This window comes from Mesorhizobium sp. M7A.F.Ca.US.014.04.1.1 (assembly GCF_003998745.1).
In the GTDB taxonomy this organism is placed as follows: Bacteria; Pseudomonadota; Alphaproteobacteria; order Rhizobiales; family Rhizobiaceae; genus Mesorhizobium; species Mesorhizobium ciceri.
This window is the reverse complement of the sequence record NZ_RZRW01000001.1, coordinates 1-52,575: the sequence shown is the minus strand read 5'-3', so window position 1 is coordinate 52,575 and position 52,575 is coordinate 1. Positions and strand designations below refer to the sequence as shown.

The 52,575-nt window shown below is 56.8% G+C and carries 41 protein-coding genes and 8 pseudogenes; 35 read left to right on the top strand and 14 right to left on the bottom strand.

What is annotated here, in order from left to right; all coding sequences use genetic code 11:
- Positions 1-592: 592 nt before the first annotated feature.
- Both EOA22_RS00225 and EOA22_RS00220 read right to left on the bottom strand, forming a co-directional pair.
- Complete coding sequence (locus EOA22_RS00225) at positions 593-1,810, bottom strand: serine hydrolase (RefSeq protein WP_063169320.1); 1,218 nt, start codon at positions 1,808-1,810, stop codon at positions 593-595.
- A gap of 354 nt (positions 1,811-2,164) precedes the next feature.
- Positions 2,165-2,542, bottom strand: a pseudogene (locus EOA22_RS00220) (alanine dehydrogenase); the annotation flags it as partial.
- A 458-nt stretch (positions 2,543-3,000) separates the two neighbouring features.
- On the opposite strand from EOA22_RS00220, the gene EOA22_RS00215 reads away from it, so the two are divergent.
- From EOA22_RS00215 to EOA22_RS00200, 4 genes are all read left to right on the top strand, one after another.
- Positions 3,001-3,843: a transporter substrate-binding domain-containing protein gene (locus EOA22_RS00215; protein WP_063169318.1), complete on the top strand. Its 843-nt coding sequence runs from the start codon at positions 3,001-3,003 to the stop codon at positions 3,841-3,843.
- Positions 3,844-3,903: 60 nt separating this feature from the next.
- Entirely contained in the window at positions 3,904-4,878 is a 975-nt protein-coding gene (locus EOA22_RS00210; RefSeq protein ID WP_063170377.1) for an amino acid ABC transporter permease, read from the top strand.
- A 94-nt stretch (positions 4,879-4,972) separates the two neighbouring features.
- Positions 4,973-5,716 carry an amino acid ABC transporter ATP-binding protein gene (locus EOA22_RS00205; protein ID WP_135921822.1) on the top strand — a complete coding sequence of 248 codons (744 nt, stop codon included), beginning with the start codon at positions 4,973-4,975 and terminating at the stop codon, positions 5,714-5,716.
- Positions 5,717-6,068: 352 nt separating this feature from the next.
- A complete protein-coding gene (locus EOA22_RS00200; protein ID WP_063170375.1) occupies positions 6,069-8,408 on the top strand; it encodes a penicillin acylase family protein in 2,340 nt (779 codons plus the stop codon).
- An 830-nt stretch (positions 8,409-9,238) separates the two neighbouring features.
- Here the strand turns inward: EOA22_RS00200 and EOA22_RS00195 are convergent.
- Both EOA22_RS00195 and EOA22_RS37555 read right to left on the bottom strand, forming a co-directional pair.
- Positions 9,239-10,695, bottom strand: a pseudogene (locus EOA22_RS00195) (MFS transporter).
- 155 nt (positions 10,696-10,850) lie between these two features.
- On the bottom strand, positions 10,851-11,006 hold the full coding sequence (locus EOA22_RS37555) for a hypothetical protein (RefSeq protein WP_164548527.1): 156 nt from the start codon (positions 11,004-11,006) through the stop codon (positions 10,851-10,853).
- Positions 11,007-11,264: 258 nt separating this feature from the next.
- Here EOA22_RS37555 and EOA22_RS00185 point away from each other — a divergent pair, with 258 nt between their 5' ends.
- Positions 11,265-12,440: a Xaa-Pro peptidase family protein gene (locus tag EOA22_RS00185; protein ID WP_063169317.1), complete on the top strand. Its 1,176-nt coding sequence runs from the start codon at positions 11,265-11,267 to the stop codon at positions 12,438-12,440.
- 2 nt (positions 12,441-12,442) lie between these two features.
- Here the strand turns inward: EOA22_RS00185 and EOA22_RS00180 are convergent.
- Together EOA22_RS00180 and EOA22_RS37550 are read right to left on the bottom strand one after the other, a co-directional pair.
- A pseudogene (locus tag EOA22_RS00180) lies at positions 12,443-13,074 on the bottom strand (IS5 family transposase).
- Positions 13,075-13,159: 85 nt separating this feature from the next.
- Positions 13,160-13,330, bottom strand: coding sequence for a hypothetical protein (locus EOA22_RS37550; protein ID WP_164548526.1), 171 nt, complete (start codon positions 13,328-13,330; stop codon positions 13,160-13,162).
- Positions 13,331-13,773: 443 nt separating this feature from the next.
- Here EOA22_RS37550 and EOA22_RS00175 point away from each other — a divergent pair, with 443 nt between their 5' ends.
- The 10 genes and pseudogenes from EOA22_RS00175 to EOA22_RS00135 all read left to right on the top strand — a co-directional run.
- Positions 13,774-14,937 carry a M20 aminoacylase family protein gene (locus EOA22_RS00175; RefSeq protein WP_063169316.1) on the top strand — a complete coding sequence of 388 codons (1,164 nt, stop codon included), beginning with the start codon at positions 13,774-13,776 and terminating at the stop codon, positions 14,935-14,937.
- Positions 14,938-14,999: 62 nt separating this feature from the next.
- Positions 15,000-16,106 (top strand): ABC transporter substrate-binding protein, encoded by a 1,107-nt coding sequence (locus EOA22_RS00170; RefSeq protein ID WP_063169315.1) that lies wholly within the window; start codon positions 15,000-15,002, stop codon positions 16,104-16,106.
- Positions 16,107-16,296: 190 nt separating this feature from the next.
- Positions 16,297-17,385, top strand: coding sequence for an ABC transporter ATP-binding protein (locus tag EOA22_RS00165; RefSeq protein ID WP_224570037.1), 1,089 nt, complete (start codon positions 16,297-16,299; stop codon positions 17,383-17,385).
- A 20-nt stretch (positions 17,386-17,405) separates the two neighbouring features.
- Positions 17,406-19,184 (top strand): ABC transporter permease subunit, encoded by a 1,779-nt coding sequence (locus tag EOA22_RS00160; protein ID WP_063169314.1) that lies wholly within the window; start codon positions 17,406-17,408, stop codon positions 19,182-19,184.
- Positions 19,185-19,277: 93 nt separating this feature from the next.
- Positions 19,278-19,451 carry a hypothetical protein gene (locus EOA22_RS37545; RefSeq protein ID WP_164548525.1) on the top strand — a complete coding sequence of 58 codons (174 nt, stop codon included), beginning with the start codon at positions 19,278-19,280 and terminating at the stop codon, positions 19,449-19,451.
- Between the two features lie 319 nt (positions 19,452-19,770).
- A complete protein-coding gene (locus tag EOA22_RS00155; protein ID WP_063169313.1) occupies positions 19,771-20,766 on the top strand; it encodes a succinylglutamate desuccinylase/aspartoacylase family protein in 996 nt (331 codons plus the stop codon).
- A gap of 453 nt (positions 20,767-21,219) precedes the next feature.
- Positions 21,220-22,473, top strand: coding sequence for a methylaspartate ammonia-lyase (locus tag EOA22_RS00150; RefSeq protein WP_063170371.1), 1,254 nt, complete (start codon positions 21,220-21,222; stop codon positions 22,471-22,473).
- A gap of 11 nt (positions 22,474-22,484) precedes the next feature.
- Complete coding sequence (locus EOA22_RS00145) at positions 22,485-23,636, top strand: CaiB/BaiF CoA-transferase family protein (protein ID WP_063169312.1); 1,152 nt, start codon at positions 22,485-22,487, stop codon at positions 23,634-23,636.
- Positions 23,637-23,769: 133 nt separating this feature from the next.
- Positions 23,770-24,672, top strand: coding sequence for a CoA ester lyase (locus tag EOA22_RS00140; RefSeq protein ID WP_210326668.1), 903 nt, complete (start codon positions 23,770-23,772; stop codon positions 24,670-24,672).
- A 24-nt stretch (positions 24,673-24,696) separates the two neighbouring features.
- A pseudogene (locus EOA22_RS00135) lies at positions 24,697-24,821 on the top strand (integrase core domain-containing protein); the annotation flags it as partial.
- 55 nt (positions 24,822-24,876) lie between these two features.
- On the opposite strand, the gene EOA22_RS38500 reads toward EOA22_RS00135, so the two are convergent.
- Positions 24,877-25,248, bottom strand: a complete 372-nt coding sequence (locus tag EOA22_RS38500) for a recombinase zinc beta ribbon domain-containing protein (protein ID WP_245437861.1) — start codon at positions 25,246-25,248, stop codon at positions 24,877-24,879.
- Between the two features lie 531 nt (positions 25,249-25,779).
- Here EOA22_RS38500 and EOA22_RS38495 point away from each other — a divergent pair.
- Positions 25,780-25,916: pseudogene (locus EOA22_RS38495) on the top strand (IS3 family transposase); the annotation flags it as partial.
- A 48-nt stretch (positions 25,917-25,964) separates the two neighbouring features.
- Here EOA22_RS38495 and EOA22_RS00125 read toward each other — a convergent pair.
- Complete coding sequence (locus EOA22_RS00125; protein WP_063169310.1) at positions 25,965-26,312, bottom strand: transposase; 348 nt, start codon at positions 26,310-26,312, stop codon at positions 25,965-25,967.
- Between the two features lie 1,485 nt (positions 26,313-27,797).
- Here EOA22_RS00125 and EOA22_RS00120 point away from each other — a divergent pair.
- From EOA22_RS00120 to EOA22_RS00075, 10 genes and pseudogenes are all read left to right on the top strand, one after another.
- Entirely contained in the window at positions 27,798-28,199 is a 402-nt protein-coding gene (locus EOA22_RS00120; protein ID WP_063169309.1) for a hypothetical protein, read from the top strand.
- A gap of 167 nt (positions 28,200-28,366) precedes the next feature.
- A complete protein-coding gene (locus EOA22_RS00115; protein WP_063169308.1) occupies positions 28,367-29,293 on the top strand; it encodes a LysR family transcriptional regulator in 927 nt (308 codons plus the stop codon).
- A gap of 193 nt (positions 29,294-29,486) precedes the next feature.
- Positions 29,487-30,920: an NAD-dependent succinate-semialdehyde dehydrogenase gene (locus EOA22_RS00110; RefSeq protein ID WP_063170369.1), complete on the top strand. Its 1,434-nt coding sequence runs from the start codon at positions 29,487-29,489 to the stop codon at positions 30,918-30,920.
- Between the two features lie 27 nt (positions 30,921-30,947).
- Positions 30,948-32,471, top strand: a complete 1,524-nt coding sequence (locus EOA22_RS00105) for a fumarate hydratase (protein ID WP_063169307.1) — start codon at positions 30,948-30,950, stop codon at positions 32,469-32,471.
- A gap of 493 nt (positions 32,472-32,964) precedes the next feature.
- Positions 32,965-33,462, top strand: a complete 498-nt coding sequence (locus EOA22_RS00100) for an Lrp/AsnC family transcriptional regulator (protein WP_063169306.1) — start codon at positions 32,965-32,967, stop codon at positions 33,460-33,462.
- 1,402 nt (positions 33,463-34,864) lie between these two features.
- The gene (locus EOA22_RS00090; protein ID WP_063169305.1) at positions 34,865-35,725 is read left to right on the top strand and encodes a DUF4231 domain-containing protein; all 861 of its coding nucleotides are present in this window, start codon (positions 34,865-34,867) and stop codon (positions 35,723-35,725) included.
- Between the two features lie 9 nt (positions 35,726-35,734).
- Positions 35,735-36,241, top strand: coding sequence for a TIR domain-containing protein (locus EOA22_RS00085; RefSeq protein ID WP_063169304.1), 507 nt, complete (start codon positions 35,735-35,737; stop codon positions 36,239-36,241).
- Positions 36,242-36,724: 483 nt separating this feature from the next.
- Positions 36,725-37,145, top strand: a pseudogene (locus EOA22_RS38490) (transposase); the annotation flags it as partial.
- Between the two features lie 190 nt (positions 37,146-37,335).
- A complete protein-coding gene (locus tag EOA22_RS00080; RefSeq protein ID WP_063169303.1) occupies positions 37,336-38,742 on the top strand; it encodes an aminotransferase in 1,407 nt (468 codons plus the stop codon).
- 870 nt (positions 38,743-39,612) lie between these two features.
- Positions 39,613-40,350 carry a LuxR family transcriptional regulator gene (locus EOA22_RS00075; protein ID WP_082826574.1) on the top strand — a complete coding sequence of 246 codons (738 nt, stop codon included), beginning with the start codon at positions 39,613-39,615 and terminating at the stop codon, positions 40,348-40,350.
- 175 nt (positions 40,351-40,525) lie between these two features.
- Here EOA22_RS00075 and EOA22_RS00070 read toward each other — a convergent pair whose 3' ends face one another.
- Complete coding sequence (locus tag EOA22_RS00070; RefSeq protein ID WP_063169302.1) at positions 40,526-41,482, bottom strand: IS481 family transposase; 957 nt, start codon at positions 41,480-41,482, stop codon at positions 40,526-40,528.
- A 438-nt stretch (positions 41,483-41,920) separates the two neighbouring features.
- A complete protein-coding gene (locus EOA22_RS00065) occupies positions 41,921-42,202 on the bottom strand; it encodes a DUF2285 domain-containing protein (protein ID WP_063169301.1) in 282 nt (93 codons plus the stop codon).
- Positions 42,203-42,317: 115 nt separating this feature from the next.
- Between EOA22_RS00065 and EOA22_RS00060 the strand changes: the two genes are divergently transcribed.
- Complete coding sequence (locus EOA22_RS00060; RefSeq protein ID WP_082826573.1) at positions 42,318-42,551, top strand: helix-turn-helix transcriptional regulator; 234 nt, start codon at positions 42,318-42,320, stop codon at positions 42,549-42,551.
- A 438-nt stretch (positions 42,552-42,989) separates the two neighbouring features.
- Here EOA22_RS00060 and EOA22_RS00055 read toward each other — a convergent pair whose 3' ends face one another.
- Complete coding sequence (locus EOA22_RS00055) at positions 42,990-43,256, bottom strand: DUF2285 domain-containing protein (protein ID WP_063169299.1); 267 nt, start codon at positions 43,254-43,256, stop codon at positions 42,990-42,992.
- Between the two features lie 109 nt (positions 43,257-43,365).
- On the opposite strand from EOA22_RS00055, the gene EOA22_RS00050 reads away from it, so the two are divergent.
- The 7 genes and pseudogenes from EOA22_RS00050 to EOA22_RS00025 form a co-directional block, all read left to right on the top strand.
- Positions 43,366-43,584: a helix-turn-helix transcriptional regulator gene (locus EOA22_RS00050; RefSeq protein WP_029354714.1), complete on the top strand. Its 219-nt coding sequence runs from the start codon at positions 43,366-43,368 to the stop codon at positions 43,582-43,584.
- Positions 43,585-44,241: 657 nt separating this feature from the next.
- The gene (locus EOA22_RS00045; protein WP_082826572.1) at positions 44,242-45,186 is read left to right on the top strand and encodes a DMT family transporter; all 945 of its coding nucleotides are present in this window, start codon (positions 44,242-44,244) and stop codon (positions 45,184-45,186) included.
- Positions 45,183-47,165 carry an argininosuccinate synthase-related protein gene (locus EOA22_RS00040; RefSeq protein WP_063169298.1) on the top strand — a complete coding sequence of 661 codons (1,983 nt, stop codon included), beginning with the start codon at positions 45,183-45,185 and terminating at the stop codon, positions 47,163-47,165. Before EOA22_RS00045 ends, EOA22_RS00040 begins: the two co-directional genes overlap by 4 nt.
- A 221-nt stretch (positions 47,166-47,386) precedes the next feature.
- Positions 47,387-47,614 carry an aminotransferase class III-fold pyridoxal phosphate-dependent enzyme gene (locus tag EOA22_RS39490; protein ID WP_263485461.1) on the top strand — a complete coding sequence of 76 codons (228 nt, stop codon included), beginning with the start codon at positions 47,387-47,389 and terminating at the stop codon, positions 47,612-47,614.
- A complete protein-coding gene (locus EOA22_RS39485; protein WP_063169297.1) occupies positions 47,575-47,823 on the top strand; it encodes an aminotransferase class III-fold pyridoxal phosphate-dependent enzyme in 249 nt (82 codons plus the stop codon). Before EOA22_RS39490 ends, EOA22_RS39485 begins: the two co-directional genes overlap by 40 nt.
- A 308-nt stretch (positions 47,824-48,131) precedes the next feature.
- A pseudogene (locus EOA22_RS00030) lies at positions 48,132-48,366 on the top strand (aldehyde dehydrogenase family protein); the annotation flags it as partial.
- 68 nt (positions 48,367-48,434) lie between these two features.
- A pseudogene (locus tag EOA22_RS00025) lies at positions 48,435-49,090 on the top strand (IS630 family transposase); the annotation flags it as partial.
- A 501-nt stretch (positions 49,091-49,591) separates the two neighbouring features.
- Here the strand turns inward: EOA22_RS00025 and EOA22_RS38485 are convergent.
- Positions 49,592-49,876 (bottom strand): hypothetical protein, encoded by a 285-nt coding sequence (locus EOA22_RS38485; RefSeq protein WP_245478569.1) that lies wholly within the window; start codon positions 49,874-49,876, stop codon positions 49,592-49,594.
- Between the two features lie 119 nt (positions 49,877-49,995).
- Between EOA22_RS38485 and EOA22_RS00015 the strand changes: the two genes are divergently transcribed.
- Positions 49,996-50,196: a hypothetical protein gene (locus tag EOA22_RS00015; RefSeq protein WP_244514237.1), complete on the top strand. Its 201-nt coding sequence runs from the start codon at positions 49,996-49,998 to the stop codon at positions 50,194-50,196.
- A 307-nt stretch (positions 50,197-50,503) separates the two neighbouring features.
- On the opposite strand, the gene EOA22_RS00010 is transcribed toward EOA22_RS00015, so the two are convergent.
- On the bottom strand, positions 50,504-51,202 hold the full coding sequence (locus tag EOA22_RS00010; RefSeq protein ID WP_063169295.1) for an OmpW family protein: 699 nt from the start codon (positions 51,200-51,202) through the stop codon (positions 50,504-50,506).
- Positions 51,203-51,240: 38 nt separating this feature from the next.
- The coding region (locus EOA22_RS00005) for a prolyl oligopeptidase family serine peptidase (protein WP_164755148.1) at positions 51,241-52,575 on the bottom strand (1,335 nt) is incomplete at its 5' end.

Sequence of the window (52,575 nt, the reverse complement as noted above, 5' to 3'; positions counted from 1 at the left end):
GCCCAGCAGCGGCTCAAGGCGCTGATCGCCCGGCTTTCCCAGGTAACCGCCGATCTCACCGTCCAGAAGCAGCGCAAGAGCGCTGCCACTGATGCCGATACCATTGCCTGCGTATTCCGATGAAGCCGGCCACCGATTCCGATTTGAAGCCGGCCAGTCATTCCGATTTCATTCCGGCCAGCATTCCGATTTGAAGGCGGCCATTTTTCGGTCTGATCCTGGGTCTCGTTGATGTTTGGGTTGGGTTTTGTTTCAGGTCAAGCTGACGGATAAGCCCGAAAGCGGCACCATGCAAGAATACAATAGGTCCACCGGTTCCATTCTCGCAATACAAAGTCGCGACGGCCCCAATCAATATGCAATGTTCGGTGATCATTGTTTCCTCAGCAAAAGCGAGCCAGATCGGTCTGCATTATGCATATGGGAAGCGAGGCTTCTGGTATTTACTTCATAAGCGTAGCAGCGTCTACAGGCCTTTTGCGCCAATTGCCCCCTAGCCGAACGCAGGAATTCGGCGTAGGCGCCCCAGTTCTTCAACCGCGAATTTGCAGGAAATTCCTAAACAAGCGCGGTGACCGTCTAGTGCATCAAGTTACGCGCGGAGCATCCTCCCCAATGCCTGCATCTGCGGCCTTCTAATCCGATCAATGTGGTCGCAAGCGGGGTGCGACCCGAAGCGCGCAATCACCATCTCCGCCTTTGGCGCTATGTACAGGTTCTGGCCGTAAAGGCCCCGACCTTCAATAGCATCAAGCTCGTCGTGTGATACCCACCATTGGCTTCGGTATGTATAGCCGAATGGGAGGTCCGGCTTGGCGGGGTGGTCGAGATCTTGAAGGTCGTAGACAACACTCGCGGGAACCAGTTGCTTGCCATTACACGAGCCTTCACATCGCATCAGCTCGCCGAAACGCGCCAAGTCGCGCAACGTCACATTGAGTCCGCTATGCGCCCTCGGCATACCGTTTGTCGGGTCGATCTCGACATAGGCGTCTTCTTCGCAGCCCAGTGGCAACCATAAGCGCTCCTCCAACAGTTGTGCGAACGACCGGCCCGTTGCGCGCGACATAACCCAAGCCATAACATTGGTATCGACGCCTTTGTAGACAAATTTGCCGTGCGCCCCTTCCTTTCGTATGGTACGCAGGTATTCGCATCTATATGACTTGTCTACACTTGTGTAATCTTCAGTAAAAGCAACGTTAGTTTGCATGTCCATGACTTGGCGGAGCGTTGCATCTTCCCACCCTGTACCTCGTAATTCCGGCACAAACTGCGATATTGTCTTCCTGTCGTCGAGAATGCCCTCATGCACCAACGCCGCGGCTAGGGTGCCCGCATACGATTTGGTGATTGACTGACACGAATGTTGTACGTGCGGCGCGAGTGCGCCGAAGTATCGTTCGTATATGATCCGCCCCCGATGCAGGACCAAAATGCCGTCGGTGTAGGTGTCGAATAGCGCCTCCTCGAACCGGTTGGTGCGGTCGTCCATGTCGACGAACGTGAGCCCATCGATTTCGGTAGACCTGTTGCTGCACTCAAGCTGCGACGGTCCGCCCCGCCCTCGCCACACTTGGACTGTGGGCCGCAGCTCACGCATATGCGATAGCGACCAGCGAAGCTGAGGAAAGGTCCAAACAGTTTCATTCTCGAATGTTACACGCTTGTCTGGCGGCGGCGGCGCACCGCGCATCCAGCCAAATTCGCGAGGATCCGATGCACGGCCGTCCAGGTATTGCTGTCCGTCGAATTCGAGTACGCTCTCCGACGCGTTACCGACGGTTTGCCGTTGTTTGAATTCTGTCATACATGGGATCCAATTTCATGCCTAGGCGCCCCCGGCGCCAGCTGGCTATCGAGAGTTGCGACCCAACCTCGGGAGTTCGGACTGGACTAAATCACAACATGTTATGATCATAGCAGCGGCAGGCGCGCATTCTATGCGAAATGTCCTCGACAACGCAGCAAATCAGCGTTGTATTGCGGCCGGCGCATACTTGCGGCCCCGCTCTCGCGTGGCAAGTAGGACCTAACTTGCCGAACGCTTCCAGCTACAAGAGGCATGAGCCATCATGCGCAGTATGCCGAGTACATCTCGATTAAACCGGGTCCGAACGGGTTGACAATTGTAACGCGTCTCCGCTGTCCGAGCTACGATGAGTCAAAAATTCTCTGGTCTATCAACGATGTTGACCCAGAGGGATACGTGCGAACTCGCAAGGCAAGAAATCGCGAAATGGCATGGGCGACTCTGCATGTTGGCGACGCGATAGTGGATAACGCCGTCGCCTTCGTAGGTGGGCTCGGCTTGAGTCGTCGCATGCGACGTCTCGAAGCAACCGCCCTGGTCAATAGCGACGTCGACCAGCTCCGAGCCCTTCTTCATGCCGGACATCATTTCGCGGGTGACGAGCTTTGGCGCGGCAGCACCGGCGATCAGCACGGCCCCGACCACGATGTCGGCAGAGAAGCATTCTTCCTCGAGCGCCCCGACGGTTGAGTAGCGGGTGCGCACACGGCCGGCGAAGAGGTCGTCGAGATTAGGGAGGTCGAGATTAGGGAGGTCGAGATTAGGGAGAGAGAGGGGCTTGGACCGCAGTTCCCACGTGACCAGAGTCAGCCCTGCAAGGTGTAATTCAACGCGCCAGTCCAGTTTAGATCCTTCCAAACAAGACGTCTTGTGGCGATGCAATCTGCAGCCTTCGGAGTCCAGCGAGTTGGCGAGTTCGCCGACCTCTCTGAGGCCAGGGTATCCGTGCTTTGTGAAATCGCCAGAGCGATCCGGCGAAAGCCAAGGGTAGTTCGCAGGAAACCTGCATCATCGAACTCGATTTCGCTGAATGCCAACAATGCAGAGCGATAAGGTGTCGTTCGTTAAATGACGGACCGGGATGGGTCCAATCAGCAGGGAGCAATGGCGCACCGCTAAGACACTCCTCTCGGTGGCGACGAAGGTAGCTTTCAAGAAAATAAGAACGAGAAAAAAGGGAACTATAGATGAACAATCATGTAACGACGGTCGTAGTTGCAGTCTCCATGGCGGTTGCGTCGATGTCTTTGTCAGCCAAGGCTTGCGCCGGCGAAGTCCTTGATCGTGTGCTCGCGGCACAGACATTGACGGTAGCGGTCGGGTCCGACTGGGGAGCCTTGTCTCACTTGAACGACCAACATGAACTCGACGGTGATGATGTAGAGGTCGCGAAGGGCATTGCGGACTACTTGGGCGTGAAGATCAAATTCGTGACCCCGGGCTGGGATATCATTCAGGCAGGCCAGTGGGGGGGGCGTTGGGACATGGCCATGGGTCAAATGACGCCGACCAACGATCGCGCCAAAAAATTCGCCTTCCCGGCCATGTACTTCTACGAAGGCGAAGTCGCTGTCGTTCACAAGGATAGCAAAGCGACGAAGCCTTCCGACCTGGAGGGCAAGATCGTCGGCGTCCGAGCGGGAACTCTTGGCGATTTGTATGCCAATCACAAGCTCACACCGGCATGGATCGGCGCTAAGCCAATACAATATCAATTTACAGCGGGCCAAGTGAAGGCTTATCCAAGTGCTAACTCTCTTACGCTTGACGACCTGCGCCTCGGCGATGGTGTTCGTCTCGATGGCGTCATTACTGAAGGAACGACGGCGGCTGCGGCAATCAAATCTGGCTATCCATTGAAGGTTATTGGCGATCCCTTATTCTACGCCCCGGGCGCTGTCACAATCGAGCGTGGCGATAAGGAGTTTATCGACAAGGTCGCTGCCGCGGTCAAGAAGATGAAGGATGACGGCACTCTTGCTAAACTCTCGGTCAAGTGGTTCGGGGGGGATTTCAGCGTCGATAAATAACATGACACAATCGTGGGCGTCCCCTTCCCGGGGGCGCCTCTTCTTAGGAAGAAAATGCTTATGCTTTACCACGATACAGTTGAATCTGAGGTGCTCGTCCACAAGCCATGGTTTATCGGCTGCATATTTGCAATTGTGCTCGCGGTTTTTCTTATCTTCAACGTAGCGGGCACCACGATGGGCGAACTCCTACGGCCCGTGATTGGCGATCACGCACAAGTGAAGTTTTACAGTCGCATTGCGATCGCTTTTGTAATTGCCGCAATGTTCTGCCTCAACCTCGTGCTGATTGGTTTTGTCCCGCTCAAAATCCAAATCGGGATCGTATGGTTTGAGTTGGTGCTACTGTTCCTTTCGCTCTTCGCGGCATTTGACTTAAGCATGCCATTTATTTGGGCAAACCTGCCATTTCTAATTACGCAGGGGGTAGTTACTACAGTTTACGTATCAGCGATGTCACTGCTATTTGCGTCGGCTATCGCAATAATCGGCGCGATTGCGAAACTGTCAAGCAACGGCATGGCTTACGCGATAGTCAGCTTCTACACTTCATGCTTCCGGGGTCTGCCGCTTCTCATGCAGGTTTATCTGATCTACATGGGCTTGCCCCAGGTAGGTTACGTTATTAATGCCGTGCCTGCAGGCGTGTTGGCGCTTTCGCTATGCAGTGGTGCCTACATGACGGAGATCTTCCGTTCGGGCATAGCCAGCATCGATCGCGGCCAGTGGGAGGCATCCCGGTCATTAGGTTTCGGCTTTGCGCTCACAATGCGCAGAATCATTCTGCCGCAAGCGCTTCCGGTTATCATTCCCCCGATGGGAAACACGTTCATCTCAATGCTCAAAGACAGCTCTCTCGTTTCGGTTCTTGGCGTTTGGGAGCTGACGTATCTAGCTCACTCACTCGGCCAGCCAACCTTCCATACTATGGAGATGCTAGTAACAGCGGCAATGATTTATTGGATTTTATCCGCCTGCCTGGAACTGGTCCAATCCCGGATCGAGGACCATTTTGCCAGAAGTAAGAAGCGATGATCGTGAATTCATTGGTCAAGCTAAAAAAGACGTCTAAGTTGGTTCGGCCATTTTCAAGGCACTTACAGATGCGCCAATGAACAAGAGAGATGCAATATTGAGCGACGAAGTCATCGAAGCTAAGAATGTATCCAAATGGTATGGTGCCTTCAGAGCACTAACTGACATCAACCTAACCGTCCGCAAGGGCGAACGTATCGTCATCTGTGGGCCCTCAGGCTCGGGAAAGTCGACGCTGATCCGTTGCGTCAATCGGCTCGAAGCGCACCAGGATGGCGAGATTACCGTCACTGGGATTAGGTTACATAACAAAATGCGCAACGTAGCTGAAGTTCGCAAAAGCGTCGGCATGGTTTTTCAGCACTTTAATCTTTTCCCGCACATGACCGTGCTGATGAACTGTATGGCGGCGCCGATGTGGATAAAGGGCGTTCCAGAGGGTGAGGCTAGAAAGATCGCGCTTAAATTCCTAGAGCGCGTGCGCATTCCCGAACAGGCGAACAAATATCCGGCTCAGCTCTCCGGGGGACAGCAGCAGCGCGTCGCAATTGCCCGGTCCCTCTGTATGGAGCCTGCAGTCATGCTCTTCGATGAGCCGACCTCCTCGCTCGATCCAGAGATGGTCGCTGAAGTGCTCGAGACTGTGACCGGACTCGCACGCGACGGCATGACCATGGTATGCGTCACCCACGAGATGGGCTTTGCGCGCGCCGTGGCCGATCGAGTAATCTTCATGGATCGAGGTGAGATCGTCGAAGAGGGTACACCGCACGACTTCTTCAGAAACCCGCAGCACGAAAGAACGAAATTGTTTCTCAGCCAGATCTTGTCGCATTGAGGGAGCCATCCTTCAACGAGGCCGTTCGACCGAGTTACTGTGTATCGAATGCGTTGCCTCAGGCCAGCGAGACAACATGTGCGGATATTGTATTCGTACGTATTGGCTGACATACATCAGAGCGTTCTCGGCAAGCGCCTCGTTCCCGGAAGCGCGAGAGTAGGATCCCGCTGAGCTTGTGCGCAGCCCACCGTGCCAGTTCGCGTCCAGGCGCGCTGAGGATTGGCTCGCCACACATGATCAGGTTGCAAGAGTGCGGCCTCAACCCTCTGCCCGCAACCGACCACAATCTGCAGACGTCGTCCTCTGGCAGATTCCCGACCATCTTTGGGTGAACCAAACGGATCAACACATGTTAAAGAACATAACCTTCGACCGCCACAGCTCCGACAAGCTTAAGAGTGAGGTCACGATCGACATTGATAAATGGGGGGTTCCTCATATCAAGGCTCAGAACTTGCACGACCTATTTTTCGCGCAGGGTTGGAATGCAGCTCGAGACCGCCTCTGGCAAATTGATATTGCGCGCAAACGAGGTCTCGGTCTCCTGTCACGAGACTTTGGCCCCGGATATTTGGAGCAGGATCGGGCGGCGCGTCTCTTTTTATTTCGCGGAGCCATGAGTGCAGAATGGCAGGCGTACGGCCCGGATTCCGAAGAGATATGCTCAGCGTTTGCCGAGGGGATCAATTCCTACGTAGACAGTTGCCATGACGGTTTGATTGCCTTGCCACCCGAGTTTGGCCTCCTCGGTCACACTCCCGACTATTGGAAACCCGAAGACGTCGTTCGCGTGCGAACGCACTCACTAACCCGAAATGCGATTTCGGAGCTTCTGCGCTGCAGGGTGATGGCATTGGCAGGTGTGGAACGAGGTACCCGCCTCGACAGGTTGAGACAAGAATTGTCACCTCCGATAGCGCCACGACCAGCGGAGGGCCTTGACCTCGCCTTTATGACAGATCGAGTACTGCAGGATTTTCGCTTGGCAATCTGTCCCGTCTCATTCTCGAGGGAAAGACTTGCAGCAAGTCTTCAGGAAGCTGACCGTTGGACCCGCGTAACACCGAGTGATGAGATCATGCAGACGGTGTTCCAAGAGGGCTCAAACAACTGGGCCATATCCGCAACAAAAACCACAACGGAGCGACCAATCCTTGCTCTAGACCCGCATCGCAAGCACGTCCTTCCGTCCATCAGGTATCTTGTACACCTGAGTATGCCCGGGCTCGATGTAATTGGCGCTGGAGAGCCTATGATCCCAGGAATCTCCATGGGTCACAACGGGACAGCCGCCTTTGGTCTGACTATTTTCGGCGCTGACCAAGAAGATATTTATGTTTACGAAACCAAGAGTGAGGGAAATAAATACTTATATAAAGGGGCCTGGGAGCAGGTGAAGACTATACACGAGAAAATTCCAGTTCGCGCCCACACCGACCAGGAGGTAAAGCTTCAGTTCACACGCCATGGACCCATTTTAAACCAAAATGCTGAAAAAGACCGCGCCTTCGCACTGAGAACCGTATGGATGGATCCCGGCATGGCACCTTACATGGCCAGCTTGGCCGTAATGCGCTCTAAGACATTTTCAGAATACACCTCCAGTCTAGCAAACTGGGGTTGTCCTTCAGTTAATCACATCTATGCGGACACGTCGAATGTAATTGCGTGGAAACCGTCAGGTGCGGCTCCGGTCCGAAGAAATTGGGACGGCCTGCTTCCGGTTCCAGGAGACGGTCGGTTCGAATGGGAAGGGTATTTGTCACCGGACGATGGGCCGTTCGAGATGAACCCCGCCAAAGGTTTTGTCGCCACTGCCAACGCAATGAATGTTCCGGAGGAATGGAGTAGATCGCATCCTGCTTTTGGCTACGAGTGGTCTGACAGCAGCAGACATGATACCCTTCATACAACTCTCTCACGATCAGAGAAGATCTCGTTGCGGGACTGCATGTCGCTGCAATGTTCGGTGTATTCGCCGATAGCAGTTCGTATTCTTGCGAAACTAGACACTCTTCTCGGTTCGGTTGCAAACATGCCTGCGTTGCACTTATTTTCTAACTGGGACCGGCATTTGGATGCGAGTTCGCCAGCCGCCGCGTTCTTTGAGATTTGGCTTAGCAAACACCTTGGCCCGACAGTAGCTCGCTTAGAAAGCGCTGACGATGAAGTGTTGGCACTGCTCGTGCCTTTACAGCCTTCGGCCATAGCCTCTTGGCTCGAACAGGCAGAGCCTAGTGAAAAGTTGAAGCATTCCATAATGGAATCCCTAACTTCTGCCTGGAGTGAATGCATATGTCGATTTGGCGACGATTCTGCCTCATGGGCATGGGGCAGTATACATAAGCTTGATTTGCGCCACCCTCTGCAGGCACTGACGTCTGAACAATGGTCGTTGGGCGCCATAGCCCTCGGCGGAAGTAGCTCAACGCTCAATTTTTCGAGTTACCGAAGCGGCCAATTCTCTGTTTCAGAAGGACCGTCAGTGCGGATAATCATGGACGTTGGGTCATGGGATGACAGTCTCTTTATTAACAATCCAGGTCAGTCGGGTGTTCCGATCTCAAGTCATTATCGTGACCTCAATCACGATTGGCAACGGGGCGAATACAAGCCCTTGTTATATTCAGAGGAGTCCATACGGAGGGAGCTCGAACATAGGGTCGTCCTGTCTCCCGCTGACTGTTGAGGATGCGACAGTATAGGCCGCTTACCATTGTAGCAGGAACATATCGGTCGAACTCACCTGGCGGCAAGGTGAGGATCGACACTTTAGCGCCCGCCGGCCGACTTTGATATTGACAGCGGAACGCCCGGCCGGAATCTGGATGCGCTTGTGGGGCAATGATCCCGCTGGTGTGCGGCGACCACCCCTGATCGTCACGAGCAGGGCCGTCGCGGCCTCCAATAATGTTGCAGGAGACTTAGAAGCGGGATGTCCCGCATTGGCAATTGCTCTGCCTTGGGGCCATAGGGAAGAGGGGTAAGGTGCTGGCCCGACCACCGGAGAGCGCGTCTGTTACTACAAGGCTCGATCGCGGCCGCATCACGGCCCTCGGCGGCTGCCGATAACGCGCGCTTCGGGCGCTACCAGTACGCATTGGCGATAATCGCATCTGCTGTAGGAGAGCACTTGATTCGAGACTGACAGTGCGACGGTCAACAGGGTTCGCTATCATTGTCGAGCCGAGTTCAAGAATGGACACATACCTCAGGGAGGACCTTTCAGGGGGCAGACCATTGTCTGTCTCCTCATCCGAGAAACAAGCTAACCTCGCAGAGAGTGGCATCAGGGCAACACGTCATTGTCCTTCGATGCGACTGAATATCGACGACTTCAACGCGGCTTGCCGCCTTCGCGTATAGCCGCAGGACCTTGAATGCCGGGAACCAGCCGAGAAATGTTGGCGGTGGGTGAGCGCCTTTCATTTTTCAAGTCCGCTACATTCTGTCTGTCATATACCCGAAGGCGGCGATGCTTGTTGCCCGCCCGATGTGGTTAGCAGTTGACGTGCCTTCTTATGTATCTTCATTCAGCCTGCGGTGGCACGCTGGCCGTTTCGTTGAATGGCGGGGGAAAAAAGGCGTTGATGACTCAGGCTTGCGTGGAGCACTCGTGGGGCGCTCGATTGACAATGTTATTCGTGGAGAATGCTTTCCTTTGTGGAGGAGGATGATTCTCTCGTCCAGTTCCTTGTCGGCCTCGGTAAGGCGATGATTCAGGCGAAGGTAGTCGGTCCAGGTCGGCGTACGGAATGTCTCCGTCCATAGCACAGGCTCCTGAAGGTTGCGCTGGAGAGTCCAGTGCCGAGCACCAACGCGACTCTGTACATGCCGGCACCCGCGCATGGCGAGGAATTCTTCTAGATTTTCCACGAGTATGAGGTACTCGACTTTGACCACGATGGGGCCGCTTCTCGGCTTGAGACTGAGGGCGACTGCCGGCGCGTCGAATTCCTCCAAAGGGTCGGGCTCGGCCTCGCGACCCTCGCGAAGGGGAAACAGGACGCCGCTCGCAATGGAAGAGGCAGTGCCAGAAAAAGGGAGCACGCCGCACAGGCGACGCATGCCAGCGTCATTAGTTGCTCTTCTGACAAGCTCCGTCTTAATAGGCTGTTGGCGACGCCAGCCATGACGGCGCCTGTGCCGAAGCCGGCGATGATGGTGCCATAGGCGAGCGGTCCTTCGCCCAGCTGATCGCGGACAACCAATGGCAGCAGTGCGAGTATGGCGATGCCCGACAGGCCAAAGAAGGTTCCGCGGGCGATCGCCGTCTTGATTTCCGATGACATCGCTGTGAAGCGCAGCCTGTCATAGATGGCCGTCCTCATTGACTCACGTGGGAGAAGTGAGGAGCGAACCTTCCATTTGCATCGCCATATGGTGACCAAAGGGATCATATAGGTGAGTGTAAACATAGCGAAAGCCGTCATAAGTCCGAACGACGCAATCATGATGCCGCGAGCGCCGGTCCCACGGTCCGTGCAGTGTTGAAGCCAATGGAGAGGAGGGTGACGGCAGCGGGAACTTCGCGTCGGTCCACAATATCGCCAACAGAAGCCTGCCAGGCGGTATCGTTGAGCGCGGCACCACTTGCGATCAAGAAGCTGAAGCCGAAGATCATCCACGGGGCGATAAAGCCCAGCACCACTGAAGCCGTAGCATCGCGGATGCTATTACCATTAGGCATCGGCCGGCGAACATGACTCTTCGACGGCTGAAGTTGTCGGCGAGAACCCCTAGCGAAAATGGACAAAATGAAAGCGGGCAGGTTAGACGAAGCCTGCTCGAGCGCAACCATCAGATCGGAGGTCGGAACCGTTGCCATTAGCCAGCTGATAGCAACGGTCTGCATCAGCCAGCCAAGGGAAGAGACTTGAGAGGCTAAACCAGATTGAGCGAAATGTCGTATTCCTGAGCGGCGCAAACGTCTTCGGCGAAACTACATCCGCATCTGCGCCCGCCGCTTTGCTCATTGCTCCGACCGATTCGGTTCCGCCAAGCTTAACCACTTCGCGCGACACGATCCTCTTACACGTCGGATGCGCCAAATGCAGTCTTTGTATTAGTGTCATCTGGTAGCGAGATGCGGAGGTGGCGGCGGAGAGCCGTCGCTGGTGTCGCAGCGGCCTTACATCAGTGCAAACATGCTGTTGCGTGGCGCCGGCACAGTTCCCCCGGCGTCGGCGGCTTCGCCGGCAAGAATGCGAAGGCGCGCCGACTCGCTGCCAAGCTCAAGGTCGTCAGCATGGTTCTTCTGGCCGAGGCTGACGAGCTTGCCGAGCAACTCGGCGCCTTTGTCGGCGATCCTCTGGCGAGAACAAAGCTGTCGGAGACCAGCGTTGCCTGCATTGAGCGGCCGATGAAGGCACTATGCGCATCTCGCTGCGAGATGCAGCCGATATAAAAACAGCATTTGACGCTAGCCGCCAGGAAAGGGGATTGTCACCCCGCATGAGCCGGCGAAGCTTTTGTTCAATTTCGAACATGGACGCGATCGCGCGTTTTGCGCAACCAAACCACGACACACTGATTGAGGTGAGATATGGCGACGACACGCTCCGCAATTCCTCTGACTGGTGTACCGTTTCCGATATCAGAGTATGAGCGCCGGCAAAACAATGTGCTGGATGCGGTTGCTACGGCAGGCTTGGACGCAATCGTAGTAACGGCGCACGGCCACTTGAAGTATCTCAGCGGCTACGATGGGAGCGGTGGATATTTCGCGCCTTTCCCTCTTATTCTGATGCCGGGTCGGGTCCCGATATTTGTTGTCCGAGAATATGACGAGCAGGCAGTACGTTCATATAGCTGCATCGAGGAAATTGAAACCTATACACATCAGCCTGATTTTGGCAGGGTCTGCGCCGATGTATTGCGTCGACTCGGACTGGACAATAAGCGAGTCGGTTTCGAGCTTGGCTGCTGGAATCTCGCGCCCGCCGACGTGCGCGCAGTCCAAGACCAGCTCCCGGATCTGAAGATTACTGACGTCACCCGACTGGTCTCGTCAGTGTCAGCAGTGAAAGGAGAACTTGAGTTGGCGTGTATGCGCGATGCTGTTCGACTCACTGACGTGGCAATTCGAACCTTTCAGCAATCGCTTCGTCCCGGCATTACGGAGATCGAAATGGCAGCGGCCCTAGCTGCGGCGGTAACAAACGACCCCAGCAACGCCGCTGGGGATATCGGGCTTGCGCCGGGTACCATTTTGTTTGGAGAGCGAGTGAAGTTGCCCCATGCGCCAGCGACCCATCATCCTCTCAGCAACAACGAACCTGCCTTTCTGGAGATAGGGGCTTCGAAACACGGGTATACAGTGGGAATGGTTCGATGCGCAGTCCTTGGCAAACATCCCGAAACCGAATCTTTGCACGGCTTGGCTGAAGAGGTCATTGCGGCCCTTGTCTCCTCGATTCGACCAGGTGCTACGCCGGCGGACGTTCACGCTGCTGGGGGCGAGGTGTTGAAGCGATCTGGACGCAAGGGCGTCTTCCGCCAACGAACAGGATACCAAACTGGCATCAATTGGACTGAGCGCGGCGACCTAAGCCTGGAGCCCGATGTAAATGAACCACTCCGAGCTGGCATGACCCTGCACATGCCAAACATTTTGTGCAGCGAAAGTGGCTACCTATTTGGTGCCGGCGCACACGTGCTCGTGACAGAGCGCGGCGCGGAACTCCTGAGCGAAATCCCGCCAACACTTTATCGGGCGTGATGCTAGGCGGCGTGGACAAATTTGAGCCAGTATCTGGCGGTGGCTAGGTAGACCATTCCGAGGAAGCTATTGGCCAATTGATCGTAGCGGGTGGCAATGGCCCGGTTGATTTTGAGGTGGCCGAACATGCGCTCGATTCGGTTCCGCTGCTTGTAGAGCGCCCGGTCATACTCGATCTTCACGCGGCGGTTTGATCGGCCGGGTATGACGGGTTTAATCTTCCGCTCGGCGAGATCGGCGCGAATGGTATCGGCATCGTAGCCCTTGTCCGCAAGGAAGGCGTCCGGTGCACGAGTCCCCCTTTTCCGCCCGCTGCCGAGACATGGGCGCGAACTGTGGTGCTGTCGATGCTGTAGTGGCCGCTGTCCGCCATGACCTCGGCGAGCATTACCGCCACGGTCTCCCAGACCCCGGCCTCGCTCCAGCGTCGGAACCGACGATAGATGGTGTTCCAACTGCCGTATTTGGGCGGGACATCCCGCCATGGAGCGCCGCAGCGGAGCCGCCAGAGAATGCCGTTGATGATCGAACGATTCTGCTTGGGAGGTCTACCTCGGCCGCGTTTGTCAGGGTCGATGGGCAGCAAGCCCTTGAGAACACGCCATTCTGCTTCGGTGAGATCGCCCCTGCTCAAACCTGCCTCCAAAAAGCAGCCTTGAATCAATCCTCTTGGGCTACGTCAATCGCATCGACGTCCGAAATTCCGTAAGGCGGATATACTATTCCGCCAAGGTGATGGACAGTTCGAGAGGGCTGTCGCTATCCGCGAAAAATCGGCTGCCATCCTCAAACTCGATCACCACCTCTCCATCGCGGTGGCGCATGACACGGCGAACAACCTTGCCAATCAGCATCGACGTAGCTCGTTCGCTCTCTTCTTCCAGTGTCATTCCCAATGCTAACAACCCGATCGCAGGAAAGCGACCCTGCTAACATCGAATTTGTCCACGCCGCCTAGGGTCTGCGGTTTGCGGATTGAGTGGCAAAGCGCATGCAGTCCTGGAAAGTAGGTCGTGGGAGGGGGAGGAGTGTCGCGATGGTGACAGCTCTTCCTACTCAGACCTTTGCCATTGGCCGTTGCCAGCAGAGCCAGAGTTTATGATTGCCAGCACTTCGCAGCTGGTCCTCTAAGGCCGAAGCTTATCCATTTGAGGGCAAACGGCTTGTTATCGGGTCGCAGTCGCCGGCGCCAACACCGAGGCCTGAACGCGGGGCTATCTCGGTTCTAGATGGTTACGATATCCAAACTGCATTTGACGAAAACACCGGTGGCATCGATCATTAATTACGCACCGGCGCCTGATCCAAATTACTCAAATGCGGGAACGTGCCTATGGTTGGCGTTGACAGGTTCAAGGAGATCGAGATCGAAGCGATGACTTGGCGCCGGTACCTGCACGAGAATCCGGAGCTTGACTATCGGGTGAATGACACAGCGGCATTTGTGGCGGAAAAGCTGGCTTCCTTCGGGATTAACCACATCGAGTGCAGGATAGCTGAAACCGGCGTGGTTGCGTTGATCCAAGGTCAACTCGGAGATGGGCCCACTATCGGGTTGCGGGCCGACATGGACGCTCTGCCTATACTCGAAGCTTCAGGCAAACCTTGGACGTCGAAAAGGTCCGGACAGATGCACGCGTGTGGTCACGACGGGCATACTGCAATGCTCCTTGGCGCCGCGAAATACCTCGCCGCGACCCGGAACTTCAAAGGGTCCGTTGCCCTGATCTTCCAACCTGCCGAGGAAGATGGCCGCGGCGGCCAAAGAATGGTCCAGGAGGGGATCATGGACCGTTTCGGGATATCTCAGGTCTTTGGCATGCACAATTGGCCAGGCATGGAGGTTGGTGCGTTCGGCATTTGCGAAGGTTCGATTTTTGCCGCGCTCGACGAGTTCGATATTGTGGTCAAAGGCAGAGGGGGTCACGCGGCCGCTCCCCATCTGACAATTGACCCCGTCGTTGTTGCAGCTCAGATCATTTTAGGCTTGCAGACACTAGTCTCACGCAACACGGACCCCACCGAGTCCCTGGTGATCTCCGTCACAAAGCTGAACGCCGGACAAGCTTACAACATCATTCCCGAACGCGCGGAGATTGCCGGAACAGTCAGGACACTGTCACCGATTTTGCGCGACTTCGCTGAAAAACAGATTGAGGCGTGCGCGGAAAATATTGCACGCGCTTCCGGGGCGAAGGTCGAGTTTCAGCATCGCCGCCTGGAGCCCCTCACTGTCAATCATCCCGATCAAACGCGTCGGGCAACAGAGGTGGCGCGTGCTCTGGTCGGCCATTCATCGGTGAACCCCAAAGTCAAACCTAGTTTGGGGTCAGAGGACTTCGCGTACATGCTAGAGGCGCGGCCGGGGGCATGTATACTGCTTGGAAATGGATCGACTGCTGCTCTCCATAATCCAACCTACGACTTTAACGATGAAGCACTGCCATACGGCATTGGATACTGGGTCAACTTGGCCGAGGCTGCTCTAGCACCATGACATTGTCCAAGCAAAACAACCTTGGCTAATCAAGGCTGAGATCACAAGAAGAGGGTAACGACATGAAATACGAAATAAATCGCCGACGATTGCTGCAGGCGACATCGACCGCCATGGCGGCTGGCGCTCTGTCTTCAATTGCGGGCCGCGTTGCGGCCCAAACACCCAACCAGATCAACGTAGTGCTAGGCGGCGGCGATTGGGGAAAGGCTAACATTGAGGCTTACGCTAAGCCATTTGAAGCTGAGACCGGTATCAAGGTCAACCCAATCACCGACGACATGGGTATGGGACAGGTCGAGTTGATGGTAAAATCGGGCAATGTCACGGTAGATGTCGGGGCGCTTACGCAAGGGTCCGGCTTGGTCGCAGCTAAGAAAGGAATTCTTGAAGAAATTGATTACTCCTTGTTCAGGAAAGAAGAGCTAGACGGAATTTATGAATTTGCCAAGCAACCGTTTGGCGTGGCAAATTTGATTTACTCATATAATATGGTATATAGCACAGACGTATTCCCAGCTGATAAACCCCGGCCGACAAACTGGGCTGAATTCTGGGATGCTGATAAGTTTCCCGGCGTTCGCACCTTGGTGTCCGGCCAGTTTGGTTCAGAAGGACCCTGGGAAGAGGCCCTGTTAGCGGACGGTGTATCTCCCGATAAGCTCTACCCGATGGATATCGACCGGGTGTTTGCCAGTTTGGACAAAATAAAGCCGCACATCCGTAAGTGGTGGAGCAGCGGATCAGAGATTCAACAGATGTTGCATGATAAGGTCGTTGACATCGCTCAATCGTATGACGGAAGAGCTCTACTGTTGATCGATCAGGGCGCCGCGACGGAGATCAATCGAAACCAGGCGAAGCTGCAGTGGGATTATTGGGTCATTCCAAAGGGTTCACCCAACGCGAAGGCTGCGCAGAAGTTTATCGAATTCGCCACTCGCGCGGAACGTCAGGCAGCATTTTGCCAATTGTTTCCTGAGGGACCAAGCAACGGCAATGCGTTCAAACTTCTTCCCGAGAAAGTTGCGCGCAAGCTCCCTACCCACCCAGATTACATCAAGAGCAGCGTTTCCATCAACGGCAAATGGTACAATGAGGTAGGCCCCAGCGGTGTTTCCAACACTGAGATGCTTATCCAGCGGTGGAATGAGTGGATCCTGCAGTAGGGTTGGTTGAAGTGCGAAAGTCCGGTCGGGGTAACTCCATACCGGGCTAAAGTCGAAACTGATGCTGAAAATGTGACGGGGAGCGGGGTAGCCCACTAGCCTCTCCGCTCACGGCATCGGGTACGACGGCAGAAGGTACGGCAAATGCCTGCTAATGCACGCCAGCGATGGTGGAGGAGCCACAGTGAACATGCACGCAATGAATACCGCCCCCCGTTCGGAAGTTGACGCTGCAGATGTGAACCAATCGGTGCCACAAATTCAGTTCAGCAGTGTTACCAAGATGTACGGGAGTGTTCCGGCGGTCAGGGATCTGTCGCTGACCGTGCGTCGCGGCGAGTTCTTGACGATTCTCGGCCCGAGCGGCTCGGGTAAGACCACTACCCTGATGCTCTTGGCCGGCTTTGAGGCCCCGAGTTCGGGTGATATTATGATCGCCGGCCATTCAGTGGCTTCGGTCCCGTCCTACCGGCGCGATCAAGGAATTGTGTTCCAGAGCTATGCGCTGTTCCCGCATCTCACAGTGGCTCGAAACCTGGAATTCCCTCTCGAAATGCGGGGCATGGCTCCCGATCAGAGGAAGGTTCGGGTAGCCCGTATGCTTGAGCGCGTGCATCTAGGGGAATTCGGCGGTCGCATGCCATCCCAATTGAGTGGCGGTCAGCAGCAGCGCGTGGCGCTAGCCCGCGCGCTGATTGCCGATCCACCCTTCCTATTACTTGATGAACCGCTTGGCGCACTCGACCGTAACCTGCGTGAGCAGATGCAGATCGAGATGAAGAGCTTGCACAAGGAGTTCGGTATCACGACGGTGTGCGTTACGCATGACCAGGAGGAGGCGCTTACTCTGTCAGACCGGATTGTTGTAATGCGCGCAGGACGTGTCGAGCAAATCGATACACCAGAGGCCCTCTATGATCGGCCATCATCGTGCTTTGTCGCTAAATTTCTGGGTGAGGCGAACATTCTCGAGGATGCCTTGTTGCTGGCCAGAGGGGGCAACGCGCCGCAAATCGGCACCGTTGCGATGATAAGGCCAGAGCGCATCAGTGTACTTCCGAAGACTGCGGAGTGGGCTCAAACGGACCAGCGGCAATATGTTGCCGGTGCGGTCGACGATATGATTTTTGCCGGCCCTCTGCGAAAATACCATGTTCGCGTTGGCAACAATGTTCTCATCGTCCGGGAACATGTCGCGGCAGACCAACCTGTTTTCCAGCCAGGCGAGGAGGTTTGCCTCACGTGGCTGCGGTCAGACATTCGCTTCGTTTCGCCATAAGCGATTGATAAGGGATATCCATGAAGCTTTTGCGCAGAATGGCCAAGGTGCCACTTGGGTTAACCGCGCCCGCGTTCGCGCTTTTGCTTGTGGTTTTCGGTGCCCCTATAACCTTGCTTTTCCTAAGCAGTGTCAATGCCCCCGATTTCTCGTTCCAATACTACGGAGCGTTTTTCGCCCAGCCAGCTAATGTGCGGGTGCTCTTTCAAACGATAGAAATAAGTCTGGTCGCAACTGCCATCTGCTTAATCGTAGGCTATCCAACCGCGTATCTGATCGTCACGGCATCCAAGACTCTGCGCATGACGCTCATCGCTCTCGTGATCATCCCCTATTTGACCAGTGGGCTGGCGCGTACCTACGCATGGATTGTTATTCTTGGGGATCGCGGGGTCATCAACAACATCTTGCTGGACGTCGGATTGATCGATCGACCTCTGCAACTCATCTATAACCGAACCGCGGTCTATATTGGCATGGTCCACATCATGCTGCCGATGATGATACTTCCCTTGGTTAGTGCGATGATGGGGATCGATCGGTCCTTGATGGCTGCTGCACGCAGTATGGGAGCGGGACCTTTCACCGCTTTCAGGCGTGTATTTCTCCCCCTTAGCATTCCAGGCGCACGGAGTGGCTCGCTCCTAGTTTTTGTGTTCTGCCTAGGATTCTATATCACGCCGGCGGCACTTGGGGGATTGCGCGATGCCATGCTTTCAACCTTCATTGCGGCCGAGGTGAATAGCTCGTTCGATATTCCGCGCATTGCCGCTGCGTCCTTCATCCTTCTCGGGTTTGCCATTGTGGTGCTTTCCATGGTCGGGCTTGACCTCTCCGGCAAACAAGAGCAAAGCCAAACTCGAGCTCCGAAGGGCTCGATGTCCCGACTACCCATTGTTCTTGTTATCAAACGAAACTTCAGCGAAATTCTGCGTCCCTATCGTGTCAAACGGTGGACGGGACGGCGCTACGTGCCTGGGGCGGAAAGGCGATGGCCTAAAGTCGTCGCGATCGTTTTTATCGTTTTGGTGATGGCCTTTCTTTTATTCCCAGGGATAATCGTTGTCATCATGTCGTTCAGTTCCGGGGCATTTTTGCAATTTCCGCCTTCGGGCCTGTCGCTTCAATGGTATCGCTCGTTTTTCGGCGATGCATCTTGGAGCGGAGCAGCTTGGACCAGCGTCGAGATTGGTGTCGAGGTAGCTGTTATTTCTACTCTATTGGGAACACTTGCTGCTTTCGGATTGAGCCGAATAAGCGCAAGACTTCGCGGCGTGCTGACAATGATCATAATCACGCCTATCACCTTTCCAGTTATCGTGGTCGGTATCGCGACTTATCTGGGTCTCATCCAGATTGGTCTAATCGGCACAAAGGGTGGTATCGCCCTCGCTCACAGTATCGGCGCTGTTGGAATTGTGGTGGTGATCGTTTCTGCGACGTTGGCCAACTTCGATCGGACGTTAGAGCAGGCGGCCAAGAGTATGCGTGCCGGACCACTGCAAACGTTTTTTCGCGTAACACTGCCGTTAATCAGGCCGGGAGTGATCGGCGGCGCCATGTTCGCATTCCTCCAGTCATTCGATGAAGCGGTCATAACGTCTTTGGTCGGCGGTCTGTCGGTGCGGACGTTGCCCTTGAAGATGCTGGAGAATATCCGCCACCAAATCGACCCGACGATTGCTGCAGTCGCTTCTCTTTTGATGCTTCTGCCTTTAATCTGGATGCTTGTCCTCTATGCCGTCTGGTGGCGTTCTCGACCGAGCATGCAGCGAACATTACAGGAAGCCGCTGCCTAACTGGCGTGGCAGATCCACTTCCTGATGATGCGTCCGACCTATTCCTACGGACTGGCGACAAGCATCTGTTCGGGGCTTCAACGGGCGGATAAAATGGCCACCTGGTCCAAAACGGAAACCAGTAAAGCTCTTGCAATTATCATCTGGCACATGCGGATCAAGGATTCGGACTATGTCTGGGATCGGCCGGCCTTGCTCGCCAGCAAGCTCAGACCTGCCGATCCTCTTGCTGCGCGCCAGGATGGAATTCGAGGTCAACGGCGCTGACCGGATCGCACAGATCCTTCGCCCGTCTGAACAACGAACAGCTAGCCAACGTCAACCGGCTGATCGCGCGATTTCTGAAATCGGCTACCCACCGCGACTTTGACCTTCCTCCTCCCTTAGTGCACCGGGATCAAGGTGACGAACCAAGGGACAGGTCAGCAGAGCGAGCCCTGGTCATCTGAAAACGCGATGGTGCCGTCTCGGACATTATATTGGCGAAGTGGTGACCGCGTGTGCATAGTTCCAGGCGAAAAAAATAGCCGTGTACAAGACCATATGCCCGGTCAAAGTCGCCAGATCACCCGCAATAGGTTAAGCAATGAACGAAGCACCACATCTTACGTTTGATCTCGATGCGCATGGCGTGAGCAGAGGACACCTCGTTGTGCCGGGAGGCGCCGACCATGAAGAGTTCTCGCTTCCGGTTTTTAGTCTTAATAAGGGCGATGGACCGCGCCTTCTTATCACCGGTGGGAATCATGGCAATGAAATGGAGGGGCCATTAGTCGCGCGGCGGCTTATCGAGTGGCTGCCACAAGCGCAAACCAGTGGTAGGATCATCGTGCTGCCAGTGCTTAATCCATTGGCAGTTCAAGCATGGAGCCGCAATACTCCGCTTGATGGTTTGAATCTGAACCGCGTGTTTCCGGGCCGTGCCGACGGGTCTGTTACGGAACGAATCGCGGATGCGGTTTCACGCGTATTGTTGCCAAATGCCGACATCGTTTTCGATCTGCACAGCTTCGGCCCAACGTGGGATTTTCCCCCGGCGGTCATCACGCATCCAATTGCTGATGCGGATCTCATGGCTAAGACGCTCGCAATGGCAGCGGCATTTAAGCTGCCCGTAACATTGCTCTGGCAACATGACGACACGGCTGGGATGTTCGACAGTTGGGCACATAGCCTAGGGAAGGTATTCGTTTGCGCGGAATTCGGCGGTGGTACGGTTAGCGCAGAAGCTCTAGCGATTTATGAAGCTGGAGTTCGCAACGCGCTCGTTATGCTTGGACTCGTCGAAGGAAAAGTCGAGGACGTGTCTTTCCGTAACAAAAGGTCCAGTCAGACCCTTGAGACGCTGATATCAGACGAGTTGAAATCGCCCGCGCAGGGTATCTTCGAACCTCGCTGCTCTGTGTTGGATGAAGTGAGGTCGGGAGATCTTATAGGTATCCTACACTCTATGGATTCTGTTTCCGCTCCGTCCATTGACATCCGAGCGCCTGGGCCATCAATCGTCCTAGCCATAGGATCGGGCGCGCATGTCGACCGCAATGAAGGGGTAGCCATCCTTGCGCGGCCGCTGCATAACTAGAGGTACAGATTAGCCGCGCCTTGGCCAGCTGTAGTAACTCCGGTATGAAGGCACTGGCCTCGACTGGAGCTTATAGGCCAGCTCCTCGGATCGATCAGCGGCTGATCCTGTCTTCCAAAATCATGCCAAAAAGATTGCTTGATCCTTGATCGCTTGGTTTATACTAACCATGGTTGAAAGTGGCGGTCCGAGATGGGAGCTGGCCGGACGGATTGATCGCCTAGCTTCTGTTATGGAAGCAGGGGCGACGATCCGGCGCACCGCGACCAAGAGGGGAGGCGGACGGTGCCGTCCCCGCTGACGCCCGTAAAACAACTTTATCGTATCTTAAAACGAGATGGGCACGTTCGGGGCTTTATATTGGCAAAACCGATTCCGAACGGGGCATAACTTAGGACAGAGCGCGCAAATCCGGCCGCAGCTCATAGCTTGGCCAAACTCGAGTATAATTCAGTGCAGATCAAAGACGTCATTCTCACGCCCGGCAACGGCGCCTTCTTTTATGACGATCAAGCTGCCATTAGGGCAGGGGTTGGCCAGGACGGTTTTGTTTACGTCGGCGAGCCATTGACGCCCGGCTTCCGTGATATCCGTGTTCCGGCAGCTTGCTTAAGCGTCGGGCTTGTCCTGGAAGACGATATGGTCGCCTGGGGCGATATGATGGGAGTGCAATACTCAGGGGCTGGCGGGCGTGACCCCCTGTTTGACGTCGGAGCCATCATGGATCTCACGTCACGTGTTGTTGTCCCGCGGCTCTTAAACATTGATGCGTCCAGCTTTTTGACAGCCTGCTCCAGTGTCTTCGATCTCCATACTGGGAAACGACTCCCACTATGCATCGAATATGGGGTCAGCCAAGCCCTTTTAAGCGCTGCTGCCCATGCTGCGCGTCGTACCATGGCGGAGGTGGTTTGTTCGGAATTTTGCCTATCCATGCCGCATCGTCGTGTCCCAATTTATTGCCAGAGCGGTGATGCGCGCGAAATCAATGTCGATAAAATGATCCTGAAGGGGGTGGATGTGATCCCGCATGGCCTCATCAACTCGCGTAGCAAATTCGGCGTTGGGGGAGAAACCTTTCTGGATTTCGTCAAATGGGTGGCGCACCGCGTCAAGCAAATCGGCCAACCAGACTATTCTCCGGTGCTGCATTTCGATGTGTACGGCTGGATCGGTATGGAGATCGGGCTCGACGTCCAGCGCATCGCCGACTTCATCAGTAAGGTTGCTGACGCGGTTCCGGAGTTCACGGTGAATATCGAATCGCCAGCCGACTTCGGGTCTACGCCGGCGCAGGTCGAAAATTACGGGCAGATCGTCGGCATTCTGAATGCGCGCGCGTCACGTGCGCGCATCGTTGTCGATGAACGCTGCAACACCTTAGAGGATGTGCGTCTGTTTGCGGAGGCTAAGGCGACCCATCTCGTGCAGATCAAGACGCCGGACGTGGGCTCGATCGCCGACAGCGCCCGTGCGGTGCTTCTGTGCAAAGAGAACAACGTGGACGCCTATGTGGGAGGCAGCTGCAGCGAGACGGATCTCTCCGCGCGAGCGACGGTTCACATTTCGGTGGCAACACAGGCGGACATGATGCTCGCGAAGCCTGGCATGGGCATCGACGAAGGTCTTTCCATTGTAGGCAACGAACAAAATCGGTTGCTCGCCATGCTTGATCGGCGTCGGGCACAAAACCTGAAAGCCGCGTAGGAAGCGCCCTGATGCTAAACAGTCTCAAGGACATCACGGTTGTGGCGGTCGAACAGGCCGTTGCAGCTCCCTACGCATCGTCTCGCCTTGCTGACGCAGGCGCCCGGGTGATCAAGGTCGAAAGGCCCGAAGGGGACTTTGCCCGAAACTACGACAAGCTGGTGCGGGGGCAGAGCGCGTACTTCGTCTGGCTCAACCGGGGTAAGGAGTCGGTCTGTCTAGACCTGAGGTTGGAGGCGGATCGCGCCGTCCTCGACACGCTCATTGCCAGTGCTGATGTCTTCATCCAGAATCTAAAGCCGGGCAGCATAGAAAAACTGGGGTTCGCGTCCGCTGATCTGCGTCGACGATATCCGCGGCTGATCACCTGCGACATTTCTGGTTTCGGGGAGTCAGGGCCGTATTCCCATTTGAAGGCCTACGATCTGATCGTCCAGGCCGAAACAGGTCTATGCGCTATCACCGGCAACCAACAGGGGCCTGCGCGTGTAGGGGTCTCGGTTTGCGATATCTCGGCGGGCATGACAGCGCACAGCGCCATTCTTCAGGCACTGTACCACCGCGAGGTCACCGGCGAAGGGACCAGCATCCAGGTGTCACTGTTTGATGCCGTCGCCGACTGGATGAACGTGCCGGTTTTGCAAAATGATTACAGCGGCTACCAGACGGTACGCGCAGGCGTGAAACACCCGTCGCTCGCGCCGTATGGTGCCTATCGCTGTGCCGACGGCAAAGAGGTCATCTTTTCGGTTCAGAATGACCGCGAATGGGTGAATTTCTGCGAGAAATTCCTGAAGCAGTCCGGGCTCACACGCGCACCTGGTTTTGCTGACAATATGGAGCGCCTCGCTCATCGTGCGCAACTTGATGAGATCATTGAACAGCGGTTTTTTGAACTATCCTGCCACGATGCGATGCAGGAGCTCGAGGCGGCCGGCCTGGCATATGGCCGACTGAACGAAGTGGTGGATGTTTCAAAGCATCCACACATTCGCAGGGTGCAGGTTGGAACACCCGATGGAGCCGTCGAGACGATAGCGCCGGCGGCGATTTTCAACTCGGAGCTCCCCTCGCTTCGCCCAGTCCCGGCTCTTGGCTCTCATACCGAGGCTGTCCGCGAGGAGGTGCGGGCGCTTTTGCGCGAAAGAGCCGCGTCAGCGTGAGCGCGCGTTTCAGTAAGGTGAGACTGCTCGCGGTTTACAAAATGCCTGTGTACCTCGGATCATTTCAGCGCACCGGCCGCCTAGAAAGCTCACTGGCAGCGCCCGCGCTAAAATCGGCCGCAAAGGCGTCTCCATGATCAAGGACACCTTTGCGGCCGTTGAAGGCGCGATGTCTGTACCGCGCTGGAGATCCCTGCTCTTCGTTCCTGTTCACGTTCCGCGCTTTGTAGAGACGGCCCATGAGCGGGGCGCAGATGGCGTCATTCTCGACCTGGAGGATTCCGTGCCCCAGGATCGGAAAGGAGAGTCACGGCAGCAGCTTCCTGAATGCGTGGCAGAGGTGGGCCGGAAAGGCGCATCTGTTTTGGTCCGCGTGAATCATGGTCTGCGCGCCTTGGCGGCCGATCTCGATGCAGCCGTGATGGCGGGTGTTGACGCACTGGTTCTTCCGAAGACGGATTCGGCAGAGTGGGTTATAGAGATCGCGAATGCGGTTTCGGAACTAGAACGTGAAAGAAATCTTCCGCAGGGAGGCATCCGGTTCCTTGCCCAGATTGAGACCCCGGGCGCCTTGCAAAGGCTTGCGGCCATTGCGTCGGCGCATCCAAGGATGGTCGCAATGGCGCTTGGCCCTGAAGACTTCAGCGCCGCTGTTGGCGGCGCCCCAGGATTCGACCTTCTTTTGACGCCGAACCTTTCTGTTCTGTTTGCCGCCCGCGCGGCCGGCTTGCTCCCGCTGGGCTTCATAGGAAGCATCGGCGAGTTCTCGGACACGCATAAACTTCGTGAGGCCGCGGTGCGGGCGCGGCGGCTTGGCTTTGCCGGAGCTTTGGCGATCCATCCGACACAGGTGGCCATATTCAATGAGGCTTTCTCGCCAAGCGCCCAGGAGCTCGAGTGGGCCCATAAAGTTGTCGCGGCGGCAAATGATGCCGCCACGCGTGGACTGTCCGCATTCTCGTTGAATGGCAAAATGATAGATCCGCCAGTGGTGCGGCGCGCCCACGAGATCCTGATTCTTGTGGGCAACAACTGACTGGCCTGTTATCAGCGGCTGAACAGGAGCGAATGGCACTACACCGCGCCGGGCAAGCCGATGCAAAATGGCTACGCGATTCCCTCAACGGCCGAATGCGAGACGAGCTGTTGAACGATGGCCTGTTCTTCGGCCTCGACCACGCCCGCAGTGCCACTGCCGAATGGAGGCAGGACCTAAATCCTGTTCATAACACTCATCTGTCTATGTCATTTGAGTGAATAGGTTTTGCTGATCTGGATGCGATCCCATGGGGTATTTTGGGTTTTGCCGCGCGCGATGAACGATGCGCTGAGCCGCCGGTTCGTCAAGCGTTGATCGGCTGAAGACCCATGGACCGTCCGGCAGAGGATGAACGCCTTCGATCGACGCGAGTCCACCGAAGGCGATGCAACGCGGCTCGCCATTGTCAAGCAGACCACGCCAGCAGGAATAGCGCGGAATGTTGTGCTTGGTTCCCGTGTAGCGGACCGTCAGCTCGCGGCCGCAGCGCCGGCAGCGGACAAGGTCGGCGAGCAGAGCGTCGCCATGCTTGGGCGCCCCGTGATGCCGGCTCGTGGGCACGTGGTCGCTCACCATCTTGCGGATCGCTTCCGCCTTTCCCAGCCGACGTAGCCTTCGTGTGCACCCGGAATCAGCGCCAGCATCTCGCGCCTTACGGCGGCTGCGCGAGCGAATGGCGGCATCTGCGCGGTCTGCGCGTCGTGCGGGTTGGAGAAGATCGAACTGATATGTCGTAGGCTGGCGCGGTATGGACCTCTCCCCGGTTCGCTTCGTGAGGACCCGATGCTGCGCCCGAATCCTCCAATTGCGATGGGGTGTGGGAATTGGCCGTCGGGTCCTGCAGCAGTGTCACCAAGACGCCAAGCGTTCTGGGATCGATATGTGGGGCAGGGCAATGCGCCACGCGGTGCAGACCGCGATCAAACATCCAGGCCGGAACTTCCAGCCACCGATCGGAGGCGTGGCGGGAGAGACTGCAGCGGAAAACCTCCCGGTCGGCGTTCTCGATCACCTCATGAACGTGAACACAACGCCCGGCCCAAGGATGCCACGGATAAAGAAACTTGCGTTCCTCGGTCCTGTGGGTGTTCTTTCCTGGTGTTGTTCAACACCGTGAGGCCGCATTCCTCGCTCGCTATTTGACCCCGGCGGTCTTCGCCGGAACCCTCGCCGCAACCGGCTCCGACGCTGCACTCAATGAAGGCTTCGCGCCTCCGCCCGTTGCTCAAACCGCGCCATAACAGAAACGGCCGAGGCTAATCGCCACTGGTTGAAAGTTCAGTGGCAGGTCAGAGGGTCTGGCTCGACGGCCTTAGCTTCAGGCTATCCGGCCAATCCCGGCGATCACCCAGCGACACGATGACTGACCAGTGCTCAGCGCCACCGCCGGAGCTGCAAAAAGAGTTGCGTATGATTGAGCGTTCGACCACGTTGCTGTCGATCTTGATATGGCCTCGTCCAGGATGCGCGAGAGGCGCTTCCCAGCGCGAGAGCGTGTAGGGGATCGCCGCTGTGAGCTTGGTCTTCTGACTGATTTGGCCGAGCTTCTCTAGCCGCCCTGGGTCCAGTGCCGTGATGGTTGAGCACTTTTTGCCTGCGTGCAGCAAGGCCTCGTTGGCCTCGGCTACGGATGTCATCCTCGATCTTTTAGAGTTCGCGGATCCTTCTTAGCGCCTCGATCGGGCGCGGCATGGCAGAAGGCGAGCGTGAAGCCGCTTTTCGTCGGCCAGCAAGCGATGGCCCGCTATAGCCGTCGACCTGCAAGTTCCGGTAGAGAGCCTGCGAGATGAGCGATCGCACGCTGGGCCTTTTCGGTCCGGCGCATAGACATAAGACGCCCGGCGGTCCGCTCCCTCCCTAATCAGTCATCGCGGGCATAAATCCAGAGTAGGCCTGTCTTCGTCTTGCCGACCCCGGAACGAGCACCGGCGCGGTCGTCGCACGTCGGCGAAGAGTTTTGGCGAGGACTTCGGTTTTGCTAAAGCAACCGTTCATGGACCAGACGTAGGTGCCAGTCCGGCGCGGCCGACTACCGGCGCTGCCAGCAGCCTGGGCAAGCGAACCAAATTGTAGCCCGCCAAGTTATGCCGCGCCCGCGGTGGCACATCCTCGCAGCTTGACCTTGGCCATGCCGTCTGAGGTCTTGACTGACCGAACCCTCCTCTGACCCCTTAGGGCAGTGCTGACTGAGATCATAGCCCGGATGGCGCTTCGTGCGGTCATCGATCGCTATACGCGAGGCTTGTTGCTTTCTGCTCAAATGGGCGTTGAAGGCAACGCGCGGCGTGATCTTGCTCTTTGCAGGTCCTTGACTGGCGCGTCCTAGGCTTCGCCAGCGCCAGTCGATGCGCCGTCGCGGCGTCTGCGGTCCAACATAGCGAGAGCGGCATCACGCTCGCCTGTGCCAGGCCTGGGTATGAAACTTTCCAGTCAAGCCGGATTGGCCAGCACCTGGGTGCATAACCAACCTGTTGTCGCGGCTTCATTAGCATGAGGTGCCCGGAAACGAAGATACGTATGGACCCCGCCCCGCTTTCCAATTGAGCCTAGGGGCTGCTGATTCCTTCTTCGCCAAGGGTCGTGAACGGCGTGATCGACCAATGGATTAGGTTGATGGGACGATGAGTGTCGCCTCGGTCGAGCAATGGTGGATGAAACTGCGATGACATGTCCGATAGGATCTCTGTAATCGCCCTGCCTGACGCCCTGCCTTCAGGTTTTCGACATAAAATTTCACCTCGGTCACACCTGATCTTAATGTCGCCAGCGATCTAATCCAGTGTGCCAGGAATGAGGTACCGTACGGCCGCACTGCGAGAATGCCTTCTTCGCAAATCCCAGTCCTCGCCGTGACTGCTAGGTGCAATACTGCAAGCCAGCTGAACCAATTGAGGATCTGTCCCCTCATCGAGGCGCGGATTGACTTGGATGACGACGGGTCCAGGCTTCGTCCACGGAGTTCAATGTTCGTTGGCCCAGCTGAGGCCGTGAGCTTGCAAGCAATTCTGTGACACGTTGACGATACGATCATGCTCGTCATTAGTCAGCAGGGTTGGTTGGACAATTCACCTCTCGGAAGAGGAAATGGGGTGGCCGGCCGAAGTCCGCCAGCGGCAATAGCAATGACCTCCTTTCCCATCTTGTTAGCGCCGCTGGTTGCAATGGCGCTTGGTACTGAAGACTTCAGTGCAGCTGTTGGCGGTGCCCCAGAACTCGACCTGCTTTTGACGCCGAACCTTTCCGTTCTGTTCCCCATGCGGCAGTCTCGGCTCGATAGGAAGCATCGGCGATTCTTAGACAATGATAACTTCGTGGGGCCGCAGGCGATCCATTTAAACATCGATGGGGCTTTTCACCAAGCGCACAAGAACTCGAGGGACCCGTCGTGTCCTCGCGGCGAAAAAGATGCGACGGCGCAAGGCAAAGGCGCGTTCACATTGGACGGGAAGATGGTCGATCTACCGGTTATTCGAAGGGTCCGAGAAATCATCTCCATGGATCAGGGCGCCGAGTTGGCCGGTTGAAGCCTCGGCGGGTTGGGTCCATTCTGGACACATAGGTTACGGTTTTGGTCAAACCACACTGAGATGACACGACAGTTAGGCGTCATGTCGCTCTGCAATTATTGCTGTCGCGCCATCACATTTCGAGATAGATTACATCATTGCAGTCCGCCCTCGGAAGAGTACCCGTGGAAATCAGGCAGTTAAGATACTTTGTTGGCGTGGTCGAAGCAGGCAGTTTCACGAAGGCCGCTGGCTTTCTGAATGTCGCCCAGAGTGCGCTGAGTCTGCATGTGCGCCAATTGGAGGAAGGCTTCGGCACTCAGCTGCTGATACGCGACAGGACCGGCGTGAGCGTGACGGCGTCAGGAGCCAAACTCCTGGAGCGGGCGCGGGCGATTCTCAAAGAAATTCGAATTACCGAGGTGGAATTGACCAACACAGCCGCTTCCCCCGCCGGGGAGGTGACTATTGGCATTCCGTCTGGAGCTGCTCGCGTCCTGAGCGGTCCGCTGCTTGAGACGGTAAGACACGAACTGCCCAAGGTGTCCCTCAAGATGGTCGAGGGTATGACGGGACCGCTAGAGGAATGGATGGCGGCTGGACGCTTCAATCTGGCGGTTCTGTACCGCACTGCGGACAGTGTGGGGCGAATGACTGTGCTAGCGCGCGAAGACCTTTGTCTGGTGGTTCCGTCCGGCGAGCCACCGTTTGAAGATGCGATATCTCTGGCCGACCTGCATGCATTCCCCCTGGCGGTTCCCATGCGCAACAACAATGTCAGGCGTTCGGTGGCTGATGTCGTCGCACAACACGGTTGCGCGATGGACGTCAAGTTTGAAGTGGACTCGCTCTCAACGATCATCAACATGGTCGTAGAGGGAAAAGCGCATTCTATTCTCGCCCCGTCTGCCGTTCAGAAAGAAGCCTCTCAAGGGCTGGTCCGGACGGTCAAGATAGTCGATCCGGTAATTACCCGCTCCGTGGTGCTTGCTGTAAATCCCAAAGATGAGCGTTCTGCGGCCGTTTCTGCGGTCCGCAAGCTCATTCCGAAGGTCGCCAGAGAATTGATTGAGAGCCGGGGCTGGGTAGCATCGGCTCCTGACGCGACCTGAGAACCATCGATCTGTAAACAACGGCATGACTTCCTTCCTGTCGGAACAGATCGATCTGGATTCCAGATGGATTTAGGCACTAATCGATATTTGACCCGCTGCGACCATCGCGATGAAACTGGCTCAAGCGAGCTCAGCGGCTTCGAAAATTGAAACGGCGCTCGCATGGCCAGAATCACAAGTGGAGCCCGCGATGTCCCACGCCAGGAGCTACGAGCTCTTCATTAATGGCAAATGGCGAGCCGGTGGTAGCCGAGCCACTTTGCCGGTGATCAACCCGGCGACGGAGAAGGTATTTGCCTCAGTGGCCTCGGCTACGGTTCCAGACTTGGATGAAGCTCTTGCTTCGGCAGAACGCAGCCGCAAGGCGTGGTCCTCACGCCCCGCCAAAGAGCGTGGCGAGATCCTCGTCTCTGCCGCCAGCAATCTGGCTGAGAAAGCTGGCGCCGCAGCCAGGGACCTGTCGTCCGAACAGGGAAAGACGATTGCCGAAGCAACAGGAGAGTACGCGCGCGCAGTCGAAACGCTGGAATGGAATGGCCGGCATGCCGATGAGTTGTCGACCCCGATTCCGTTGGGTCCGAACAGGATGATCGTCCCGGAGGCCCTCGGTGTCGTCGCTGCCTTTACGCCGTGGAACTATCCAGCCGTTCTCATCGCCCGCAAGCTCGCCCCCGCGCTGGCGGCAGGCTGCCCGGTGATCCTCAAAGGGGCCGAAGAGACGCCAAGCGTGGCTGTCCATGTCGTGGAATCTTTGCGTCAAGCAGGGATACCGGAAGGCGTGGTCAACCTGGTGTTCGGTGTTCCTGTGCATATATCACGGCATCTGCTCAGTTCGCCAATTGTCAAAGTCTTGACGTTCACGGGGTCGACCGCTGTTGGGAAACAGCTGGCCACACTGGCCGCGAATAATCTGCAGCGCTGCATCCTTGAGCTCGGTGGACATTCCCCGGTTATTGTGTGCGAAGATGCCGACCTGGCAACGGCGATACCGGCTATTTCGGAATACAAATTCGAGTGCGCGGGCCAGAGTTGTAATGCGCCCAGCAGGATTCTTGTCGCCCGATCCCGCTATGAGGAATTCCTGTTCCGGATGACGGAGGCGGTCCGAAAAATCAGGATCGGTCCACCGGATGACCCTGCAACGCAGATGGGTCCCATGGCAAACGCGCGGCGAATCGAGGCCATGCAACGCCTGACCAAAGATGCGGTAGAGGGCGGCGCCCAAATCGAGACCGGTGGCATCCCCCTTGACCGACCGGGGTTTTACTGGCCGCCAACCATCCTGACTGGCGTACCGAAGGAAGCGAGAGTGCTTCATGAAGAGCCGTTCGGACCAATTCTCACCGTGGCTCCTTTCGATACGATCGAAGAGGCGATCGATGAAGCCAACGCCACGGAGTACGGTCTGGCCGCCTACTTGTTTACTGGCGCGGCCGATACGCAACAGAGGCTTGTGGGCGGTCTTTCTGCGGGCGCTGTTAGTGTGAATTACCTGAAAGGGGTTTCCGCTGATGCCCCTTATGGAGGAGTCAAACAAAGCGGCTATGGATATGAAGGCGGCGAGCAGGGGGTGCGAAGCTTCCAGATTCTGAAAATGGTCAATGGCCTCGGTTCATTTGGATAAAATCCGGTGGGAAACAGAACACGGACCATGGCCGGTAGCGACATCACAAGGAGCGTCGCCGACGCCCTTCAGTACATCTCGTACTATCATCCTCCAGATTATATCCGGTCTCTTTCTCACGCATACACGCGAGAACAGAGCCCGTCGGCGAAGAATGCCATAGGTCAGATTCTGCTGAACTCCCGCATGGCGGCCTTTGGGCGGCGCCCGATTTGTCAGGACACCGGACTTGTGGTTGTCTTCGCAAAGGTCGGCATGGATGCCCGCATTAAGTCAACAGCCAGTTTCGCGGATCTTGTGAATGAGGGCGTACGTCAAGCCTATCTCGATCCGGACAATCCCCTTCGGGCATCGATCGTTGCGGATCCCCTCGCTAGACGGGTCAACACCCGCGACAACACACCGGCAGTTGTCCATGTCGACCTGGTGCAAGGTAACCAGATTGAGATCACCATCGCCGCGAAAGGCGGCGGGTCGGAGAACAAGGCACGTTTTACCACCCTCAATCCCACCGCCTCCGTTTCCGACTGGGTGGTCAATACCGTTTCGACCCTTGGCAGCGGGTGGTGTCCACCTGGACTGATCTCTGTCGGCATCGGTGGTAGCGCTGAAAAGGCGATGCTGCTGGCCAAGGAGGCCATGAACGAGCCCATAGATATGGCGGAACTGATCGCAAGGGGGGCGTCAAGCGCAGAAGAGGGGCTGCGGATTGAGCTTTATGAGCGGATCAACGCGCTTGGTATCGGCGCCCAAGGCCTTGGTGGTCTGACGACAGTCGTTGACGTCAAGGTTGCGACCTATCCTACTCATGCAGCGTCCAAGCCTGTGGCGCTCATCCCGCAATGCGCCGCCAACCGGCACCTGAAGTTTACTTTGGACGGCTCTGGACCCATCAGCCTCCAGCCGCCCGATTTGCGCGAATGGCCCGACATCGGAGCCGACGAATTGAACCCAGCCGGCGTCCGGCGGGTCAATTTAGATACGCTTACGAAGGAAGAGACGGCATCGTGGCGCTGCGGTGAAACGCTCCTGCTTTCTGGAAAGATGCTGACGGGCCGTGACGCTGCCCACAAACGAATGGTCGAACTGATTGATGCCGGCAAGCCGCTCCCAGTCGATCTGAGGGGCCGCGTGATCTACTACGTCGGTCCCGTCCGGGCAGTGAGGAATGAAGTCGTTGGACCCGCCGGTCCAACAACCTCCAGCCGCTTGGACGATTTTACGGACAAGGTGCTCGCCGAAACCGGCCTTTTCGCGATGGTGGGCAAAGCGGAGAGGGGACCGGCGGCCATCGCGTCGATTGTAAGACACAGAACGCCATACCTTGCTGCAGTGGGTGGCGCTGCGTACCTGATTTCAAAGTCGATTAAGGCGGCGCGGATTGTCGCCTTTGAAGACCTGGGCATGGAAGCCATCTATGAATTCGATGTGCAGGACATGCCCGTCGTCATGGCTGTCGATGTTGAGGGAAACTCCATTCACAATTCCGGGCCTCTTGAGTGGCGTAAGCGTATGGCAGCCGACAGCATCGCACGCAACATCGGTGTTTGAGTCTTTCCGGTTGGGCGATTTCGGCCAGACCCGAGCGCCAAATTATCGGGCAAGCCATAAGACGAGCGGCATTTGCGGTGCCCTGCGCCTCGGCGAGCCGGCCAAGCAAGGCCTTCAATTCACCCTAATAGTTGAATGTGCGAGTGAATACTGCATTGAGTATGCCGTCCATGCGATCGAGGGTCGAATGCAGTCGCGCGTCTATCAAGTACGGCAGCGAGATTCAAGAAAATCGGTTATCTATTTATCATGGTCTCCGCCGCCGCCGACTATTCTCTCCAGCTGCACCATTGCCCCGTTGGGCGTTGGGGCGATAGCCAAATTACTTCTGCAGCTTTTCTCAGCGGATCGCTCACCCTCAGCTGATTTTCGTACCCCATTCTGGCACATCTCGGGCCTGGAACGGATGCCTTCCACTGCTACATTCGCTCGTTTCAATTGATGATAGAATTGATCGGCACACAACGCGATGTCATCGCTGAGAGCATAGGTTATGAAGTCGAAACCCGATCCCGTGCAACTCGACAGTTGGGACCTGCGGATCCTCTCCGAAATTCAGGCAGACGGTCGGATTTCAAAAAGTGAGCTTGCAAAACGAGTTCATCTTTCGGCGTCCGCCTGTTCGGAGCGGCTCCGAGCACTCAAGGCCGCGGGGATTATTGAGGGATTTTATGCGCGGCTGAGTCCTGCCCTCATCGGCGGCATGATCTTTGTGATGGTGGAGGTCGTGCTGGATCGTCATCGTCTTGAGGACCAACGACACTTCGAAACTGCTATCCAAGACATTCCGGAAATCCTGGACTGCTGGGCAATTGGGGGGCGCGTGGATTATCTGATGCGGGTCGCATCTCGTTCTATGGCCGCCTATCAGGATTTCATGGAGGGACTGCTGCAGGCAGGCTTGGGGATTGATCAATACTATAGCCTTGTCGTCACGAAACCAGTGAAGTCCAATTCACCGATACCTTTGTCCGCCCTGAGGCAACGGTAACCCAAAAGCTAAGTTTCAACGGCGTTTGGCACGGATCCCGTAGATTCGTCGGCAAAAGGCACCCATTCCGACGAAACTCAAGGGACATTTGCGGTATACTAATTGCTGGAAAAAGGTGGCCGAGCGCTATCCGCCAGTTGATCGCGAGCAAGGACGATGCGCTTGAGCAATCTGGAACCGATCTATTCCAGGAGAGGATCGAAGCAGCCATCGGACGCACTTGCCCAGCACGGTTACGGCGAGAAGCCAAACCGGATCGTGCCTGGTTGAGGAGGCGTCCATATCTAAGATGCGAAGTGCCGAAAAATGCCTCTACCGCTACTTCAAGGGGGGAACTTTCGCCCTGGATTGGCGATCAGTGGCGATTGAGCTTAGTCGCGGTCAGCGCATCCGTGTAGGGGGCGAAATCTACAGCGAGGGTTTGGCAAGCCGACGGGTAGCGGGAGTGCAAGCTGGCCCGCTCGGCCTTGGCGACCAACCCGGCCCTCGACGCCTGCGGACATTCGGAGATCGCGTTTTTACGTCCTAAGTTCGTTGCTGTTCGAGATTAGGAGATCGTCTGTCCTGTTTGACATTGCTGGTCTCCGCAGCCTTCTAAGCGAGGAGCATGGCTGTGCCGGGATCGCGTAGGTGGGTGACAAGGCCGGTCACTCCTGCCACCCGACGTGGTCTTTGAGAAGGTGGAGGTTGCGCTACCGGCTGGAGAGCATGGTGCCAGTTTTCACAAGACAAGGGTCGCTTAATCGAATGGGCGTCAAGTTCATAGATTGCGAACAGATCATGGGGGGATTTGAATAGTGCTACTGACCGAGGCAGAGCTGAAAAGAGTTGCGAATGCCAGTCGAGGACATAGAGCCGCATCGATCGTTCTAAAGGAAGAGACGGCCGCAGCTACAGCCAGATCGTCATTCGACGTTTTTCTGTCACATTCTTTCAAGGACGCAGAGATCGTTCTCGGTGTGAAGCGAATTTTCGAGGAGCTTGGGTTCACTGCTTACGTAGATTGGGTCGAAGATTCACAACTGGACCGCACAAAAGTCTCCTCGGCCACCGCCGAGTTGCTGCGGACCCGTATGAGGCAGTCAAAGACGCTAATCTATGTGCATTCAAACAATTCTCCAGGATCCAGATGGATGCCTTGGGAGCTTGGCTTTTTCGATGGGTTTCGGACCGCGGTAGCGGTTCTGCCCGTGGCAAAAAATTCTTCGGAAACATTCTCCGGGCAAGAATTTTTGGGCCTATACCCTTACATTGATGGGACAGGACCTGCATTCCTGTTTATGAACAGAGGGACCGCGCCTCGCTCAAGAATAGGCTCTGTAAGCTCGACTGCTAACCTCACGTTTGCCAAATCCTGGCTTAAAGAATTTACCGCCACAAAATAGACTGGTGTGCTTCAAAAATGAAATATCCTGGACTCTATAATAGCGCCGACGTGGCATCCAACGAGCAGCAGGCGACGTTTCTGCGCCTGATCCGGGCAGAGTACGTTCTTCTTTTTTTAGCGTCGGTGCTCTCTTTGGACTTGTCGCCATCAAAAGCCTATTTCGGTGTCTATGCTGCGGTATTTCTTTGCTCAATGGGAGTCCTCATTTTCCGGTCGGTCACAAAGCCCGAGCAGGTCTGGTATCAGGCTCGAGCTCTGGCAGAGTCGGTGAAGACATTGACTTGGCGCTTCGCGATGCGAGCACAGCCGTTCGATGACGCGCGCGCCGCTGACGCCAGAGCTGATTTTCGAAAGCTCATGGAAGGTATCCTTGATAGCAATCGTCACCTTGGTAGCGCGTTGAGCGGCACCGATTCAGCATCCCCCCAAACAACCGACCAGATGATGTCGATAAGGGACTCCCCGCTAAAAGAAAGAAAAGACCTATATCTGCAGAGACGAATCTGCGACCAACGGAAGTGGTACGAGAAGAAGGCGCGCTCGAACAAGAGGTCCGCGAAAGTCTGGATGGGCCTTGGTATTTTTGCATACGCTCTGGGATTCTCGTTCATCGTAGTACGCATCGCTGACCCCGCGATGCCAGGCTGGCCGACCGAGCCGCTAATTGTCATCGCCGCCTCCCTTATTGGGTGGACCCAGATCAAGAAATTTAACGAATTGGCATCGGCTTACACGTTGACAGCTCACGAGATCGGCTTGACTGCCGACCTTATTACGGACGCCAACTCGGATGAGGCATTCTCCGCCGCGGTGAACGAAGCCGAACTGGCTTTCTCACGGGAGCACACCCAGTGGGTTGCTCGTCAAAACAACTAAGAGACAACAATGGCATACAGCGATCCGACCTATGTAATATTTGACGGCGATGAAGACGCTTGGGCATACCGCTTTATGAAAGGGTGGAACGCCAGCGAGAATGTGAGTTTTGAATTCGCGAACGCTCACGATCTGGACAATATGACGAGCCGAGCACAGGACGAAGATTATGTTAAACGCAATCTTCGCAACAGAATGAATGGATCGAGCCAGGTACTTGTCCTGATCGGTGAGAAGACGAAAAACCTTTTTCGCTTCGTGCGCTGGGAAATGGAATTGGCTCTTGATCTAGGTCTGCCGATAATCGCAGCAAACCTTAACGGCTCGCGGCAACAAGATGTGAGCTGTCCGCCTATCATCAGGGACAAATGTGTTGTGCACGTGCCGTTCAAGATGAAGGCCATCAAGCACGCGCTAGCCAATTGGCCGAGCGAATTTCATCGGCTTTCAAACGCTCAGCGTGGCGATGGCGCCAGGAGCTATGGCGAAAGCACCTATCGCGATCTCGGCTTATAATCGCCACCTAAAAGCACTTAGCCGCCCAAACATCCTCGCCATCCGCTGGCGGCGACTAGCCTTAGCAACGTCCGCCAGCGTGTTCCGAGCTTGCCGAGCGATGATAAGAAGAGCACGACGTCCGATTTGCTGAGTTTGGCTGAAAGCTGCAGGTCATGTGCAACCTATTAGAGGAGCCCCGCTCGAAGCGTCGGATCGTCAGACAAGATCATGTCGCGCGAGGGCGCTGGTTTCGCGAGGAAAAGGAGCGGCTGTTCGATGTTTGAGGCTTGATCCAGCGTTTCGAGACTGCACGAGCGGCCAGCATTGATGGAGGCAGCTTTTCAGGCCGCGCAATTCTGTCGGCTCGCCCCCTCCTGCGAGCCGCAGCTCGGCTCGCCCTGCGCAGCAACCACGAATTTGCGATCGCAAGAAAGGCAACACGCTGACGATAGAACTTGGCGGCGCTGGTCGGCTGCGAATCAAGATGTCAATGGCAAGGAGCTCTCGCCGCGCGTCTTTGCCGGGCCGAACCTTCTGGCTATGCTCCTTCGAGAAGTCTGCCGAGCACCAGCCGCCGCACCGCCAAAGCTATCAATATGCGCGAGGGCACGACCTCAGCCTCTCAGCGCTGGCCAACCAGGTTGGAGCCTGTGCCGCGGCACGGAACCCGCTGCCTGCTGATCGAGGCGAATGTGCTTTGCCCCTGATCACCTCATTACCACCCTTGGGAAGGGCAAGACCGATCCGGACCGTCAGAATGTAAGGGATGACCGGCAGTTCGGCGGAACATGGCCGCCGGCGCTCTATCGTGCCTCGCGCGGCCGGCGGGAACAGCGTCCCGAGCGCTATTCATCCGTCAATATCGCCCGCTAATCGGGCACTATGCTGGGCGCATGCGCGTCGTAAGCTGTTCGTGTTTGCAGGACGCGCCCCCGACCCTCGGCTAAGGCGAAGGTGACGCCTTAGTTTTCACGGCAATTCGGGCCGATCCCGCGAATTTCACGGCGAATAACCTGCATTCCCGAGAAACTCAAGGGACGTTTCCGGTATGCTATTTGCTAAACAGGTGGCTGGCCGAGTGCCCTCCGCCAATTTATCGCGAGGAGAGGGACATGCGCTTGAGCAATCTGGGAACCGAGCAACTCCGGGAGAAGGATAGAAGCTTCGTCTTCCATCCTTCTACGCATCTGGCCAAGCACAGCCGAGGCGAAACGCCAAATAGGATTATGGCCGGTGCGGAAGGCGTCTATATCTGGGACACCGAAGGCCGAAGGAGCCTCGACGGTTTCGGAGGACTCTACTGCGTCAACATGGGATATGGATGCACGGAGATCGCCGAGGCCATTGCCAGGCAAGCACACGAATTGCCGTTCGCGCACGTCTATGCCAGCCAAGGTACGGAGCCGGTCGCCCTGTTGGCAGAGGCCGTGGTCGAGTATTTCGGTCAGAACATGCGAAGGGTCTATTTCGGCCTCTCCGGTTCCGATGCCAACGAAACCAACATCAAGCTGGTCTGGTACTATAATAACATTCTTGGCCGGCCCGAAAAGAAAAAGATCATCTCGCGAAATCGCGGCTATCACGGGTCTGGATTGGTCACGGGTAGCCTAACTGGCCTTCCCTTCTTTCACAATTTCTTCGACCTGCCTCTGGATTTGGTGCGCCATACAACCACGCCGCACTATTACCGCCAGGCGCGTGTCGAGGAGAGCGAGGAAGCGTTCTCCCGGCGCTGTGCCGATGAGCTTGAAGCCTTGATCCTGGCCGAAGGACCGGAAACGGTTGCAGCTTTTATCGGAGAGCCGGTACTTGGGACAGGAGGTATTGTGCCGCCCCCCAAAGGGTACTGGACGTCCATTCAAGCGGTGCTCGACAAATACGATATCCTTCTAATCGCGGATGAAGTGGTCTGTGGCTTCGCGCGAACCGGCGAGAAGTTCGGTTCCCACCTGTATAACATGCGTCCGGATTTCGTGACCATCGCAAAGGGTTTGAGTTCCGCCTACCTCCCCATCTCCGGGTCAATCATTGGCGACCGTGTCTGGTCGGTTTTGGAACAAGGAACTGAGAAGCACGGCGCACTCGGCCACGGCTGGACATATTCGGGGCACACGCTTTGTGCCGCAGCCGCGCTCGCCAATATTCGACTGCTTAAAGAAAAAAATATTCTGGAGCATGTCCGCGATGTTGGACCGTATTGGCAAGACCGGATGAAGGCCGAGCTGGCGGGACATCCCATCGTTGGTGAAGTTCGCGGAGTGGGTATCCTGTCGGCCGTAGAGATGATGCGGGACCCAAAACAAAGGATACCATTCGAACCCGACCTTCAGGTCGGGGTGCGCACTGCAGCTGCTCTGTTTGAGAATGGTGTCATCGGACGGGCCATGCCGCATGGCGACATCCTCGGTTATGCCCCCCCCCTGATCATTACCCGAAAAGAGATCGACATCATTGTCGACGCGACGGTAAAGTCGGTCGATACCACCTATCGCGCGCTGAAGGCCGAGGGTGCCGTATGATTTTGCGATCGCGAAGGAGCGAGTCCGGAGGCAGGCATGTCCCTGCGCGCTACTGCGCCGAGCAGACCCAAAACTGTTGAATTCCAGATATCTGATCTTGAGCATGCTCCGGGCTATTTCAGTCACGATTTGTAACCGAATCAGTTCTGCCGCCGCTGTCCTGTTGCCCAACGACCAGGACCTCTGTGCGGCGCGCCCTGCGGGTGTACCTCCCCGCCGGCAGGGCGCCCTTTTTGACCCACGTAATCAGTATCATTATGGCCCGTGCGGGATCGAGGGTCTGGTAAAGGTCATCTGCACGTTCCGATGCAGATTGAGCTTAGACGTGCCCTTTACATCATTGCAGCGGGCCATAATCATTGCGGTGAATTTTATCACGTCAGGTATATAGAAGGACGATACTCACACGCCACCCCGTTCACAAGGAAAGGCATTTTAATATTGTTGAGACGATTTGCCTATCAAAGAAAAGAAAGCATCGCAACACTTCTTTGCGGATCACGGCGCCCCGGGTGGGGGATGAGCGGCTATCCGAATTGTTATGCTAATGCCGACCCAAATTCCTGCAAAAGCTGGGGTCAATGATGGCTTTTGGTCAGCGCAGGATGATTTCTCCTGATTTGGTCGGTGCAGGGGCGGTCATGATTTAATGCATGGAGATTCTCTGATTGAGCTGTTGAGATCATGAGGCGTCTGCCAGACGCCCATCGGGTGAGCCCAGCATGATTGGGATGACCGACGAAGATCGAAAGTGTGGCAGCATTCTGGAGCCCGGTCAGCCCAGCGACGCCCGCGAATTCAATCACGTTTGTCGGGACATACACGACGCAGCCGGAAGGCGTGCAGAAAGAGGAAGAATCGAGCGCGACGATGACGAGGCACATGCCACTTGTTTTCGAGACATTCCTTGAAAGACTGTCACAGAGTATCGATGAGGCAGATTTCCGGGATGCCATGGCTGAGGCGGCCGGACGACTTGACCTAATCTTCTTTGCCTACCTCTCCTTGCCAGCACGGCCTTCCGGCAAACCGAGGTTAATTTCAAACTATCCACCCCGCTGGACCAGACAGTATCTGGAAAATCAGTATGAGAAACTCGATCCTGTGGTCTTGCGTGCTCGAAATGGCGGCTGCCCGTTTCACTGGGGATCGAATTTGGGAGGCGATAAAATGTCGCCGGCTCAACAGCAGCTATTCGATGAGGCGGCTCAATTCAGCATCTGCTGCGGTTTGACGATCCCAATTGTCGATCTCCGCGGCCGCATCGCTGCGGTTACTTTTGCCGCCGATGAGCCTCGTCCAGTATTTCTTCGGGTCGCTGAGCGGTACGAACAAGCTCTTCAACTGATGGCGGCCTGCTTTCATCGTTGCGTTCGCCGCAAATTGCCGAGCGATCGAACAGTGGATGGGGTTTCGCTGACATCCCGCGAATATGAGTGCCTGAGGTGGGCAGCGCGGGGTAATTCAGCCTGGGTGACCGGCCGCATCTTGGGTATCAAGCCACGCACGATCGCTTTTCATTTGGACAATGCCAAGAAGAAGCTAGGCGTGCGAACCCAAAATCAGGCTATAGCCCTTTTGGGGTCCGAAGGGTCCTCAATTGTCTGAGAAGCTTTTTGATCCCCTTGTGCTCGGGCCATTCGATCGCGCGCTTTGTATCGAGCGTTGACTGGATGCCGAGATCTTCTGTTCCGCCGGCTCGGGCGATGCAGCCGTATTCTTCCAGTCCGCGCCGGTGATCATAGTCTATGGGTGCTCGAGCGGGTGTGTCGTCGCTGACGAGCTAGTTGTGGAGCCTCAACAGGTTGTCCTCGGTTAGAGCGAGGCGACTGATAGGTGTTTTGGACTTTAGGCTCCCGTGGGGACGGTGCCAATTGTATCTGTGCAGCCAGACCGGCAACTCTGCGGCGCGGTGATCTGAAGTCGGATAAGCGATGGCATAAGCCCATTCGCGCAGTGCTGTCTGGATGAAGCGCTCGGCCTTGCCATTGGTCTTGGGTGTATAGGGTCTTGTCCTGACGTGCTTGAGGCCGAGATCGCGGCAGGCCTTGGCGAAGGCCTTTGATCTGTAGCAGGAGCCGTTGTCGGTCATGACGCGGGCTATCGTGACGCCGAGGCTGGCGTAGTAGGCCACCGCCGCCTTGAGGAAGGCGATGGCGCTTTCTTTTTTCTCGTCGGGCAGGATCTGCGAGAAGGCGATGCGGGAGGCGTCGTCGATGCAGACATGGACGAACTCCCAACTGCTGCCGCGCGAGCTGGCATTGCCGGTGCGCTTGCCGGTAATGCGATGACCGATGCGCTCGAAACGACCGAGCTTCTTGATATCGATATGGATCATCTCGCCAGGATGCTCGCGCTCGTAGCGTCGGATCGGCTCGGCCGGTTCGATATCCCGCAACCGCGACAGTCCGGCACGCTTGAGAACCCGGCTAACGGTGGCGGGCGAGACGCCGACCTCATGGGCGATGTGCTTGCCGGTCCAACGTTGCCGCCGCAGCGCCATGATGCGCTCGGCGATCAACGCAGCGGTGGCCTGCGGCATATTGGCGGGCCGCGAGGAACGGTCGATCATGCCGGCCCGCCCTTCGGACTTGTAGCGCTCGACCCAGCGCGCCACGATCTTGGCCGACACGCCGTAGACACGCGCCGCATGGGCTTTGGAGAAAGCGCCTTCTATCACCGACAGCGCCATCTCCTCTCGACGCAGCGGTGTGAGACGGGCATTCTTATGGATGTTCATTCGGACCCTCCGGTGAGTGCTGAAGCTTGGTAACTCCAGTCTCCCCGGTCCGGTCCGAATGGACAACCTCCCGAAAGCTCACAGCTAGTCGTGCGGTTATATAGTTTCCGAGGATGGCCCGCTTGCATACCTGCCTGCCGGTAATCTCTAACCCTTGACTTAGGGCGATGGCTATCGGTTATGCGGCTTGAAAGCGAAGAGGTGGACCCTTCGTCGAGCGCCGGTACGATATGGAGTGCTGCTCCGGGCTAATACCCATCCAGACAGAGCGGAACCTTCTATCACGTCAGACGCTCGGACAGTTGCCAAACCCCGATTTCCTGGGAACTGAATTGTGCTCGCCACCGGGTCCATTTTGCCGGCGCGTCTGTGGTGCAGGCCCCGATCAGCCTGACCAATGGCACAGGAACGCTTCTATGACCGAGCACTGCGAATTTGTCAGCTGGCGAACAATTCCTTGTAGCCGCTCGTCACCATCCAGTTCGCACGGTCGAGATGACTACGAAGCGCCTTCCTGGCGCGCTCCGGTTCAAGTGCCGGATCAATGCCGAGGATCAGTTGGGCCATTTCCTCTTCGGGCGCCTCATCGGCTGAGGCGTCCAGGAGCCTCATATAGATGGTAAAGTGCGCCCTGTCGTAGGCGGTAAGACGGTCAGACCAAGGGACTTCGTCGAGCAGTGTTGAGCTTTGAGTCCTATCTGTTCCCGTTGATTGATTCATGTCTGCCGCGAACCTCGCATGTTGATCGCTGGATCCAAGGCAGAATATCCCAAAATGGGATAATCCGAAACGGGGATTAGTCGCTGAGCCGGTCTCTACCTGCCGGTTCACCTAAATGCCCAAATCTCTTCGATCTCCCCGCCACCAGCGGTTTCTGGCCCAGTTGATCTCACTGCGCAATGTCAAAGGGCTGACGCAGGCGCAGGTGGCTGAGAAGCTTGGTCGTCCGCAATCTTTCGTGGCGAAATATGAGGGTGGCGAACGGCGTCTCGATGTCATTGAGTTTCTCGACGTAACTGCGGCCCTCGATGCTGATCCGTGTGAGATTCTGTTGAGCCTGCGCACGTAGTGGGCGCCCGCGCCCATCACCGCGCGTGCCGTGTGCCGGTGGGTCGAGCCCCGATTTTCTTGGCTCTGGCGTCTCGACCATTCCGCTGCGCCTCCTAGCGCGTCGTTAGACTCTCGCAATTCGCTCTGTTTTGTGCCTTTCTCAGCAGGTGGCGCCGCATCCTTCTAGGCCCGCCGCGGCGTCCCGCAACCCTTAGCCAGCTGTGAGCTTTCAGTAGGTTGTCCATCCGGCCCTTCGGATGCGGTGCGGCTCAGACGGCGGACCCGTTCCTGTCATGATTCGCCGCCGCACCCATTCCTGGGAAGCAGCCATTGGCGAGCGGAGGACAAAATGATGAGACAGCGAAGCGCTGGGCCATCCGCGCTGTGGTGATACGTCGATGCATGGCGGTTGCGCGACTTCGTTGCTTGAAGCGAAGCGACCGCACCGCCCATTTCGTCAACTGGCGAACAAATCCTTGTAGCCGCTCGTCACCACCCAGTTTGCACGGTCGAGATGACTGCGAAGAACGTTGCGTGCGCGCTCAGGTTCGCGTGCCGGATCAATGCCGAGGATCACTTTGGCCATTTCCTCTTCAGTGGCGTTGTCGGCCGAGGCGTCCAGGAGCCTCATATAGGTTGTAAAGTGGTCCTTGTCGTAGGCTGTAATGCGGTCCGACCAGGGGACCTCGTCGGCGAACGGCGTGTTCGATCTGGGCTGCAACATCGCTAATTCTATCTCCGGCCAATGGACCCGCGAAGCCCTGTGCCTGCTAAATGTGGATTACATATTATAGTTGATAAACTCAAGCCGCCTGATCCGCTGGCTTGCGTGCATGGATATGCGCAAGTTGGTCGGACGGAATGTGCAGAGGATCAGGCAAAGGAAGCGCCTGACGCAGGAGCAGCTTGCGGAGATTTCCGGGTTCAGTCAGCAGTACATCAGCGGCTTGGAGAAAGGCCGAAGAAATCCGACAATTATCACGATCTATGAACTGGCATTGGCCCTCGGCGTCAGCCACATGGATCTGGTTCGGCCCGACAAACAGGCATGATACACCCGCCCTCCAAGTAGCTGGCCGCCTGATGGCGCGCGCCGGGTGCTCGTGAACCCAGGCTTTTCTTAGGGTCCCCCGGCAGCCCCTGCCATTTGGCTCGCCCTGGCCCGGCGCACCCTATTGGACAGTCGGCCGCTGCGGTTTTTGTCAGCCTTTCCTGGGGCGGTCGGCATTGCCTTTTAGGCCCGCCGCGGCCTCCCGCAACCTTCGCTCTCGCTTCAGGTCCTTCTCTTGGTTACGATCCTTCGGATGCGGTTCGCCTCTTTCAGCGGGCCTAATCGCTTTCTGCCGCCCACCCCACGGGGACAGCCACGCGAGACTAGTATGGAGCGTTGCGGTTAGCGCACGAACAGCAAAGGAACTGAAAAAACAGGCAACTGTCGAAGCATGGCTGAACCAGCCATCGTGTCGGCATCTTGGAGCCGCGTGTTCGCCTTGAGGCCCTGCCGGTAGGATCCCTGCAGTTGAAGTCATTGTCGGCATTCTGACAACAATGGACATGAACCGCCGAACTATCAAGGCGACCAGGTTGTTGTCTAGCAATGGTTTTCCGAATCGGCACGGCACTTGCGTTACCAAAAACAAGTACGCCGCGGCACGGATCGCCCAAGAGGCTGAACGACCTGATCTGTTTGACCCTCGCAGCAGGGGTGGATGGCTAACACAAAGGAAACTTTGAAGGTGGACGTTTTCGAAAGTTCTCCAATACCTGTCAGGAAAACACGGACGCCATCTTTCTCGGTGGATCTAGCCTTGCTGGGAGTCGCATTCGTTTGGGGGGCGAGCTATCCGGTCGGGAAAGGCGCACTGTTCTACGCGCCGGTTTCGATACTTGTTCTTTATCGCTTCCTGATTACTACGATCATTACGGCAGTGGCTGCAAGACATGAGATCGCATTGGTCTCCTGGGGCGATTTCATCCGCGGCTTCGCATTGGGAACAATACTTTTTTGCATCTTTATTGCTGAAACTTACGGCGTTGCATCGACAAGCGCAATGAACACGGCCTTGATCATATCGCTTTGTGTGATTTTCACGCCGAGCATCGACTATGGGCTATCACGGCGACTTCCACCTACGGGCATTTTGGCAAGTGCTGCCATAGCGTGCATCGGTGTCGGCATTCTCACTGGCGGGATCAGCAGGTTCAGCCCGGGTGACGCGCTTGTCTTGGGGGCCGCGATTCTGCGAGCGGTTATGGTCGTTTCCACCAAACGCCTTCTGGCCGGCCGGCAGATTTCATCTGCAGCCCTGACGGCCATCCAAGGATCGACGGTGGCAACACTTACTTTCGTTTTGGCCGTCGCTCAGTTCGGAATTTCAGGCCTTGTTGTGAGGGCCACCCTTCAGTTTTGGGGCGCTGTTGCCTTCCTTGCACTCTTCTGCACCCTCGCTGCATTCTACATTCAAAATGCCGCAGTGAGAAAATCCACACCGACACGGGTTGGCTTCTTGATGGGAACAGAACCTTTTTTTGGTTTCGTTCTAGCGCACCTTCTTCTGAATGAGCCTTTGACAGTACCGAGCTTGATAGGCGCAGGCCTCGTCCTCGCTGCGACGTTTGCTGGCATCTGGTTTGAGAGCAGGACATCCAAATGAACCCCATCTTGGCTTCCACCAAACCCGCCATCGGCGGCATTTCGAGTTTTGAAGATCTGGAGGCTTTTCCGGACCGAACCGCACCAGTTGCAACCATGTTCAGCGGCGGTCTCGACAGCACCTATCTTCTCTACAAGCTGCAAAGCCTTGGCTTTGCGAACATTGAAGCTGTCGCAGCGGATGTCGGAACGCGCATCGATCAGCCTTTGTTGGAACGGACGGCAGCCATGTTCGGCGCGCGCTTTGTCTGCCTCGAAGGGCGGGATGCCTTTGTCGAACAAGGCGTGAAATCAGCCATTCGAGCCCACGCCAAGTACCTTGGCATCTATCCGTTGAGCAGTTCGTTGAGCCGTCCCATAATCGCATCTTTGGTTGTTAATCATGCTAGGTCAATCAACTCACGGCTGGTTCTTCATACAGCAAACCTTTCTCAAAACAGTCTTCCGCGCCTTAACAATAGCATTAAGCGCTCAGGATTTTCCGGCAACTTCGGCAGTCCGTATGAATGCTCTGTGATATCCCGACAACAGAAGACCTCCGACCTGTCCAAGTGTGGAGCGACTTTTGTGGCGGACCGCACGTGGAGCGCGGACGAAAACCTCTGGTGTCGGGAATTCGAGTCGGGGCCTTTGGAAGATCCCGAGAACTTTTCCATCCCCGAGGAGGCATTTGCTTGGACGCGCCACATTCCCGCAGAGCAGCCGGTAGAGATCAAACTCGGGTTTGCAGACGGAAGTCTCGTGTCAATTGATGACCGTGATGTTGCATTGGTCGACGCAATCCCGTTCCTGAATAACACGGTCGGCAAATTCGGGCACGGCCGCTTTGTCGGGCTTGAACACATCACAACCGGCCAAAAGGTTCTCGAAGTCCGCGAGGCCCCTGCCGCGGCCATTATCTTCGACGCGCTGCGTCACCTCGAAACCGCTTCTCTTGACGTGGCATCAATCGTTTTGAAGCAAGGGCTTGAGCAAGCCTGGTCCCAAGAGGCGGTTTCAGGTGCATGGGGCAGTACTATTCACCAGATGTGCGAACGGGCCATTGCATCCGCCCTCGAGGGCGTTAGCGGGAGCGTCAGCTACATAGTCGATCACACACGCTTTTTACCTCGGTCGATCCGAGCCAGGACGCCGAGATACATTAGGGACCGCGACCTTTGGGAATACCAAGCCGCAACCCACATAGCGTTGTCCAAAGCGTTCCGTCCTCGCCAAGTCACCAAAAGGGAGACACCCGTGGAAAACAACGCACCCCAGGCGCCGGCCAACCTCAGTCAACAATGCACTGACGGTCTGGTGACAAATGGATGGTGGTTTTCAAAAGGCGAGCGCGCCGAAGCCTGCTTTGGCATCGAAATTGATGCAGCCTGGAAGAACTTTGCTGACCATTGGAATCGACTTCTTCTCGATGAATACATGCGTGACGGCGGAACATATCGTTACCGGCGCTATAGCGCTTTTGAATATGACGCGACTGACGGAATCTTTAGGCTCCTACCCCACGCCCCCTACGAACAATCAAAAAGTGTCAATCATCTGAATGGCGGCTTCAAGCGCCACTTCGAGCCCCTTGAAAACTCCTTTATAGACCATCCCGTCTTAGAAAAGATTCTGACAGGTTTCTGCAGAATTCTATGTGAAGCCGCCCGACATGATCGTTGGAATATCAAGATCCATCCCTACCGGATTGTCGCGCGCGATGGTGTAAATGGCAAACCGGCACCCGAGGGCCTTCACCAGGACGGGGTGGACTTCATTGCTTGCTATATGATTGGGCGGGTCAACGTCACCGGCGGCATGAGCATGATCACCGACGCCTCAAAGGAGTTCCTCGGCGAGGTCGAAATGAACTCCCCGAATGATTTTGTGATCTGCAACGACCGCGAAACCTTTCACGATGTATCGTCGATTGTGGCCGAAAACCTGAAAATGCCGTACGCTTATCGCGACGTCCTTGTGATCGCCTTCGAGAAATTATAACGCCCAGCGCGCCGAGAGCATTTTCAACAAGGTTCAATACTGCTTGGTATCCTCTCGGGTGTTCCTGGTGCGGGAACAATGCAGGATTAATTTCTTGCATCTAAACACCTAGATAGCAGTTTCGCCTCTCTGGTATGATGGTTTTTGGCCTCGCGGATCTCGCGTAATACGAATGACCGTGGACACCCCCGATCTTCGCAAGAAAGTGAGAAATTATCCTCATGCTGTCCGACGAGGTGGTCTGCGGCTTCGGAGGCACCGGGAACTGGTTTGGTAGCCAGACATTTGGGATGGAACCGGACATGCTCTCGATCGCCGGGGGGCTTTCATCCGGTCACCTGCCCATTGGCGGCGTCATTATCTCGACAAGATTTATCAATGCGCCGCTGACGAGGCCCACAAGGTCGGCGTGTTCGGTCACGGTTTCACCTACTCCGGTCATCCGGTGATAGCGGCCGTCGCCGCCGAGGCGATCAGGATCTACAGCGAGATCGATTTCGTGACCCAGGCGCGTCGTCTCGGCGATCACTTGCATGGAGCCCTCGCGGACGCGCTCGGCGACCATCCGCTTGTCGGTGAAGCCCGCGGCCGCGGCTTCATCGCGGGGGTTCAGATCGTCGAGGATCGTGCGCCCGTCGCGTCTTCGCGCCCGAGCTGAGGATCGGCGATGTCGAGCGGCGGTGCCGCGAGCACGGCGTCATGATCCGCAATATGGGAGAAGTGCTTGGAATCTGTCCGCCCTATATAATCACCGAAAGCGAGATCGACCCCTTGGTTGACGGCATTCGTTCTGCACTCGACGGCGCCGCTGCTGCGAATTCCCGGGTCGGTCGGGTGGCATGAGTTCCAGCATTAAGACCGACTGCTTCACTTCAGTGGATATTATCGAGCAAACGCTCACCCGAGGGGTGCACTTCATCCGTGTCCGGTACAAAACGTCACCCATGTCTCAGGTCGGGCACGCCGCTCGCCAACGACACCGAGTTCGGCCTCGCGGCCTACTTCTACACCGGCGATCTCGGTCGCGCCTTCCGCGTGATGGAAGGACTGAAGTACCGGCGTCAATGAAGGCCTGATCACCACGCCGGAGGTGCCGTTCCGCGGCGTCAAGGAATCGGGCCTCGGCAAGGAAGGCGGCCTCCAGGGCATCGTGGATTATCTCGACACCAAACATGTCTGCATCGGCGGTCTCGGCGTCTAGTGGTTCCCGCCTGACATAGGAGTCCAATCAGAGATTCCCTTTCTGGCCTGCGCGTGCGAGTCTGGCGCATGCGCACAGGAAGATCGTTCACCGTTTCGTCGGCCGATCGCGTCCGTCTGACGGCGCTGATCAGGGATCGCAACGCCCCGCAAAAGCATGTCTGGCGCGCCGAGATAGTGCTTTTGCCCGCCGACGGCGTCGGCACCGGCGAGGTCATGCGCCGCATCGGCAAGTCGAAGACCGACGTCTGGCGCTGGCAGGAGCGCTTTGCCGCGGAAGGCTGTGACGGGCTGCTGCGCGACAAGACGCGACAGTGGCGCATTCCGCCGCTCGGTCCCGATGTCGGCGAGCGCGTCGTGGCACTGACGCTTGCCGATCCGCCGGGCGAGAGGACCCACTGGACCGCCGACATGATGGCGCAAGCCGCCGCAATCAGCGCCAGCGCCGTCAGGCGCATCTGGAAGGCGCATGGTCTCGCACCCCACCGCTGGCGCCAGGTTCAAGCTCTCCAATGATCCGAAGTTCGTCGACAAGTTGCGCGCCGTCGTCGGCCTCTATCTCGATGCGCCGGCCCATGCCATCGTTCTGTCGGTCGATGAAAAGAGCCAGATCCGGCGCTCGACCGCACCCACCCGGCCTGCCGATGAAGAAGGGGCGGCTCGGTACGATGAGGCACGACTACAAGCGCAACGGCACCACCACCCTGTTCGCCGCCCTCAACGTCCACTATTGTCCCGTTGACGAGAATATCATCTTAGTTGCTTGTAAAAATTTGTTCTCCACTTCCGTCTCCATCGTATCTCAGTCAACGCGATGGAGCAGGAAATGACTACAAACATTGTGAAACTGGAAGAAGGCAGGGCAATCGGCTCTAATCGTGACGTGCCGCTGTCAGATCATGAGGCGGAAGCCCTAGGGCATCTTGCGGTGGCGCTGAGTGGCATTTCGACGACCATTCGGTCCGCCGCCTACAAACACGCGCTAAACTCTAGTCACGCGATGAAGCCCCTAAAGGAGACGGAGGACGCGCTTACCGACTACGACGCCTTGGCGAGGGCGGCGGGCCGAAAGCAGCCGAAAGCGGCGGAGGAGGACGACAGGAAGGGGGACGCCCTAGCGAGAGAGGCCGCCGCACAGGTCAGCAGGGTCGATCAGACCCGATCTTCCCGCTGGAGCAGACCGCGAAGGGTACCGGTGGCATCAACGGACTACGTTCGGCAGGTGGTCATGGCAGATAGTCAGCTTGGAGCAGTGTCGGCACTGGTAAACGCGCGGCGAGTGGCTCCAGAACGCTTCCATGCTTCTGTTCCCAGTGTAGATAATAATCCGGATGCTCCGCTTCTGACCTCTTTTTCGGACTATCTGAGCAGGGTGTGCGGACTGGAGTCAAAGTCCCGCGAAGGCGTTCTCCTGGGCAGCCGCCGCTTTCTGGATTGGTTCCATCACCACCATTCCCGGCCAAGCCCTCGGCGCGTTGACGGCTGAGCATGTCCTTGCCGCTGTCGAACATCGGCTGTCACTATCGGCGACCTCCGGTACCCGCACCGGCAGCAACTTCTCACATCGTATTGGGCTGGCCACCACGACCAGAATCTCGCGCGCGTCGTCCCCAGGACGCCCCACTGGCGTTTGGCTCATCTAACCCTCGAACTCGGCTACGGCCCGTCGACGGTCTTCTTCACATGGGTCGGATTCGACGAAATGGACGAGGTCACAGGCGACGGCCATGCTGAACTGCTCGACGACGGCTCCATCGACATCACCTTCTATCACAACGGCGACGAGGCAATCCTCAAGGCCAAACGGGACACTTCTTCAACGGCCTGCTAGGAGATCCGTGTTCGCCTTGCGCTGACAAAGAAGCTCACACATGACGTCCGGGAGACGATGCTGGCAAATGGTCTGGCTGAAGCATTCCACCCACAATACCAAAGCCCGTCCCGATCCAAAGCGCTTCTAAGCACTCCACCTCAGGCGCAAGGCCGGTTGGCCAGTGCATCTTCTTGGTCCGCCGGAAGAGAACCCCGCCCGACAATAGCTTCATGAGGTCTTGCGCTGCAGTGTCGACCGTAAAAAAGGGCGCGCGAGGCGCCCTTCATTTAAACCGGCAGTCGGGAAGCAGACTTCACTCTGATATTCAAAAGCGGTAGGTGACACCTGCGCCTATCAGCCAGGGATCGAGCTCCGCCTTCCCCGTCAGCTTCGCGCCGGTCACCGTGACGTCGAAGTCCGGCTTCAGGAAAAGCTTCTTCACGTCGAAGTTGAGGCCCCAGTGCTGGTCCACCATGTAGTCGAATCCGACCTGCAGCGCCGTGCCGAACGTGTTCTTCACCTTGAGAGCATCAGCGCTGCCAGTGTCCTGGTTGTAGAAGATCGTGTAGTTCACGCCGGCGCCGACATAAGGCTTGAACGCGCCGAGATCGGTAAAATGGTACTGCAACGTGAGTGTCGGCGGCAGCAGCCAAACTTTGCCGATGTTGCCCAACCCTCCGATCGTCCCTTGGCCCGCGATGTTGGCATAAGTGGTACCGAGTATGAGTTCGGCGGCGATGTTGTCGGTGAAGAAATACGAGATATCGAGTTCCGGCGTCACCGTGTCCGAATACGAAAGACCGGAGCCGGGAAGCGTATCAACGTAGCCCAGATCTTTCGTAACGACGCCCAACGCCCGCAGGCGGACCTGCCAAGGGATTGGCGCTTCGGTGACCGAGGCTCCCGTCTCCGCCAGGACGGTCTCTGCTTGCGCAGGCTCCGCGGCGACGGCCTGCTGTCCCACCATGATCAGGGCCACCGCCGCTGCTGTTGCCCGCGCTACGCCCATTCGCGTTCTCGCCATGAGATTCACTCCTTGATGTTCAGAAAGGATGCACTGCACTATTTCGTCTCCTGCTCGAATGAATTGTTGATGGACCTCAAATGCCCCTCTTGCGTTGCAACGCGTTCCGCCGTCTCCGGAGGGTGATCGTTGAAGCCGATTGCGCTGCGGAGAAAATTGGTGCCTAGACTGATGAATGCGGCTTGCTCCCGATTGTCCTCGCCGCAGCCGTGCCCGCCTGCGCTGGCCTCGTAGAAGTAAGCGGGATAGCCAAGAGCCTGCAGTTTTGCGGCCATCTTGCGCGCATGGCCCGGATGGACGCGGTCGTCGCGTTTCGTGGTGGCGATCAGGATAGGCGGATAGGGCTGTCCCGGCGCTGCGGCGTGATAGGCGGAGATTTCCTTCAGGAAAGCCCAATCGTGAACCTTGTCCGGATCGCCATATTCGTCGATCCAGCTCGCGCCCGCCAAGAGCTTGGTGTAGCGACGCATGTCGATAAGCGGTGCTGTGCAGAACAGAGCCCCGAAATGCTCAGGATAGCGGGTCAGCATGTTTGCGATCAGCAGGCCGCCATTTGAGCCACCCTCGGCGGCAATCCGCCTCGGCAGGGTGATGCCCCTTCGCACGAGGTCGGAGGCAACGGCGGCGAAATCGTCGTGGGCGAGACGCTTGCCCTCCCTGCGCCCGGCTTCGTGCCAGCGGGTGCCGAACTCGCCGCCGCCGCGGATGTTCGCCTCGACACACGTGCCACCGCGCTCGAGCCACAGCTTGCCCAGCGGGGAGTTGTAGTAGGGCAGGAATGATACGCCGAACCCGCCATAAGCGGAAAGGTGAATCGGAGCATCTCCGTTCCCGTTCGCCGGACCAACCTGCGTATAGGGGATCAGCTCATGATCGATAGAGACTGCCTCGTGGCGCGTGACCACCAGTCCGGATGCATCGAAATTCTCCGGGCTGCGCTTCAGGATTGCTGAAGCGCTGAGAGACGGCGCGGCATTCAGATCGAACAGCAAGAGCTGCGGCGGCGTGATCGGATCCTGAGCACAGATCAGGACCTCTCCATTGGTCTCGTGAACTGCCGCATCGAATGACCAGACGTCGACAGTACCTTCGGCGGGCAGGGTGTTCAGGACTCGGCGCGTCCATTCCTGGTGGCCGGGAGTGAACATCTCGAAACGCGGTGCGAGATTGACGAGGTAAGAGATAATGAGCTTCCCGTCATTCCAGAAGAATGACTGCATGGAGCGCCTTTCCCCTGGTTGAAACAGGGTCTCAAAACGGCGTCCGCCGGCGAGGAAAGTGGAAAGCGAGATGACGATCAGCGCGTCGGCGGGATGGGTGGTGCCTCCCACCGTCCAGGGCTTGCGCGGCCTTACCGCCAGCCAGTCGCCGAA

Bases quoted from the DNA above. Each gene is read 5' to 3' on its own strand.
- EOA22_RS00010 (WP_063169295.1), bottom strand. From the start codon at position 51,202: ATGGCGAGAACGCGAATGGGCGTAGCGCGGGCAACAGCAGCGGCGGTG.
- EOA22_RS00125 (WP_063169310.1), bottom strand. From the start codon at position 26,312: ATGACATCCGTAGCCGAGGCCAACGAGGCCTTGCTGCACGCAGGCAAA.
- EOA22_RS00090 (WP_063169305.1), top strand. From the start codon at position 34,865: ATGAAATATCCTGGACTCTATAATAGCGCCGACGTGGCATCCAACGAG.
- EOA22_RS00165 (WP_224570037.1), top strand. From the start codon at position 16,297: ATGCACGCAATGAATACCGCCCCCCGTTCGGAAGTTGACGCTGCAGAT.
- EOA22_RS00100 (WP_063169306.1), top strand. From the start codon at position 32,965: ATGAAGTCGAAACCCGATCCCGTGCAACTCGACAGTTGGGACCTGCGG.
- EOA22_RS00155 (WP_063169313.1), top strand. From the start codon at position 19,771: ATGAACGAAGCACCACATCTTACGTTTGATCTCGATGCGCATGGCGTG.
- EOA22_RS00075 (WP_082826574.1), top strand. From the start codon at position 39,613: ATGACGAGGCACATGCCACTTGTTTTCGAGACATTCCTTGAAAGACTG.
- EOA22_RS00145 (WP_063169312.1), top strand. From the start codon at position 22,485: ATGCTAAACAGTCTCAAGGACATCACGGTTGTGGCGGTCGAACAGGCC.
- EOA22_RS00105 (WP_063169307.1), top strand. From the start codon at position 30,948: ATGGCCGGTAGCGACATCACAAGGAGCGTCGCCGACGCCCTTCAGTAC.
- EOA22_RS00210 (WP_063170377.1), top strand. From the start codon at position 3,904: ATGCTTTACCACGATACAGTTGAATCTGAGGTGCTCGTCCACAAGCCA.
- EOA22_RS00085 (WP_063169304.1), top strand. From the start codon at position 35,735: ATGGCATACAGCGATCCGACCTATGTAATATTTGACGGCGATGAAGAC.
- EOA22_RS00040 (WP_063169298.1), top strand. From the start codon at position 45,183: ATGAACCCCATCTTGGCTTCCACCAAACCCGCCATCGGCGGCATTTCG.
- EOA22_RS00070 (WP_063169302.1), bottom strand. From the start codon at position 41,482: ATGAACATCCATAAGAATGCCCGTCTCACACCGCTGCGTCGAGAGGAG.
- EOA22_RS00215 (WP_063169318.1), top strand. From the start codon at position 3,001: ATGAACAATCATGTAACGACGGTCGTAGTTGCAGTCTCCATGGCGGTT.
- EOA22_RS00050 (WP_029354714.1), top strand. From the start codon at position 43,366: ATGGATATGCGCAAGTTGGTCGGACGGAATGTGCAGAGGATCAGGCAA.
- EOA22_RS00185 (WP_063169317.1), top strand. From the start codon at position 11,265: ATGGCGACGACACGCTCCGCAATTCCTCTGACTGGTGTACCGTTTCCG.
- EOA22_RS37545 (WP_164548525.1), top strand. From the start codon at position 19,278: ATGGCCACCTGGTCCAAAACGGAAACCAGTAAAGCTCTTGCAATTATC.
- EOA22_RS39490 (WP_263485461.1), top strand. From the start codon at position 47,387: ATGCTGTCCGACGAGGTGGTCTGCGGCTTCGGAGGCACCGGGAACTGG.
- EOA22_RS00055 (WP_063169299.1), bottom strand. From the start codon at position 43,256: ATGTTGCAGCCCAGATCGAACACGCCGTTCGCCGACGAGGTCCCCTGG.
- EOA22_RS00060 (WP_082826573.1), top strand. From the start codon at position 42,318: ATGCCCAAATCTCTTCGATCTCCCCGCCACCAGCGGTTTCTGGCCCAG.
- EOA22_RS00045 (WP_082826572.1), top strand. From the start codon at position 44,242: ATGGCTAACACAAAGGAAACTTTGAAGGTGGACGTTTTCGAAAGTTCT.
- EOA22_RS00170 (WP_063169315.1), top strand. From the start codon at position 15,000: ATGAAATACGAAATAAATCGCCGACGATTGCTGCAGGCGACATCGACC.
- EOA22_RS00110 (WP_063170369.1), top strand. From the start codon at position 29,487: ATGTCCCACGCCAGGAGCTACGAGCTCTTCATTAATGGCAAATGGCGA.
- EOA22_RS37550 (WP_164548526.1), bottom strand. From the start codon at position 13,330: ATGACACTGGAAGAAGAGAGCGAACGAGCTACGTCGATGCTGATTGGC.
- EOA22_RS00080 (WP_063169303.1), top strand. From the start codon at position 37,336: ATGCGCTTGAGCAATCTGGGAACCGAGCAACTCCGGGAGAAGGATAGA.
- EOA22_RS00225 (WP_063169320.1), bottom strand. From the start codon at position 1,810: ATGACAGAATTCAAACAACGGCAAACCGTCGGTAACGCGTCGGAGAGC.
- EOA22_RS00140 (WP_210326668.1), top strand. From the start codon at position 23,770: ATGATCAAGGACACCTTTGCGGCCGTTGAAGGCGCGATGTCTGTACCG.
- EOA22_RS00200 (WP_063170375.1), top strand. From the start codon at position 6,069: ATGTTAAAGAACATAACCTTCGACCGCCACAGCTCCGACAAGCTTAAG.
- EOA22_RS38485 (WP_245478569.1), bottom strand. From the start codon at position 49,876: ATGTTCGACAGCGGCAAGGACATGCTCAGCCGTCAACGCGCCGAGGGC.
- EOA22_RS00065 (WP_063169301.1), bottom strand. From the start codon at position 42,202: ATGAATCAATCAACGGGAACAGATAGGACTCAAAGCTCAACACTGCTC.
- EOA22_RS00175 (WP_063169316.1), top strand. From the start codon at position 13,774: ATGGTTGGCGTTGACAGGTTCAAGGAGATCGAGATCGAAGCGATGACT.
- EOA22_RS00160 (WP_063169314.1), top strand. From the start codon at position 17,406: ATGAAGCTTTTGCGCAGAATGGCCAAGGTGCCACTTGGGTTAACCGCG.
- EOA22_RS00120 (WP_063169309.1), top strand. From the start codon at position 27,798: ATGACCTCCTTTCCCATCTTGTTAGCGCCGCTGGTTGCAATGGCGCTT.